The organism is Streptomyces sp. NPDC057623 (assembly GCF_042800355.1).
GTDB lineage: Bacteria > Actinomycetota > Actinomycetes > Streptomycetales > Streptomycetaceae > Streptomyces.
The window spans coordinates 1-57,421 of sequence record NZ_JBHVGZ010000007.1; the positions used below are offsets into that span (position 1 = coordinate 1).

Consider the following 57,421-nt stretch of genomic DNA (forward strand, 5'->3'; position numbering starts at 1 on the left):
CCGCTCCGTACTGCTGGAGCGGTGGCCGCGGCCGGTGCCGGTGCCGGTGCCGGTGAACGTCAACCGGCCTCGGAGGCCGTCTCCTTGCCCGTCCGGACCGGTACGGTGGCAGGGTCTTCGGACTCCGCCGCCCCGGGCTCCCTGGACTCCGCCGCCTCAGGCGTCCCGGACTCCGCCCCCTCGGGCTTCTTCAGCTCCGCCTTCCCCTTCCTCGGCTCCGCCTCCGGCTCGTCGTCATCCAGTTGGACCACGATCTCGCCGTCGAGGACCTTCTTCGCCCGCTCCCTGTCCAGGGCGCCTTCCCAGCGGGAGACCGCGAAGACGGCGACGCAGTTGCCGAGCAGGTTGGTGACGACCCGCATCGAGTCCATGATGCGGTCCACGCCGAGCAGCAGTGCTACGGCTCCGGCCGGGATCGCGCCCAGCGAGGAGGCGGTCGCGGACAGGGCGAGGAACGCCGAACCGGGGATGCCCGCCATGCCCTTGCTGGTCAGCATCAGCACCAGGACGACGGTGATCTGCTGGCTGAGGCTGAGGTCCACCCCGACGGCCTGGGCGATGAACAGCGTGCCGATGGACAGGTAGAGCGAGGCGCCGTCGAGGTTGAACGAGTAGCCCGTCGGCAGCACCAGGCCCACTGCGTCGTCGCGGGCGCCCGCCTTGCGCAACTTCTGCATCACACGCGGCAGAACCGACTCGGTGGAGGCGGTGCCGAGCGCGAGCAGCATCTCCTCGCGAATGTAGCGCAGGAACTTCCAGAGGCTGAGCCCCGTGACCACCTTCAGGGCGACGGCCAGCAGCGCGATGAAGAGTGCGGCGGCTGCGTAGCACAGGATGATCAGCTTGCCGTACGTCTCGATGACACCGAGGCCGTAGTTGCCGATCAGGACGGCCATCGCGCCGAACACGGCGATCGGGGCCAGCCGCATGACGAAGCCGACGATCGAGAAGATGATCTCCTGGGCCTGCTCGATGGCCGGCAGCACCTGCGGCACCTTGGTGTGGCCGAGGTGCAGCAGCGCGGCACCCACCAGACAGGCCAGGATGAGCACCTGGAGCAGGGAGTTCTCGGCGAAGGCGCCGATGAAAGAGGTCGGAATCGCCTCCAGGGCGAACTCCGTCGTCGACGGCAGATGCCCGCCGCCCGTCTTCGCGTCGACCGCCGAGGCGTCGAGCGTGGACGGGTCCACGTGCATGCCCGAGCCGGGCTGGACCACGTTGGCGGCGAGCAGGCCGATGACCAGCGCGAGCGTACTCGCGACCTCGAACCAGATCAGGGCCTTCAGCCCGATCCGGCCGAACGCCTTCAGGTCACCGGCCTTGGCGATGCCGACGACGACCACACAGAACACGAGCGGCGAGATGATCGTCTTGATGAGCCGGATGAAGCCGTCGCCGAGCGGCTGGAGATCCGCGGCGAAAGAGGGCCACAGCTTCCCGACGACGATGCCGAGCACGAGCGCGCAGGCGACCTGCGCGAAGAGAGAGGTACGCAGTGTGCGTGCGACGCGTCGCGGCAGGGACGGTTCGGACGGCGGCACGGGAACTCCTTGGGGACGGCGGTACGCGGAAGCCCCCAGGGACGGCTGGGACTTCTGCCATACGGAAAGCGGATTCCGTGCCGATCACTTTGAAGGTGATGTTGTTCCCGCACAAGACCCCTGTGTTGCATCCGTGTAAATCGCCCCGCGAGTGACGCATCGCACACACCTGGCCTCAGCAGCCGCTGCGATCCTCGGTGAGCACCCCTTGGACGCTGGTGAGAGACCGGTCGTAGCAGCCGCGCGAGCCGTACAGCCGGTAGCGCTCACTCGTCGTGCCGACCGCCTGCCGCTGGTCGCGTGGCACGTTCAACGTCCATGCGGCGTCGCCCTCGACGGTGTCGTCGAGCCGCGACCACGCGATCCGTCGCCCGGCCTGGGTCACCGCGACCGTGGCACGGTCACCGAGGGTCAGCACCGTGCGCAGCCGGTCGCCCGCGTCGATCGTGACGGAGCCGTCCATCGTGTACGTCCGCTGCGTGCGGGTCGTGCGCGCCGGTCCGCGTCCGTCGACGGTGACCGACTGGCCGTCGGTCCAGGCGGCGTCGAGGGTGTCCTGGTTCTCTCCGTCCGTCCAGCGGTGCGCGGAGGTGTTCGTGAGCGACCGGCTGACGGTGGTCGCCACCCGGCCGTGCGAGGTGTCGAGGTATCCGGCGACCGTCAGCCGGTGACTACCCTCGGTGTCCACCCGGTGCTCCGAACCGGGCGTGTAGGTGGAGGAGTTGGCGAGGTCCCCGACCTGGTGCCTCGTGAGCTTCCCGGTGACGTGCTCGCTCCGCGCGTCCTGCCAGACGAGGACGTTCACGGGCGCGCTCCAGCCGCTCTGCCCCTCGGGTACGCCGACGACGGAGACCTCGACGCGGTGCGGGCGGCCGTCGTTGAGGAGGCCGGCGAACGGCGTGAGGTCGTATTCGATCGGCTTGACGTCGAAGGCGCGCGGCCCCGGAGTGACGTACCAGAGGAAGGGGTTGGACCAGCCGCCCGTCCACACGTGCGGGAACGGTGCGGCGATTCCGGCGAGCCGGCCGTCGACCTTGATCTGCACCTCACGGTAGGGACCGCCGCCGGCCTTGCAGGAGTAGGGCGCCGGGTCCGGAGCCGACAGGTACCAGAACTCCTCGCAACCACCACCGGAACCGGTGGCGTACACCTCGGCGACGACGCGTTCGCTGTTGCGCGGGGTGGTGAGTGTGCCGTCCTGGAGGGTGAGGACGCGGTCGGGAGCCGCGGTGGAACGGCCGGGAGTCGAGGCAGGGTGGCCGGGAGCCGACACGGACCGGGCGGCGTAGAACGTCAGCGTGACCTTGACGTCGATGATGCCGGTGTAGGTGTCGTCGACGACGTTCCCGATGAGCATCTCGACGTCCTGGCCGCGGCGGAAGGTGTCGCTGTAGCGCGTGACGTCCTTCTCCACGGACCACTCGATGCCGTCGGGTGACGGCTCCGGCGTCGACGTGCGGAAGATCTCGACCCCACCGACGTGCAGATAGCCGAGCCGGTCGTACTGGCGCCCCTTGACCTTGCCGTCCATCCGCAGCACGACCTTGCTCCAGCCGTCACCACAGCCGACGGGCGGTGTGTACGCGCCCTTGTACGGCGTGAAGTCGCGGAACTGCGCCTCGGCGAGCGTGACTTGGCAGGACTTGCCGGAGGGCTTGGCGACGGGCGGGGCGGCGGTGATGGGGTCGTGCCAGTCGGTACCGAACTCGGCGGGCACATCGGCCGATTGGGCAGGGGTCGCCCCGAGCAGCGAACTCGCCAGAAGGGTCACTCCTGCGAGCATGGACATGACGATCCGTCTCTTCATGGCCCGTGTTCTACGGGGAGTCGGGCCTTGGCCGCAATGAGGCCTCCCGCGTCAACGCGACCGTTTCAGGTCGGCCCTGTCCCCCATGACCACCACGGGATGCCGATCCGGATCGAGTGTGCGCAGCAGGTACTCCATGGCCGATTCGGACAGACTGACGCAGGCCGACGTGCCACTGCCGTGGTCCATGTGCAGCCAGATGCCACCGCCCTTGCCCTCGCCCTCGGGACGAGTGGGGTCGTTGGGCGGGGTGCCCTTGACGCGGTTGTAGTCGATGGCGATGACGTAGTCGAAGTCGTGCCAGTACGACTTCGCCCACCAGCGCGGCGCCGCGAAGGCGGCCGACCGTGTGTAGGGCAGCTTCGTCCCGGGGTTCTCCCGTACGCCGCCCGCGTCGCTCAGCGTGAACACACCGACGGGGCTTCGGTCGTCGCCCTCGTGGTGGTCGGTCGCCCAGCCCTTCTTGCCGTTGTGCGCGGGCCAGCTACGGACGCGGTCCCAGGTGGATCCCTGCTTGGCGTAGAGCACGACCGTGGACTTCGCGGAGTCCTTGCCGTCGCCGTACACCGCCACGACCTGGCGGGAGTCGGCGGGGATGTGCCGCTGCCATCGGTCACCGACGCCCGGGATGCGCGTCGGATCCAGCGTGGCGGCCGGGCGCGTGGGCGCGCCCTTGCCGACGTCCGCCCTGCCTCCGCGCTCCGCGCCACCACACGCGGTCACAGTCATGAGGGCCGTCAAGGACACCAGAACCGTCAGGGACCTCAGAGCTCTCAAAGTCCTCAGAGTCGTCAAAGTCCTCAAGACCGTCAGGGGGACCCTGGGGTCGACCTCGCGCACCTAGCGCACCTCCCACGCCGCACTCCGCGTGCTCCGCCGTTCCACATCGGTCCATGGTGGCACCGCGCGTGGGGCGGCGGCCGGAGCGACCGCGCCAAAGCGGCAGCCGGATCTGTACGGCGGCGCGGAAAACCGTTTGCGCCCGGCCACGCTGCGACGCGAACCTGTCACGGTTTGCTGCCGCCGTGCGCTGCCCCGTCTCCGCGCATCGGCACCCACCCACACCCCGTTTCCCTCCCTGATCCCCCCACTGACACGAGCCACTGGGACGTCATGCAGATTCAAGACCTTCCGTATCCCGATCCAGGTGTGCCGGACGCGCGCTCGGGTCCCCGATTCCTGTGGTGGCTCTTCAGGAACCAGGTGGGCGGACAGCTCAAATCCCTGGCCTGGGGGCTGCTGCACTTCCTGTCCGTCTCCGCGCTGCCGTTCTGCGTGGGCGTCGCCGTGCAGGCCGTCGTCGACCGCTCCGGCACACGACTCGCCCTCGCGGGCGGGCTCCTGGTTCTGTGCTGCGCCGGGAACGCGCTCGGTGACACCTTCCTGCACCGCACCGCCGTCACCAACTGGATCACCGCCGCCGCCCGCGTCCAGCAGGTGCTGGCCCGCAAGACCGCGCAGCTGGGCTCGGCCCTGACCCGGCGCGTCGCGGCCGGCGAGGTCGTGGCCGTCTCCACGGGTGACGTCGAGAAGATCGGCTGGTTCGTCGAGGCCTGGTCACGCTTCACGGCCGCGGCCGTCACTCTGGTGGTGGTCTGCGTCGGCCTGGTCGTCTACCAGCCGGCGCTGGGTGTGATCGTCGCCGTGGGCCTGCCCGTGCTGGCGGTCGCCGTGCTGCCGCTGCTGCCCCGGGCGACACGGCGGGCCGACTTCCAGCGTGAGAAGGCGGGCCGCGCCACCGAGCTGGCCTCCGACACGGTCGCCGGGCTGCGCGTCCTGCGCGGTATCGGCGGCGAGGAGCTCTTCCTGGACCGCTACCGCCGCGCCTCCCAGGAGGTACGCCATGCGGCCGTGCGCAGCGCCCGGATGTGGGCCCTGATCTCGGCGATCCAGGTACTGCTGCCGGGGCTGCTGCTGATCGCGGTGGTCTGGCACGGCGTCCATCTGGCCCGCCAGGGCCGCGTCACCGTCGGCGAACTGGTCACCGTCTACAGCTCGATCATGATCCTCACCTATCCGCTCAGGCACTTCGAAGAGATCGCGATGGCCTACTCCTTCTCCCGGCCCTCGGCCCGGCGGGCCGCGCGCGTACTGGCGCTGGAACGGGTCACCGACACCGCCGGATCACGCGACGGGTCCGAGGTGCCCTCCGGCGATCTGTACGACCCGGCGACCGGGCTGCTCGCCCCCGCCGGCCTGCTCACCGCCGTGGTGTGCGGCGACCCGGACGCGGCGGGGCGGCTGGCCGAACGGCTGGGCGGACACCCCTCGGAGGAGGGCGCCTCGGTGCTCCTGGGCGGCGTCCCGCTCGACGAGTTGCCGCTCGACCGCGCCCGCACGGCCGTCCTCGTGCAGGACAAGGACCCGGTGCTGCTCTCCGGCACCCTGCGCGAACTGTTCGACGTGCCCAGGTCCGGCGACGTCGGTGCCGAGCGGGCACTGGCGGCGGCGCAGTGCGAGGACGTCCTGGCCGCGCTGGTCCAGGGGTCGCTCGACGCCGAGGACCCGATGGACGCCCGGATCACCGAACGCGGCCGGTCCCTCTCCGGCGGCCAGCGCCAGCGCCTCGCGCTCGCCCGGTCGCTGACGACGGACCCGCAGGTGCTCGTCCTGGACGAACCGACCTCAGCCGTCGACTCGCACACGGAGGCCCGGATCGCCGAGGGCGTACGGGATCTGCGGGAGGGACGCACGACGGTGGTGTTCACCTCGTCGCCCCTGCTCCTGGACCGCGCCGACCGTGTCGTGCTCGTCCACGAGGGCGAGGTCGCGGCGGTCGGCCTGCATCGCGAACTGGTGCACGACGAACCGCGGTACCGCGCCGTGGTGACCCGGGAGACCGATGACGAGGCGGCCCTCGACGCCGCGCTGCACGAGAGCGATGCGGTGGCCGAAGGCGCCGGGTCCGCCCTCAACCGTGGACTGAAGGAACTGCAAGAGATCGAGGAGTCAGCATGATCGGCGCCGCGCCACCGGCGTACGACCCGGCAGCCCCGACGACGGCGAACACCCTGCCCGTCGGCGCCCCGGAGACCGTACGCGCCTACGTGGTCGAGTTGTTCCGTCGGCACCGCCGTGCCTTCCTGCTGCTCATCGCCGTCAACACGCTCGCCGTGGTGGCCTCGATGGCGGGGCCCTGGCTGCTGGGCGCACTGGTGGAACGGGTGTCGGACGGCGCCGGCGAGCGAGAGCTCCATCTGGAACTCACCGTCGGCCTGTTCGTGACCGCCCTGGTCGTCCAGGCGGTGTTCGTACGGCAGGTGCGGCTGCGGGGCGCGATGCTCGGCGAGCGGATGCTGGCCGATCTGCGCGAGGACTTCCTGATCCGGTCGGTCGGGCTGCCGCCCGGCGTCCTGGAGCGGGCCGGCACCGGCGACCTGCTGTCCCGGATCACGACGGACATCGACCGGCTGGCCAACGCGATGCGCGAGGCCGTGCCCCAGCTGGCGATCGGCGTGGTGTGGGCGGCCCTGCTGCTGGGCGGCCTCATCATCACGGCGCCGCCGCTCGCGGCCGCCGTGCTGCTCGCCGTGCCGCTGCTCGTGTCGGGCTGCCGCTGGTACTTCAAGCGTGCCCCGGCCGCCTACCGCTCGGAGGCCGCCGGATACGCCGCCGTGGCCGCCGCACTCGCCGAGACCGTGGACGCGGGGCGCACCGTCGAGGCCCACCGCCTCGGCGCGCGCCGGGTGGAGCTCTCGGAGCTGCGGATCAAGCAGTGGACGGCGTGGGAGCGCTACACGCTGTGGCTGCGGTCGGTGCTCTTCCCGGTCATCAACGTCACCCATGTGACCGTGCTCGCCTCCGTTCTGATGATCGGCGGGGTGTTCGTCCTGAACGGCTGGATCGGGGTCGGCCAGCTGACGACGGGTGCGCTGATCGCACAGATGCTGGTGGATCCCGTCGGGCTCATCCTTCGCTGGTACGACGAGCTCCAGGTGGCCCAGGTGTCCCTGGCCCGGCTGGTCGGGGTCCGGGACATCGAGCCCGACGCCGGCGACAGCCAGCTGGCGCCCGACGGCCGCGACGTGCACGCCGACCGGGTGCACTTCGGCTACCTGGAGGGCGTCGACGTGCTGCGCAAGGTCTCCCTGGAGGTCGCCCCCGGCACCCGGCTGGCGCTGGTCGGCCCTTCGGGAGCGGGCAAGTCCACGCTGGGCCGGCTGCTCGCCGGCATCTACGCGCCCCGGGACGGCCGAATCACCCTCGGTGGCGCCGAACTGTCCCGGATGACCGCCGAGCGGGTCCGCTCGCATGTGGCCCTGGTCAACCAGGAACACCACGTGTTCGTGGGCTCCCTGCGGGACAACCTGCTGCTGGCCCGCACCGACGCGACCGACGCCGAGCTGTGGGCGGCGCTGGGCGCGGTCGACGCGGACGCGTGGGCCCGTGCCCTCGACGACGGCCTGGACACCGAGGTCGGCTCGGGCGGGTTTGCCCTGACCCCGGCGCAGGCCCAGCAGATCGCCCTGGCCCGTCTGGTCCTGGCCGACCCGCACACCCTGGTCCTGGACGAGGCGACCTCGCTCCTCGACCCCCGCGCGGCCCGTCACCTGGAGCGATCCCTGGCCCGCGTCCTCGACGGCCGCACCGTGGTCGCCATCGCCCACCGCCTCCACACCGCCCACGACGCGGACGTCATCGCCGTCGTCGACAACGGCCGGATCAGCGAGCTGGGCAGTCACGACGAGCTGGTCCGGGCGGACGGGGCCTACGCGGCGCTGTGGCGGTCGTGGCATGGGTGAGCGGAGCCGAAGGCGCGGTGGGCCGGGGTCGCCGGGAGCCTCGGCCGGGCGCGTCGGAGGCACGGTCGGCCAAGGCCGGGGCGCTCGCAGGCCATGACCGCACGCGCGGTGGGCAGTGGCGTCTTGCCACGGCCGACCTGAGCCGAGGGCAGGTCGGCTGCGGGCCCCGGGAGCCGGGGGCAGGCGCCGCCCGCCCGCCTGCGGGCCCGGACGAGAGCCGGGACGAGGGGACAGGACCGGCCACGTCGGCAGCACGGTCACTCGAAGGCGGGAACACCTTGGCGGCCATGGCCCGGAGCGCGGCTCGGCACGGCCGGAGACCCTGCTGTGGGCGATCGGGGCGTTGATACACCCTGCGCCAGGCCGGGGACGGGGAAGGGCACGGGGTCGGGGACGGGGACGGGGAAGGGCACAGGGGCGGGGACGGGGAAGGGGACGGACCTGGCCTCGGACAAAGGTGGACCCGACCGGGGGCAGCGGTGCCCCCGGCCGTCCTGACCCGGCACGACGGGCCTTATCCGAGGGTGGATCCGAGGCCGGATCCGGGCCTGGGGAGCCGGAGCACTCGCCGCCGCCCCGTGCTGTCGTACCAGAGCGCACCCGTGCCGTTGCGCCGGGGCGAAAAGGGGTGGAAGGCTGGATAGCGGCACCGGTTCGGGGAGCACCCGCGAACCACGCGGTTCGCGCCGTATGCGGCCTGTGCCCCGCGCTACGGCGGCCCGGCGCCGACCGCGGTGAGTCCGGGCCCGTCCCCATCACCTGGAGGTACCCGTGAACAGCGCCGACGGATGGGGTGACGACGTCTACCAGCCCGACGCATCCGATCAACGTGAGGACACAGGGCTGCTCGACGCGGAGGACACCCTGGAGAACGACGGCGTCGACGACCCCCTGGACCGGGGCTGGTCCCCTCCGGACAGACCGTTGGCGGTGGAGCACAGCGGTGTCACGGCCGCCGAGCGCCACCAGGGCGAGACCCTCGACCAGCGGCTCGCCGAGGAGCAGCCCGACCTCGCCGCCCCAGACGGCGACGGCCTCGGCGACGCCGACGGCACCGACGGGGAACTCCTCGACAACGAGGTCGGCGCCCTGCGCTCCGGCCGCCTCGTGGCACCCGACGAAGGCGCCCACGAGGACGAGGAGAGCGCCCTCGTCGCGACGGACGTGGGCATCGACGGCGCGGCGGCGTCCGCCGAGGAGGCCGCCATGCACATCGTCGATGAGGACGCCCTGTCCGGCTGACCCCGACGGTCCTGGTACGGCTGGTCCCCGCAGCCCCTGTGCCGCAGTCCCCACGCCTTCGGCCGAACACCGTCGGCCCTTGCCGGTACCCGCCATCAAGGCCCCGCACACGAGGAGCTCGTATGCAGCAGGACAAGCACCCCGACTACCACGAGGTCGTCTTCCGCGACCGCGCCGCGGGCTACGCCTTCCTGACCCGGTCCACGGCGACCAGCGACCTGACCATCGAGTGGGACGACGGCAGGACCTACCCGGTCGTGGACGTCGAGATCTCCTCGGAGAGCCACCCCTTCTACACGGGCAAGGCCCGAACAGTGGACACCGAGGGCCGCGTCGCGGCCTTCGAGCGGCGCTTCGGCCGCGGGGCTGGACAGGGCGGCTGATCCGGGGAACGGACCGGAGCCCCCGGACGTCGCCCGGGTGCCCCGCGCCGTCGGCGGGCCACCGGCGTGCGCATCACCGGCACGCCGGCGTGGAGTCCGCCACTCGTTCAGATCACGTTGAGCGCCGCAGCGCAGCCCACTCCGCCCAGCACCATGAACACCGGCATCAGCACCTTGAGCTCGACCCAGCTGCCTGCACGGAACCGCATGGCCTTGGGCGGACCGAGCGGGTACCAACGCTTGCGGCCGACCGGGATCGGCCACAGGATCGGGCAGCCGGACACCGTCAGCGCGTCCCCGATGTCGTGCACCAGCGCGCCCAGCACGATCGGCAGTCCCAGCCACAGATACTCCTGGCCCGGCGCCGTGAACAGCCAGTCCGAGCCGTTGCCCGGCTTGTCCAGCACGCCCGCGAGGATCCACGCGCTGGTCGCGGCCAGCAGCCAGACCAGGACATCGGCGCTGGAACCCCGGGTCGCGCGCCACAGCAGGCCCTCGATGGCCAGCACCATGTGCGCGAACAGGATCGCCAGCACCGCCCAACGGCCACCGGTGATCGCCAGGACCGAGGCACCACCGCCGATCATGACGGCCCAGAGCCAGGTGTGCGTGAGCGTGCGGTGCCCACCGGAGCGACGCGGGTCGCCCTGCTTCTTCGTCGCCTTGTAGACGGCGTACGACAGCTTGTCGACGATCTCGCACAGCCAGCGCGACAGCGGTCCGAAGGCCCGCGAGATGGTGGCCGCCTTGTGATCGAGGTCCGGGGCCAGGGCGGCTCCGGCGCAGATCAGCGCGCCTGCGAGGAGGACCGGCCAGGGCATTCCGTGCCCGGCAGCGGCGGCCGCCGCTCCGACGCCGAGCCAGGCGGCAGCCCCCGACAGTGAGTGTGCTGGTCCCATCATTGCCGTTGCCCGCCCCATTCCTCGTGTGCCGCTGTCCAGTTGACCGGGTTCGCTGACGTGTCGTCGGCGACACAGCGTAGCGTTCGCGATCTTCGTGCTCGCATCCGATTCCCCTGTGAGGGAGGAGGGCAGGCAAGATGGGTGGGTGACCCTCATCGATCAGCTGCCACCGAACGCCGACCCCGACGCCCTCTACGAAGCCTTCGAGTCGTGGGCCGAGGAGCGCGGCCTCACGCTCTACCCCCACCAGGAGGAGGCGCTGATCGAGGTGGTGTCCGGGGCGAACGTGATCGTGTCGACCCCCACCGGCTCCGGAAAGAGCATGATCGCCGCTGGCGCGCACTTCGCCGCGCTGGCCCGGGACGAGGTCACCTTCTACACCGCTCCCATCAAGGCGCTGGTCTCGGAGAAGTTCTTCGAGCTGTGCAAGATCTTCGGCACCGAGAATGTCGGCATGCTGACCGGTGACGCGTCCGTCAACGCCGACGCCCCCGTCATCTGCTGTACCGCCGAGGTGCTCGCGTCGATCGCGCTGCGCGACGGCAAGGACGCGGACGTCGGCCAGGTCGTCATGGACGAGTTCCACTTCTACGCGGAGGGTGACCGCGGCTGGGCCTGGCAGATCCCGATCCTGGAGCTGCCGCAGGCGCAGTTCATCCTGATGTCGGCCACGCTCGGCGACGTCTCGATGTTCGAGAACGACCTCACCCGGCGCACCGGCCGCCCGACGTCGGTGGTCCGCTCGGCCACCCGCCCCGTGCCGCTGTCCTACGAGTACAAGTTCACCCCGCTCACCGAGACCCTGACCGAACTGCTGGAGACCAAGCAGGCACCGGTCTACATCGTGCACTTCACTCAGGCTCAGGCCGTGGAGCGGGCACAGGCGCTGATGAGCATCAACATGTGTTCGCGCGAGGAGAAGGACCAGATCGCCGAGCTGATCGGCAACTTCCGCTTCACCACCAAGTTCGGCCGCAACCTCTCCCGTTACGTACGGCACGGCATCGGCGTGCATCACGCCGGCATGCTGCCGAAGTACCGGCGCCTGGTGGAGAAGCTTGCGCAGGCCGGTCTGCTGAAGGTCATCTGCGGCACCGACACGCTCGGCGTGGGCGTCAATGTTCCGATCCGCACGGTGCTGTTCACGGCGCTGACCAAGTACGACGGCAACCGCGTCCGCACGCTGCGCGCCCGCGAGTTCCACCAGATCGCCGGCCGCGCCGGGCGAGCCGGCTTCGACACGGCGGGCTTCGTCGTGGCCCAGGCGCCCGAGCACGTCATCGAGAACGAGAAGGCACTCGCCAAGGCCGGAGACGACCCGAAGAAGCGCCGCAAGGTCGTCCGCAAGAAGGCACCCGAAGGCTTCGTCGCCTGGACGGAGAACACCTTCGAGAAGCTCATCGCCTCCGAACCGGAGCCGCTGACCTCCCGCTTCCGAGTGACGCACACCATGCTGCTGTCGGTGATCGCCCGACCCGGCAACGCCTTCGAGGCGATGCGGCACCTGCTGGAGGACAACCACGAGCCGCGCAAGCAGCAACTGCGGCACATCCGGCGCGCGATCGCGATCTACCGCTCGCTGCTGGACGGCGGCATCGTCGAGAAGCTCGACGAGCCCGACGCCACGGGCCGCATCGTCCGCCTCACCGTCGATCTCCAGCAGGACTTCGCGCTCAACCAGCCGCTGTCGACCTTCGCGCTGGCCGCGTTCGAGCTGCTGGACCCGGAGTCGCCGTCCTACGCACTGGACATGGTGTCCGTCGTCGAGTCCACCCTGGACGACCCCCGGCAGATCCTCGTCGCCCAGCTGAACAAGGCGAAGGGCGAGGCCGTCGCCGCGATGAAGGCGGACGGCGTCGAGTACGAGGAGCGCATGGAGCGCCTCCAGGACATCAGTTACCCCAAGCCGCTGGAGGAGCTCCTCTTCCACGCGTACGACACATACCGCAAGAGCCATCCCTGGGTCGGCGACCACCCGCTGTCGCCGAAGTCCGTGATCCGCGACATGTACGAACGGGCGATGTCCTTCACGGAGTTGGTGTCCTTCTACGAACTGGCCCGCACCGAGGGCATCGTGCTGCGCTACCTCGCCGGCGCCTACAAGACGCTCGACCACAACATCCCGGACGACCTCAAGTCCGACGATCTGCAGGACCTGATCGAGTGGCTCGGCGAGATGGTGCGCCAGGTCGACTCCAGCCTGCTCGACGAGTGGGAGCAGCTCGCCAACCCGGAGGAGATGACGGCCGAGGAGGCCCAGGAGAAGGCCGACGAGGTCAAGCCGGTCACCACCAACGCGCGTGCCTTCCGCGTCCTCGTCCGCAACGCCATGTTCCGCCGCGTCGAACTCGCCGCGCTCGACCAGGTCGACGAGCTGGGCGAAATGGACGCCGAGGCAGGCTGGGACGCAGATGCCTGGGGCGAGGCGATGGACAAGTACTGGGACGAGTACGAGGACCTCGGCACCGGCCCCGACGCCCGCGGCCCGAAGCTGCTGGTGATCGAGGAGGAACCGGCGAACCGTCTGTGGCGGGTCCGCCAGATCTTCGACGACCCGAACAACGACCACGACTGGGGCGTCAGCGCGGAGGTCGACCTCGCCGCCTCCGACGCGGAGGGCCGCGCGGTGGTCCGCGTCACCGACGTGGGCCAGCTGTGAGCGCTGTGAACACAGGAGAATCTCACCCATGACGACGAACCCGGCCGAGAGGCTCGTCGATCTGCTCGACCTGGAGCAGATCGAGGTCAACATCTTCCGTGGCCGCAGCCCGCAGGAGTCCCTCCAGCGGGTCTTCGGCGGCCAGGTGGCGGGCCAGGCGCTGGTCGCCGCCGCGCGCACCACGGAGGGCGACCGTCCGGTGCACTCGCTGCACGCGTACTTCCTGCGCCCGGGGCGGCCGGGCGTGCCGATCGTGTACCAGGTCGAACGGGTGCGGGACGGCAGGTCGTTCACGACCCGCCGGGTCACCGCCGTACAACAGGGCCGCACGATCTTCAATCTCACCGCCTCCTTCCACAAGCCTGAACAGGGGAGCTTCGAGCACCAGCTGCCGCCGGGCCGTAAGGTCCCGGACCCGGAGTCGCTGCCGACGGTCACCGATGAGATCCGGGAGCATCTGGGCGCGCTGCCGGAGCAGTTGGAGCGGATGGCGCGCCGTCAGCCCTTCGACATCCGCTATGTGGACCGGCTGCGCTGGTCCGCTGAGGAGGTCAAGGACGCGGAGCCGCGCAGCGCGGTGTGGATGCGCGCGGTCGGGCCGCTCGGCGACGACCCGGTGGTCCACACCTGCGCGCTGACCTACGCCAGTGACATGACCCTTCTGGACGCCGTGCGCATCCCGGTCGAGCCGCTGTGGGGCCCGCGGAGCTTCGACATCGCGTCGCTGGACCACGCGATGTGGTTCCACCGGCCTTTCCGTGCGGACGAGTGGTTCCTGTACGACCAGGAGTCGCCGATCGCGACCGGCGGAAGGGGCCTCGCCCGTGGGCGGATCTACGACCTGGAGGGACGGCTGCTGGTGTCCGTCGTCCAGGAGGGGTTGTTCAGGTCGCTGTAGCCCGGCGGGTTCTGCGACGGAGCCGGCTCAGGAGGCCGCGTGGCGGTTGTGAGTCCTCAGGCCGCGTCGGCTCGTCAGGCTGCCGAGGCTCCTCGGGCTGCCCCGGCTCCTCGGTCCGGGGCGGTCCGAAAGTCCTTGAATGGGCCGGGACCGGCGCCCGTTTCGCCGTGGGGCGCGGCGCGGGGCGCCTTTCGCGTGCCTCCTCCAGAACCGCCGCCAGGTCGGCCCGCAGCAGGCTGATCTCATCCGGGTCGTCCGCCGTCATGAGCCTCTCGGCGATGAGGGAGGCGGGCGAACCCGGCGCGCCGGATGCCGGTGGCCCTGGCCGGAAGCGGTTCAGATGGGAACGCTCATAGGGGTCGGGGACGATCTCCGCGACCTGGACGGGGTCGAGGAAGGCGGCCATGGCGCCGGCGCTCTCCCATGGGTCTTCGGCCAGTCGCAGCAGGAATCCCCGGTGGCGTCCACGCCAGTTGCGCGGCCGCAGGTCCACGCCCGCGTCCAGCAGGCCGCGCGGCCCTTCGGGCATACGCCGGGCGGTCAGCAGCGGCGCGTTCTTCTCGTCGGCGGCGAACTGCTTCAGCTCCTCGGCCAGATACAGCCAGACCACGGCTCGGTAGCGGTTGAGGTACCACTTCACCGGCACCACGACGCCCAGGCGCGCGAGGCGCGTGAACCTGCCGGCCGGCACGTTCATGACGTCCGCGCCCTCCGTCGTGCCCACCACCCGCACGCGGTCCAGCAACGCCTCGGAAACCCCGTCCCCCGTACGCAGCCGATCGATCTCGGACCGTGGGACGCGCCTGCCCCCGCCGCCTTCGTCGGGCACGGTCCGAATGAGTCCTAGGTGGACCGCGAGGTCCAACTCGCCTCGCTTCAGTCCCAGCTCCCGGGCGGCTCGACTGGGTGTGAAGGCAAGGGGGTGGTGCGGGTGGTGCGGCGTCGTGATGGTGTCGGCTGACATGGTCGGTCTCCCCCGTGGAGTCGGTGACTCACGCTCTGTGCGCTCGCCGTGACAAAACCGTAGCCGCTGCGCCGGATCTGGTGGCGGGCCTGTGGATAACTCCACGAGAGATGACGAACCAGCAGGTCAGAGGTCTGTGAGCGATGTCCGTTCGGGCTGTCGGGCGTCCACGTCGAGGTGCTCACCGACCCGGTTGACGAGCAGGGTCATCTCGTAGGCGATCTGGCCGATGTCTGCTTCCGCACCGCTGAGTACACACAGACAGCTGCCGGTGCCCGCCGCGGTGACGAACAGCACGGCGTCGTCGAACTCGACCATCGTCTGGCGGACTCTGCCCGCGCCGAAGTGCCGTCCCGAGCCCTTGGCCAGGCTGTGCAGTCCGGACGAGACGGCGGCGAGGTGCTCGGCGTCCTCGCGTCGCAGCCCCGTGCTCGCACCCGTCACCAGACCGTCGTTGGACAGTACCAACGCGTGTCGCACATGATCGACGCGCTCTGTCAGGTCGTCCAGGAGCCAGCCAAGTCCCTGGTTCTGCGCCATGATCCGGTCTCCCCGTGTAGATGTCTCCCCCTGCGCCGGAGGATCTCCTCGTCACCCTTCCCGACGATCCGGCCCACAAGCAAGGAGGATGAAGGGCATGGCGCAGAAGATGACCGATGAGGAATGGCGGGCGTTCGTCTCGCAGGGCACGCGCACCGCGAAGCTCTCGACCGTGCGAGCCGACGGGAGTCCGCATGTGACGCCGATCTGGTTCGTGCTCGACGGGGACGACCTGGTGTTCAGCACCGGCAAGTCGAGTGTGAAGGGCCGCAATCTGGCCCGTGACGGCCGGGTGGCGCTGTGCGTGGACGACGACCGGCCGCCGTACGGCTACGTGGTGGTGCGGGGCCGAGCCCGGATCTCGGAGGATCTCGAGGAGCTGAGGCACTGGGCCGGTCGCATCGGGGCCCGCTACATGGGCGAAGAGCGTGCGGAGGAGTTCGGGGCCCGCAACGGTGTTCCGGGGGAACTCCTCGTCCGCGTCTCGATCGACAAGGTACTGGCGGAGAGGGACGTCGCCGACTGACACCGGGCCGAGTCCGGGTCGGTCGGCACCAGGAACGACGGCGGACGAAGACCAGTCAGCCCACGGAGTCGAGCAGCCGGGCGGTGTGCATCCGCCCGGCGTACTCGACGAGTCGGATCAGTACTTCCTTCCCCGAATCGCGGTCCCGGGCGTCGCAGAGCACCACGGGGGTTCCCCGGTCCAGGTCGAGGGCGCGCGAGACGTCGTGCGCGCCGTACGCCCGGGCGCCCGAGAAGCAGTTGACGGCGACGACGAACGGGATGTGGCGGTGCTCGAAGTAGTCCACCGCCGGGAAGCAGGCCTCCAGGCGCCGGGTGTCCGCGAGGACCACGGCTCCCAGGGCTCCCTGCGACAGCTCGTCCCACAGGAACCAGAAGCGGTCCTGACCGGGGGTACCGAAGAGGTAGAGGGACAAGCCGGAGCGGATGGTGATGCGCCCGAAGTCCATGGCGACCGTCGTGGTGACCTTCTGGTTCACGCCGTCGGTGTCGTCCACCAGCTGCCCGGCTTCACTGAGCAGTTCCTCGGTGCGCAGCGGCCTGATCTCACTGACCGCGCCCACCAGGGTGGTCTTGCCCACGCCGAATCCACCGGCGACAAGGATCTTCAACGCCAGGGCGGCGGTGTCGCCGTCGGGGGCGTCGGGGTGCTCGGAGACCATCGATCACTTCTCTCGGGAGTGCCGGCATCGGTCGACGTCACGGTGCGAAGTCAGCATCATGACAACTACGGCTGCCTTTCGTGGGGTTGGACCGCTTTTGGCTGGTTCTGAAAGGTCGTCTACAGGGCCCGCAATCCTTCGATCACCTCGCGCAGAATCCGTTCGTCAGGAAGCTGCGCGGGCGGGACGGGACGGCTGACGGTGACGCGGCCCAGTTCCAGCAGATCGCCCAGGAGCACCCTGACGACCCCCACGGGCAGATCCGCGCCCGCGGCGAGTTCCGCGACGGACTGCGTCTCCGGTCGGCAGAGCTCGACAAGGGCCCGGTGTTCCGGCCCGAGCGCGATGTCGTCGTCGGCATCGGGCGCGGCCGCGTCCAGGGTGACAAGGGCGATCAGATCGAACCGCACCCCGGTGGGGCCGGGTTGGGTGCGTCCGCCCGTCATGGCGTACGGGCGGACGAGGGGCCCGGCCTCGCTGTCGTACCACTGGCCGCCCTGCTCGCGCGGGTCGGCCGTCGTGTCATCGGTCATGTGCGGGGACCGTCCTTCCGGCTCATCCCGCGGCGGGCGGCCGGGCGGCGGCGCGCGGCGGCGCGTGGAGGTGCTCGCCGACGCGCTTGACCAGGCGTGCCATCTCGTACGCCACCAGTCCGATGTCGGCCGTCACTGCGGTGAGGACGGCGAGACAGGAGCCGTCGCCCGCTGCCGCCACGAACAGGAAGGCGTCGTCCATCTCGACCATGGTCTGACGCACCCCGCCGGCGCCGAAGTGCCGGCCCGTTCCCTTGGCCAGACTGTGGAAGCCGGAGGCCACCGCGGCGAGGTGCTCGGCGTCCTCACGGCGCAGGCCGGTCGACGCGCCCACGGCGAGCCCGTCGTTGGACAGCACCACGGCGTGCCGCACCTCACTCACCCGCACCACCAGGTCGTCCAGCAGCCAGTCGAGTTCACCGGACCGCTGGGCGGCCCTCATGCTCGGATCCTGGATCATGCGAGGTCTCCTTCGCTGCTGTCGCTGTGCGCTGTGGAATCGGGCGTGCCACCTCGGCCGGGCTGCCTGCCGCCGCCGCGCGTCCAGCCGTCGCGGTAGGCCGCCATGCGGTCCCTGACGAGTTCGGGGGTGCGCTGGTCGTCGTCGCGGGAGGCGGCCGTTCCCGGCGGCTCCTCGTGTCGCCCCTCGCGCAGTTGGGGGGCGAGGCTCGCCTGCCGCACGCGGCGTGGGAGGTCGTCGGAGGCTTCGGAGCCGTCCGGAGGGCGGTGCAGTCGCAAGGTGGTGACTCCGGGGGGTGGGGTGTCGGTCTGGGTCTCCGCCCCGGCCGGTGCGGGCGCCACCAGTGCGGGCCGGTCGGCGACGGCGTGCACGGACTCCTGGCGCCGGTCCGTGACGACTGGAACGGACTCCTGACGCCGGTCCGTGACGACTTGCACGGACTCCTGGTGCCGATCGGCGGCGGGCACGCGCGCGTAGTCGCGCTCGGCGGACCGGTCGGAGTCCGCCACCTTCTCGCCGGAACGTTCCACCGGAGTGCCGTGCAGCAACGCCGTGGGCAGCAGGACGACGGCGGTGGTGCCGCCGTAGGGCGAGGTGCGCAGATGCACCTTGATGCCGTGCCGGGACGCGAGCCTGCTGACCACGAAGAGGCCGAGCCGATCGCTGTCGAACAGGTCGAGCGCCTCGGACTGTTCGATGCGCCGGTTGGCCTCTGCCAGTGTCTCCTTGCCCATGCCGAGGCCCCGGTCCTCGACCTCGACCGCGTAACCGTTGCCGACGGGCTCGCCGGTGACGCGCACACACGTGTGGGGAGGCGAGAACTGGGCCGCGTTCTCGATGATCTCGGCCAGGAGGTGGGTGAGGTCGGCGACGGCCGCGCCGATGACGGCCGCTTCGGGGAGCTGCCGTACCTCCACGCGCGCGTAGTCCTCGACTTCGGAGACGGCCGCGCGGACCACGTTGGTCAGGGAGACCGGCATCCGCCAGGCCCTACCGGGCGCCGCCCCGGAGAGGATGATCAGGCTCTCCGCGTGGCGTCGCATGCGGGTGGTGAGGTGGTCCAGCCGGAAGAGGTCGCTGAGTTCGTTCGGGTCGTCGGAACGCCGCTCCATGCTGTCCAGCAGACTGAGTTGGCGGTGCACCAGGACCTGGCTGCGCCGAGCGAGGTTGACGAAGACGCCGGAGATGCCGCTGGCGAGCTCGGCACGCTCCACGGCGGCACGCAGTGCGGCACGGTGGACGGTGCCCAGGGCCTCGCCGACCTGACCGGTCTCGTCCTCGGCGGGCGGTCCGGGCGGCGCCTCGGCCCGGACGTCGATCTCCTCACCGGCGCGCAGTCTCCGCATGGCCTCGGGGAGCTTGCGCCGGGCGATCTCCAGGGCGCTGTTGCGCAGGCTCACCAGCTCGACGACTAGGCCACGGCCGATGCGTACGGAGATCACCAGCGAGGCGGCGACAGCGGCGAGACCGAAGAGGACGGCGGCCCCGGCCGGGGTGACCAGACCGCGGGTGAACGGGTCGGCGCGATCCGCGACGTCCCGCCCGGCGTCCACCTCGATGGTCCGCATCGCGTCCTGCACGCGCGCGTGTGCCTTGCTCCAGGTGGTTTCCGACGCGGCGTCGATCGCTCGTACGCCCGGTGCGGTGGCGAGGACCTTGTCCTCGACGGCGCCCACGGCCTCGTAGTCGCCGCCGCCGGCGAGGCTCTGCCAGGCAGCGCGTTCCGGGCCTCGCAGGTCGGCCACTGCGGACTCGGTGAGCGTACGGCGGGTGTCGACGGCGCCGGTGAACAGCCGCAACCGCTCTCCGTCGAGGCGCCCGGCGAGGCGTGCGCTGTCCAGCATCACGTCCTCCTGGGCCAACGCCTCGCCCGCGCGGGCGAATTCGAGCAGCACGCGCGCGTCGGAGCCGAGTTCGGCGTCCTGGATACCGGTGAGGGCACTGCCCACCGAGAACGCGCTCGCGATGGTCCTCGTGTACCGCCCGTACGCCTCGTCCCAGCCCGAGCGACGGTCGAGCACGGCACCGCGTACGGTGCTGAGCTGCTCGGCGCCGGTGACGAAGGCCTCCAGTCGCCGGGCCACTTCGGCGGGGAGTTCCTCGCCCTCGGCGACGGTGTTGCGGTCGCCGAGGCGTAGCCGGGCCACCGCCTTGTCGGTGTCCTGCGAGAGCTTCCTGTACTCGTCGCTCCGGCCGGCGGACGGGTCGGTCGCACAGCGCACCGCGGCCTCGCGTTCTGCCTGGAGGGCCGCCACGGCCGCCGCCGCGGGTGCCCTGATCCCGGCATCCACGCGCTGCAACTGGCGCAGCCTGGAGACGTCCTGCGCGGTGGTGACGGTGGCGTAGGCCCACAGGGCCAGCAGTGAGACGACCGGCACCATCAGCAGGCAGACGATCTTGGCGCGCACGGTGCGCGGCCGCATGCGCCAGCGCCCCACGCGCGTGGGTGTGTCCTGCGGAGCTGCGCCCGAGGGCTCTCGCGGACCCTCGTCGGCCGGCGGTCCTGCATGGGCGCGGCGGCCGCGTACAGGGGGCGGGGACGGCGTCTCGGCGCCGTCTGCGGTGGTCCTACGGGGTGTACGCATGGCCTCCTCGCTCGGAAGTGGTTCGGGGGCGTGCTGTTCCGGGCCGTCGCGGGTCCGGATCCGCCGCTAGCCGGCGACGCTCTCGACCGATCCCTGGGCCGACGCGGATGCCGCGCGCTCCCCCGTGGTGGGCGACAGTGCGACGAAGGCCGAGGTCAGGAAGAGATAGGACCCGAGGCCGACGGCGAGGGGGAAGATGAACTGCATCGCCGTGGCCCCGGGCAGGACCGCGCCGGCGGGTGTGACCTCCACGCTGACCGCGAACATCCCGGTGTAGTGCATGCTGCTGACCGCCGCGCCCATGATCAGGGAGGCGATGGTGACGGCCACGGGCGACTGGATGTTGAGCGCCGCCCACAGGGCCGCCGTGGCCGCGAGGACGGCGATCAGGACGGAGAGTCCGACGAGTGCGGGGTCGTAGTCGACGTCGCCGTGGAGTCGCACCGCGGCCATGCCCAGGTAGTGCATGCTCGCGACGCCGAGCCCGGTGGTGAGCCCGCCGAGGCAGAGCGCGCGGGTCCGGTCACGGCTGTACCCGACGGCGAAGACGCCGCCGCAGACGACGACCATGGCGACGAGGAGGCTCACGATGGTGAGCGGCACGTCGTAGCGGATGTCGGTGCCGCTGACGCTGAAGCCCAGCATGGCCACGAAGTGCATGGTCCAGATGCCGGTGCCGATGGCCGAGGCGGCGGTGATGAGCCAGTTGCGGCGCGACCGGCCGGTTGCGCCGAGCGCGCGGACGGTGCAGCGCAGCCCCAGCGCGGCGCCTATGCACGCCATCACGTACGACAGCACGGGGGTCAGCCAGCCGAGGGCGGCGTGGTCCAGGTGTCCCATGGCTCCGGGACGCTAGCCGGGGCAGGGGCGCGCGGAGGGGGCGCATTTCGAAAGCTGTTGGAATATGACACAGAGATGCAGCGGAACGATCGCGTCACGCTCGAACGTGTGCACAGCGGCGTCATCCGTGCCGGTGAGGGATCATGCGGAACATGAGCGACGACCACACGCGTGTACAGGAGTTCTTCACGGCCCGCGCCGCCGACTGGGACAGCCGGTTTCCCGACGACGGACCCGCCTACGCCGCCGCGGTCGCCGAGCTCGGGCTGCGCGAGGGGGACCGCGTCCTCGACGCGGGTTGTGGCACCGGGCGCGCCCTGCCGTCGCTGCGTGCCGCTGTGGGGCCCTCGGGAGTGGTTCTCGGGGCCGATCTGACCCCGGCCATGCTGGAGGCCGCCGCACAGGCCGGACGCGGCGTCGACGGGCAGTTGCTGCTCGCCGACGTGGCCGCGCTGCCGTTGCGGGCGGAGTCGCTCGACGCGGTGTTCGCGGCCGGTCTCATCGCGCACCTGCCCCATCCCGCCGAGAACCTGCGGGAGTTGGCCCGCGTGGTGCGCCGCGGCGGCACACTCGCTCTGTTCCACCCGATCGGCAGGGCGGCACTCGCGGCACGTCACGGCCGGCAGATCACCCCGGGCGACCTGCGGGCCGAGCCCAACCTCCGGCCGCTGCTGGGCGGTTCCGGGTGGCGCATGACGTCGTACGTCGACGAGGACGACCGCTTCCTGGCACTGGCCGCACGGAAGTTCTGACGTCTCAGCACTGCCCGGCGACGGCCGCGACGAAGGCGTCCGGGTTGTCGAGCATGACGTTGTGCCCGGCACCGGGCACGGTCACCACGCACACACCAGCCGCCTCCAGAGCCTGCCTGCCCAGGAGTTCTCCGCTGAGCTCGCCCTGAAGGAACACGCGATCGATCGGCAGTCCTTCGAGGATTTCCCGCATGATCGGCTCGGAACCGCGTCGCAGCCCCACGGCACTGCGGTGCAGGGCGCGCGGGTCGGCCAGCCGCATGGTCGCCGCCCAGAGCGGCCCGACCGCGTCCAGCACGCGCGCGTACGCCCCGCCGACGAACTCCTCCTCCTCGTAGGCCGTGATCCATGCACTGCCCGCGGCGGGCGGCGGCGAGGCGTCGAGGTTGGCCTCGGTGAGGACCAGCCGGGAGACGAGGTCGGGCCGACGATGGGCCAGCACGAGGGCGACGGAACCGCCCATGCTGTGCGCGATCAGCTCTGTGCCGCCCTCCCCCGCCGCGTCCAGGGCCGCCGCCAGGGCGTCGGCGTGGTCCTCCAGCCGGTACCCGAAGCCCTCGGGCCGGTCACTGATGCCGTGGCCCGGCAGGTCGACGAACAGGCTCCGTCGACCCGCGAGTTCCGGCCGGGCGGCGATGTGGGCGTGGTACACGGAGGCGATCGACCCCAGACCGTGCACGTACACGCGCGCGGGTCCCGCTCCCGGTGTTTGCGTCCAGCGGATACAGCTGCCCTTGCCGTCGAACTCGGCCTGCCTCATCGCGTCCTCCCGTGGAGCCTTGTCGGTCCCGCGCCGCGCCCGCCGCGAGAGCGGCCACCGCTTGCCAGCCCTTCGACTATATACATCGGTTCCGATGTATCAAGACTTCGATGTACTTCATCTTGGATGTACACCCGCTGTGAGCGAGAATGTGGCCATGCTGGAGCTCGCCATCCTCGGATTCCTCTACGAAACCCCGCTCCACGGCTATGAGCTGCGCAAACGCCTCACAGCGCTGACGGGGCACGTGAAGCCGGTCGCCGAGGGCACGCTGTACCCCGCGATCAAACGGCTGGAGAAGGCGGGTCTGCTCGCCCGTGCCACGGAACCCGGCTCGGTGGCCGCTCCGCGTCATGTCCTGACGCCGACCGAAGCGGGCCGCCAGGACCTGCGCCGCCGGCTCGCCGAGCCCGACCCGCGCGACATCAGCGACGAGAACCGGTGGTTCACACTGCTCGCCTTCCTGCGGCACCTGGACGATCCGGCCGCCCAGTCCGCTGTACTGAGGCGTCGGCTGGCCTTCCTCGAAGAGCCCGCGAGCTTCTTCTACGACGGAGACCGGCCGCTGCCCGCGGAGGAGCTGGACGACCCCTTCCGACGCGGCATCCTGACCATCGCGCGGGCCACGTCGCGGACCGAACTCGCCTGGCTGCACGAGACGATCGCCTCACTCGAGGAGTGACCACACGCGCGTGCCGGCCGGCAGCTCCCCTTGTGCCGCCGAGACTTCAACTCCACGTTGAATAATGGAAGATGGACGATCAGTCGGATCAGCCACACAGGGGGAAGGCGGCCAGCATGTGGGACAGGGTGCGCAAGTCGTGGGCGAGGCTTCTCGGTTCCTCGCGCACGGAGGAAGACGCCAACAGAGACCAGCACCGGCGCACGCACAAGGACAAGCGCCCGCACAATCTGTTCGAGGCCGCCGCCGTCTATGTGTCGGCCTGCGCGGAGGACGACCAGGAGCAGATCGACGAGGCAACCGGCTGGGTGTCTCCGGAGGCGCTGTCGTTCGGGGTGAGCGAGCTGGCGTGCCGGGCCGTCATCGCGCTCGCCCGGGAGCGCGACGAGTCACCGCAGACCGTCGCCCGCAGCCTCCTCGGGCTCCCGGCGGCCTGACACGACGGACGATCTCGGTCGATTCGCCCCGACCAGTCGGAAAGCTACAGCTCGGGTGTGCCGGGGAGTCGTGACAAGCGGCTTCCGCTCGCACTAGGGTGCGCGCCGATGGACGAACCGATGGGGAGGCTGGGATGGCCGGGACGGACGAGGAGACCGTCGCCGCCGCGGACGATGCGCTCTATGTGCTCACGGCGGTGCTGCTGACGCCGGCGAAGTTTCCGAGCGTGCTGGGCGACGACTATCCGGAGGCCTGTGCGACGCTCGGCCTCGCGCCGCTCGCCGACGGATACGGCCTGGTACTCGGCCAGGACGGCGACGGGGCTCGGTGGACGGTCGTCATCGACGACGTCTCCCTGGTCGCCGTCGCCATCGCCTCCTGGGACTGCGGCATGGAGTACGACCTGTCACCGGACGAACGTACGGTCGTGGCCGCGCTGCCCGGCTGGCCCCTCGCGGTCGCGGTCGCCGCCCCGAATGTGCCTGAGCCGCACGATCCCGACCCCGAGGTGGCGGACGGTCCGCCGTTGACGCCACCGGACACGAGCGTGTGGGGGCCGGCCCAGCGACGCCTGGGCGCCGACGAAATCGCACTGCAGTGGGCGATGTGGCGTGAGCAGATCGACGACACCGACTTCGCGACGGCGGGCGGTGGACCGGCGGACACCGCCGCGGGCGCGGACACGGGCGGGCGCGAGGGCGCAGGGGCCGATACGGGCGAGAAGGACGAGGACCGGGGCGGACATGCGGGTATCCGGCGGGTTCTGGCCGAGGCTCGCGCGTACGTGGACTCACCGCCGCCCCTCGGCCGCGTGAGGTCCTCCTTCGCGCCCGGCGACGCACGGACCCTGCGCGCGGACGGACCCGGCTGGTCGCTCGTCGCCAGGACCGACGACATCGCGTTCGTCCTCCTCGACGACGAGCCCGGCGAGGTCCTGCCGGTGGGCCGCGGACCGGAGCTGCCCGGGCTGCTGGAGGAGCTCGACAAGATGGCCGTACGCCCCAGCTGAGCTGCGCGCTCAACGGCACGCCAACAGGCCCGACGGACCCGTCGGTGTCTGGTGGCCCCATCTGGCGGCGGCGTCCCATGTGGCCCCGACCCATGGATGGCACGGAACCAGGACGGCACTATGAGGCAGCCTTCACGGCTCCGCTCCCTCATGTGTCCGTCCCCGCTGCCAGGAGGCCGTCATGCGCCTGTCCCGAGGTGTTCCGTTCATCGCCGCAATGCTGCTGGCCGGCGCCCTCGGTGGGCCGGGTCCGGTAGCGGCTGCCGCGGCAGTTGACGAGCAGCACTGCGCCCGGCAGGAACACGTACGGGTGCCGGGCGCGGCCTTCCAGCGAAGCGCCTGCCTCGCGGATCTGACGACGGCAGGGCTCGCCGGCACGCCCTACACCGACATGGCCGACCAGGCAGGGCTGACGGCCCGGGGCACCCGGACGCCGACCGGGGTTCCGGGGATTCAGATCGACGGCTATTTCCCTGACTCCTCCCGCTTCAACGCCACCCACGGATGGCGTCATGACGCGCAGTTCGTGATCCGGCTGCCTGACCGCTGGAACGGCAAACTGGTCGTCACCGGAGCCCCCGGTACCCGCAGGCAGTACGCGACGGACACGGCGATCTCCGACCAGGTGCTCGCGTTGGGTTATGCCTACGCCGCGACCGACAAGGGCAACAACGGCGCCGACTTCTACCGCGACGGCAAGCAGCCCGGTGACGCCGTCGCCGAGTGGAACACGCGGACCACTCAGCTCACCCGGGCCGCCCGCAAGGCAGTGGCCCAGCGTTACGGCAACACTCCCCGGCGTACTTACATGACCGGCATCTCCAACGGCGGCTACCTCACCCGCTGGCAGCTGGAGAACCATCCAGAGCTGTACGACGGCGGCGTGGACTGGGAGGGCGCACTGTGGACCGCGAACGGCCCCAACCTGCTCACCTCCTTGCCCACGGCAGTCGCCCGCATGCTCGGCTCCGCACGGGACGAGGATCTGTACGCGGTCGGCTTCGCGCGTGGCTCCGAGTTTCTGTGGCCGTACCACGAGCAGGCCTACTGGGGCGTCACGCAGAAGATCTACCGCGCCGAGTTCGACCCTGCCTACGACCCCGGCTGCCCCGGTACGTCCACCGGGACGACGCCGGAGCAGATCCTGGCACCGTGCGCGTCCGACGCCTCGTACGACTACGCGTCGCGCCCGTCGTCCGTCCACCGCGCCGTGGCCCGCGTCGCCCTGACCGGGCGCATCGGACGACCGCTGCTCACGCTGCATGGCGACCTGGACGCGCTGCTGCCGAAGGCGGCCGACTCGGACGTGTACGCGCGCATGGTCGACGCGAGCGGTCGGGGCCCGCTGCACCGCTATTTCACGATCGCGGGCGGCACCCACGTCGACGGCCTGTACGACACCCATCCGGATCGACTGCGGCCGATCCTGCCTTGCTACCGCTCGGCCTTCGACGCCCTGGTCTCCTGGGTGGAGCGAGGCACCCGACCGCCCGCGGACCGGACCGTCGGCAGGCCCGCGAGCGGCGATGTGGTCAACTCCTGCTCTCTGTCCACCCCGGTCGCGCGGGCGGCCGGGTGAGGGTCAGCGACCGAGTTCCTTGCGCGAGACGCGGCGCAGCCTGCGCCGCTGTGACGGGTCGAGCGTGAGGTACGCGGCGGCCGGGACTCCCAGGACTATCAGGAGCGCGGCCCACCAGGGCAGCCAGATCAACAGGATGAGACCGGCCGCCACACCTCCTGCGGCGATCTTCGCGTTCTTCGACATGTGCGTCGCCTCCTTCGCGGCCACTGCCGCTCTCTGACCTGAAAACGGGTCCGCGCTTCCCACGGTTCCGGATCGCGACCCTGAGACGACCCTGAGGTGCGGCCCCTACTGGGCCCGCGAGATCCGGTGCCCGCCGATGTGCGGTCGATTCGCCGGGCCCCGCGCAGCCGGGCTACACACTGGGGGACATACCCCGACAACCAGAGAGTGACCCAGATCACGGAGCTGGCACGCCCGACGAGCACAGGAGTGCTGTACCCTCGGCCACTCCACCCGGGTAGTCAAATTTGAGGAGTGCTGCAGAGCTGTGCCGAGGCTTCCCGACGCAACACCGTCCGAAATCTCCGAACTGGCCTCCTGCTGTGCCGTCTTCGTCCCCGGTGATCCCGCCCGTACCGGCCGGGTCGCCTTCTGGCGAGCGGACGGCGGCGCGGTTCCACTCATCGCGTCCGGATCCGTGGAGGAGCTGGCCGTCGCGCTGCCCGGCGACGAGGGTGTCGAGCTGGTGCGCGTGCCGGCCGTTCTGCTCCCGGTGCGTGCCGCTCTGCCGGTGCTCACGCGCGCGCGTACGTCCGCGCAGTCGCACCGAGCGGGCGTCTTCTGGGGCGCGGCCGCCGTGCTGGCCCTTCAGCTCGTGGCACGTGGACTGCTGTTGCCCGGCCTCTCGGAGGACGACCACGATGCCTGGCGCGCCGGTCCCCTGCGACCTCAGGACGTCGAACACCTCCGCGCCCTCGCCGCCGCGATGCCGCCCGAAGCGCACGCCCTTCCGCTGAACGGCACGCAGCCACCGCGGTTGCCCGATCCGGAGCGGCTGCTGCGCGCCTTCCTGGACGCGGTCGCCGACGCCCTTCCCCGCTCCCCGGCGGCGGCGCTCGTGACGGGCGGGCCCGCCTTTGCCGCGCAGGAGCCGCAGCATGTGCCCGATCAGCGCGCGTGGGCCGCGGATGTCGCGGCCGGCCACGACGCGGGCGTACGGCTGTCGCTGCGGCTCGAGGTCCCCGGCCTCGCCGCCGAGACGCGCGACGATGCGCCGCTGTCGTTCCGGGCGGTGCTACAGGTGCACAGCGTGAGTGACCCGACACTCGTCGCGGACGCCGCCGACGTGTGGGCGGGATCCGGCGCCTTCGGCCCACGCGCGCGGATGGACGCCCTCCTGGCCCTGCGCCGCGCCGCCCGCGCCTGGACGCCGCTCACGCCGCTGCTCTCCGCCGCGGTGCCGGATGCGGTGGAACTGGCCGACGACGAGGTGACCGACCTCCTTCAAGAGGGCACTCGGACCCTCGCCGGGGCCGGCGTCGACGTCCACTGGCCCAAGGAGCTGGCCCACAACCTGACCGCCCGCGCGGTGATCGGTCCGCCGGACGAGGAGTCCACGCCCGACAGGGCCTTCTCCGACACGCCGTCGTTCCTGTCCGCGGACGCGCTGCTCGTCTTCAACTGGTCGTTCGCACTGGGCGACGAGCGGCTCACACGCGAGGAGCTCGACCGGCTCGCCGAGACGAACCGCCCCATGGTGCGGCTGCGCGACCAGTGGGTCCTCGTCGATCCGCAGGAGGTACGGCGCGCCCGCGCGCAGCAGGACCGCAAGGTGACGGCCATCGACGCGCTCGGCGCCGCGCTGACAGGCTCCACGGAGGTCGACGGCCGCCAGGTCGAGGTGCGGCCCACCGGCTGGCTGGCGGCGCTGCGCGAGCGGCTCGCGGACCCCGAGGGCCAGGAGCCGGTGGGTCAGCCGGCCGCCCTCACCGCCACGCTGCGGGACTACCAGCGGCGGGGCCTGAGCTGGCTGGCCCGGATGACGTCCCTGGGCCTGGGCTGCTGCCTGGCCGACGACATGGGCCTCGGCAAGACGATCACCCTGATCGCGCTGCATCTTCACCGACAGTCCGACGCCTCGTCCGCCGGTCCGACGCTGGTGGTGTGTCCGACGTCCCTGATGGGCAACTGGCAGCGCGAGATCGAGAAGTTCGCGCCCGGCACGCGCGTGCACCGCTTCCACGGGTCCCGGCGTGATCTGGCCTCCGTGACGGACGGGGAGTTCGTCCTCACCACGTACGGCACGATGCGCCTGGACGCACGCCGCCTGGCCGAGGTGCCTTGGGGCATGGTCGTGGCGGACGAGGCCCAGCACGTGAAGAACCCGTACTCGGCGACCGCGCGGGAACTGCGCTCCATCGGCGCACGCGCGCGCGTGGCCCTCACCGGCACCCCGGTCGAGAACAACCTGTCGGAGCTCTGGGCGATCCTCGACTGGACGACGCCCGGACTGCTGGGCCGCCTGGGCACCTTCCGCGCGCGTTACGCCCAGGTCGTCGAGAGCGGCCAGGACCCGGCCGCCGCCGAGCGCCTCACCCGGCTGGTACGGCCGTTCCTGCTGCGCCGACGCAAGTCGGATCCCGGGATCGCGCCGGAGCTCCCTCCGAAGACGGAGACCGATCGTGCCGTGTACCTCACCACCGAACAGGCGGGTCTGTACGAGGCCGTGGTCCGCGAGACGCTCGCGGAGATCGCCGGGGCCGACAGCATGGCCCGGCGCGGTCTGATCGTAAAGCTCCTGACGGGCCTGAAGCAGATCTGCAACCACCCCGCGCAGTTCCTCAAGGAGGAGCGCCCGACGATCGCCGGGCGCTCGGGAAAGCTCGAGCTGCTGGACGAGTTGCTCGACACGATCCTCTCCGAGGGGGCGAGCGTCCTGGTCTTCACGCAGTACGTGCGCATGGGACGCCTCATCGAACAGCACCTGGCCGCTCGCGGTGTGCCCTCGCAGTTCCTGCACGGCGGAACACCCATCACCGAACGCGAGACCTTGGTGCGGCGCTTCCAGAACGGTGAAGTGCCCGTCTTCCTGTTGTCGTTGAAGGCCGCGGGCACCGGCCTGAACCTCACCCGCGCCGAACATGTCGTGCACTACGACCGATGGTGGAACCCCGCCGTCGAGGCACAGGCCACCGACCGTGCGTACCGCATCGGCCAGACCCGGCCCGTTCAGGTGCACCGGCTGATCGCCGAAGGAACCATCGAGGACCGGATCGCCGACATGATCAGCCGCAAACGGGAACTGGCCGACGCGGTGCTAGGCGCAGGCGAGGCGGCACTGACCGAGCTGACGGACGCGGAGCTGGCCGATCTGGTGGAACTGCGAGGGGGCGCCCGATGACTCGACACGACGGTGACATGGAGCGCACGTTCGCCGCGCTGCCGCCCGCGCAAGGACGCGGGTTCGCCCGGACCTGGTGGGGCCAGGCCTGGCTGAAGGCACTGGAGGAGACGGCGCTGGATGCCGGACAGCTCAAGGCGGGCCGCAGGCTGGCGCGGGCGGGAGCGGTCGGTGCGGTGTCCGTGCGCCCGGGGCGTATCACGGCCGTCGTCCAGGGCCGCGACCGTACGGCGCACCGGGCCGACGTGTTGCTGGAGGAGCTGACCGCCGAACAGTGGGACCGTCTCCTGGACATGGCGGTCGAGCGCGCGGGGTACGTGGCGGCTCTGCTGGACCGCGACATGCCGCCGCACCTGGTGGAGGACGCGGCCGCCACAGGCATCGAACTGCTGCCGGGCATGGGTGATCTGGAACCGGAGTGCGGCTGCGATGCCTGGGACCACTGCGGGCACACAGCGGCCCTCTGCTACCAGGTGGCACGCTTGTTGGACCAGGACCCCTTCGTCCTGCTGCTGATGCGCGGACGGGGCGAACGTGACCTCCTGGACGACCTCCAGGCCCGCAGCACCGCCGCCCCCGTAGACACACCGTCCGAACCGTCCGCGTCGCCCGAACCGGAGGGCGTGGACGCCGCGGAGGCCTACGCGACCGGCTCCATCCTGCCGCCGTTGCCCGCCCTGCCCGAGCTGCCGGCCGAGCCGGGGGTACCGCCGTCCCTGGACACCGAGACGCCTCCCGCACCCGGCGTCGCCCCGGCTGCCCTGGAGTTCCTGGCTGCCCGGACAGCCTCGGAAGCACACCACCTGCTGGCGGAAGCCCTGCGGACGGGTCCACGTTCGCACGTCACCGAAGCGGAGCTGACGCTCGACCAGGATGCGGTACGCCTCGCCGCGGGCGCCCCCGGCGCCGACGTCGTGGAGCGGCTGGCAGAGGGATCGGGACGCGACCGGGAACGGCTGGAGATCGCCGTACGCGCCTGGCACCTGGGCGGTGTCGCCGCGCTCCGCGTACTCGAGGAGGAGTGGACCGTAGTCGGCGAAACGCTCGCACGCGCGCGTGCCTCTCTGGAGTCGGCCTGGGACGAGGACGAACGACCGTCGCTTCGGGCGGAGGGCAACCGGTGGACGGTCGTCGGCGCGCCGAGGCAACTGCGCCTGGGGCGGGACGGACGCTGGTGGCCGTACCGCAGGGAACGGAGCCGCTGGGTGCCCGCTGGAGGCCCCGCGCAGGATCCGGCAACCGCGTTGGCGTCGGCGGACGTTGCGCCCGAGGAGGCGCCGCGGTGAGCCTCGCAGGGCGGCCCCGGCCAAGGTGACCGGCGACGGTCCGGTCCGCCCTCTCGCGGGACGTCACTTCGGGGGGCGGGGGCTCGGGGGACGCCGGGCTCGAGGATCGTCGGCTCGACGAGCGCCCCCACCGACAAGGCCGCGCGCCTGCACCTGGTTCGCCTGGACCGTGCCACCGACAGTGGAAACCTCGGTGATCTACGTACGGTTGCCGCGCGGGGTCTGACGCCGCCCCGGCCGTCGCCTCGAAACGCCCGGCACGCGTGCGTGGCTGTCAAGGAGCGGCACGCACGTGTGCCGCTCCACCAACGAGCTCGGCCCCCCGGCCCGTGACTACGGCAACTCGTCCGCCAGTGACGGGAAGAGCGATTCGACATCGCTGGGAAAGCCGCTCGGCAGCTCCGTGGGGAACCCCGACGGCAGTGATGTCGGCAGTTCGCTGGGCAGTTTGGTGGGCAGCTCGGTCGGGATGCTGAAGGACGGCCGGGGTGAGCTGCTCGTACTCTCGGCGGGCGGATTCCCGTCGGACGAATCATCGCTCCCCGACGCGATCAGGACCACCGCTACGACAACGCCGACGGCCACGATCACGGCGAGCAGAACGAACAGCGGATTCCGTCGTCGCCTCGGTCCGCCGCCTCCGCCGGACGGCTCCGGCGGGGGCCAACCACCGTACGTGGGCGGGCCGTTGACCCCCGGTGGGGGACCGTAGCCTCCGGACGGGGGACCGTAGCCCCCGGGAGGCGGTCCGAAGCCACCCCCTCCTGGAGGCGGCGTGTCACCCGGTGGTCCTGGCGGCTGGGGCGGTACGGGCGGCATGGCCATACGTCAAGGGTCGCCTCGTAGCGGTCAGGACGCGACCCCTTCGCGGGAGTTGATACGGGCCCATGCCAGGGACCACATGGTTCCGGAACACTGTGCGCGAAGTTCGGTCCACTGACCGGACCGCGTGTGACGGTGAACTGATCCTCGGCGCCCGAGGCGGCGGGTGGTCACACGCGGTCCGGCACGTGCGCGTGGCCGTCAGCCGCGGGCCCCCAGCAGATGGTCCATAGCCAGCTGGTCGAGGCGCTCGAAGGCCATCCCGCGCGCGGCGGCCGCCTCGACGTCGAACTCCTCGAAGGCCGCGCGGTCCGCGAGGAGCGCCTTGAGGCCGTCCGCGGCCGTGGGCTGTGCCAGCTCGTCCAGGCGCGAGGCACGCAGGGCCTCCTGGACCTCCGGGTCGGCGCGGAAGGCGGCCGAACGCTCCTTGAGGATGAGGTAGTTGCGCATGCAGCCCGCGGCCGACGCCCACACGCCGTCGAGGTCCTCGGTCCGCGGCGGCTTGAAGTCGAAGTGGCGGGGCCCGGCGTAACCGGCGCTCTCCAGGAGGTCGACCAGCCAGAAGGCGGAGCGCAGGTCGCCGGCGCCGAAGCGCAGGTCCTGGTCGTACTTGATGCCGGACTGGCCGTTGAGGTCGATGTGGAACAGCTTGCCCGCCCACAGCGCCTGCGCGATGCCGTGCGGGAAGTTGAGCCCGGCCATCTGCTCGTGGCCGACCTCGGGGTTGACGCCGTACAGCTCGGGGCGCTCCAGGCGCTCGATGAACGCCAGGGCGTGGCCGACGGTGGGCAGCAGGATGTCGCCGCGCGGCTCGTTCGGCTTGGGCTCGATCGCGAACCTCAGGTCGTACCCCTGGGAGGTCACGTACTCGCCGAGGAGGTCGAAGGCCTCCTTCATGCGGTCCAGAGCGACGCGCACGTCCTTGGCGGCGCCCGACTCGGCGCCCTCGCGGCCGCCCCAGGCGACATACGTCTCGGCGCCCAGCTCGGCCGCCAGGTCGATGTTGCGGATCGTCTTGCGCAGGGCGTAGCGGCGCACGTCGCGGTCATTGGCGGTGAACGCGCCGTCCTTGAAGACGGGGTGGGTGAAGAGGTTGGTGGTGGCCATCGGCACCTTCATGCCGGTCGCGTCGAGGGCCTCACGGAAGCGCTTGATGTGCGCCTCGCGCTCGGTGTCGGAGGACCCGAAGGGGATCAGGTCGTCGTCGTGGAAGGTGACGCCGTGGGCGCCGAGTTCGGCCAGGCGCCGCACCGTCTCGACCGGGTCGAGGGCACGGCGGGTGGCGTCGCCGAAGGGGTCCCGCCCCTGCCAGCCGACGGTCCACAGGCCGAACGTGAACCTGTCCTCGGGGGTGGGCTGGTAGCTCATGCCGCGGCTCCTTGCTTGCTGACGACTGCTTGCACGACTCGCTACGACTATTTCGTCATGGCGGTTTACAAATTAGTATGCGCACGCGTCCCTGGGAAGGGACAAGATGTCCCCGAAGGGGTGAGGTCCGGGTCGTGACACTCCGGGCACCCTCGAAACAGCAGGTCAGATCCCGTAGAGCCGCGGAAAAGGGAGAGCCCGATGTCAGCAGCCGAGGGTCCGCTCGTCGTCGGCGTGGACACGTCCACCCAGTCCACCAAGGCCCTGGTCGTCGACACGTCGACCGGGCAGGTCGTCGCGAGCGGCCAGGCACCGCACACCGTGTCCTCCGGGGCCGGCCGCGAGAGCGACCCGCGCCAGTGGTGGGACGCCCTGTGTGAGGCGCTGCGCCAGTGCGGTGACGCCGCGCACGAGGCGGCCGCGGTGTCGATCGGCGGACAGCAGCACGGCCTGGTCACGCTGGACGAGCGGGGCGATCCGGTCCGTCCGGCACTGCTGTGGAACGACGTGCGCTCGGCTCCGCAGGGCCGACGGCTGACCGAGGAACTGGGCGGCGCGAAGTTCTGGGCCGAGCGCACGGGCTCCGTCCCGGCCGCCTCCTTCACCGTGACGAAGTGGGCCTGGCTGGCCGAGAACGAGCCGGAGTCCGTCCGGGCCACCAAGGCCGTACGCCTCCCCCACGACTACCTCACCGAACGCCTCACCGGGCAGGGCACCACCGACCGCGGCGACGCCTCCGGTACGGGCTGGTGGGCGTCGGGAACGGAGTCGTACGACGAGGAGATCCTCGCGCACGTGGGGCTCGACCCGGCGATGCTGCCCCGCGTGGTCCGCTCCGGCGAGGTGGCGGGCACCGTGCGCGACAGCCACGACCTGCCGTTCTCCAAGGGCACCCTGGTCGCCCCCGGCACCGGGGACAACGCCGCCGCCGCGCTGGGTCTCGGGCTGCTTCCCGGCATGCCGGTGCTGAGCCTCGGCACGTCGGGCACGGTGTACGCGGTGTCGAAGCGGCGGCCCGCCGACCCGACCGGCACCGTGGCGGGCTTCGCCGACGCGCACGGCGACTGGCTGCCGCTGGCCTGCACCCTGAACTGCACGCTCGCCGTCGACCGCCTCGCGACCCTGCTGGGCCTGGACCGCGAGGCCGTGGAACCCACCACCGGCCTCACGCTCCTGCCCTACCTGGACGGCGAGCGCACCCCGAACCTGCCGAACGCATCCGGTCTGCTGCACGGCCTGCGCCACGACACGACCGCCGGCCAGCTGCTTCAGGCCGCCTACGACGGTGCCGTCCACGCGCTGCTCGGCGCCCTGGACCTGGTCCTGGACGAGGACGCGGACCGTTCGGCGCCGCTGCTGCTGATCGGTGGCGGCGCCCGGGGCGCGGCCTGGCAGCAGACCGTACGACGGCTGTCGGGGCGCCCGGTGCAGGTCCCCGAGGCCAAGGAGCTGGTCGCGCTGGGCGCGGCGGCCCAGGCGGCCGGCCTGCTGACCGGCGAGGATCCGGCGGCGGTGGCCCGGCGTTGGAACACCACGCGGGGGCCGGTGCTCGACGCGGTGCAGCGGGACGAGGAGACGCTGGCCAGGATCAGCGGGGTACTCTCCGACGCGGCCCCGCTGCTGGAGCGGAGCCCCGAGGCGCACTGAGGACTGACGGAGGCATGACCGCACCGCTGCACGAGGCCCACCCTTCCGGATCCGGGCGCGCGCTGCCCAACACCCAGCAGGGCATGCGCCGCCGCAACCTCGCCAAGGTGATGCACACCGTCAGCGCCGAGGGTCCGCTCTCGCGTGCCGCCGTCGCCTCCCGCATCGGGCTGACCCGTGCGGCGGTGTCCACCCTCGTCGACGAGCTGATCCGCTCGGGACTCCTGGAGGAACTCGGTCCCGAGCGGCCCGGCCGGGTGGGCCGCCCCGGGTCGGCGCTGGCCGTCAGCGGGCACGGTCCGGCCGGGATCGGGGCGGAGATCGGCGTCGACCATCTCGCCGTCTGCGCGGTCGACCTGCGCGGAGAGGTGCGTTCCAGGGCGGTGCGGCACGGCGCGAACCGGGGCCGGGCCCCGGAACCGGTGATCGAGGAACTCGGCGAGCTGGTCCGCCGGGTCGTCGCCGAGGCCGAGCGCAAGGGGCTGTGGCCCGCCGGCCTGGCGGTCGCCGTGCCGGGTCTGGTGGCACGGGACGCCCGCACGGTCGTACGTGCCCCGAACCTCGACTGGCGCGACAGGGACCTCGGCGAGCTGCTGCTCGTGGACTTCCCGCTGACGGTGGGCAACGAGGCCAACTTCGGCGCGCTCGCCGAACTCTGGCTCGGCGAGAGCACCCCGCGTGACTTCCTGCACGTTTCGGCGGAGATCGGCATCGGTGCGGCGGTCGTGGTGGACGGGGGCCTGCTGCGTGGGACGCATGGTTTCGCCGGCGAGTTGGGGCACGTGCCGGTCCAGCCGGACGGACCTGAGTGTCCGTGCGGGGGACACGGGTGCCTGGAGCAGTACGCCGGCGAGGAGGCGGTGCTGCGAGCGGCCGGACTGGAACCTGGTGAGGACCGCGTCGGGCTGCTCGCCGGCCGGGCCGTCGAGGGCGACGAGGACGTACGGCGGGCCCTGCGCGACGCCGGAACGGCGCTCGGCATCGCGCTGACCGGCGCGGTCAATCTGCTGGACCCGGAGAGCGTGGTGCTGGGCGGCGCGCTGGCCGGGCTCGCACCGTGGCTGCTGCCCTCGCTGGAGGCCGAGCTGGACCGGCGCACCGCCGGGCCCGCCTGCCCGGTGTCCGTGTCCCGGCTGGGCCCGGAGGGGCCGCTGCTGGGGGCCGCCCACTCGGTGGTGCGTAGCGTGCTGGACGATCCGGTGGCGGTCGCGGAACGCGCCTGACTGCGGACGCGGAACCTGCCTGGTTCCGGGCGCGGAACGTGCCTGGTTCCGGGCGGGGAAACCTCTGGTTCCGGGCGCGGGAAGCGTCCGGTTGCGGGACGGCCAAGCAACGCAGGCTGCCCGCCTGGCGAGGCTCGGAACGGGTCCGGCCGCGAACGGAACGGGCTTGATTCCAGAACGAGTTCACTCGCGTGAGTGAGCGAGTTATCCACAATCTCTCGGCTGTCCACCGAACCTCGGCTCGCGCTTCTGCCCAACCCGTCGGCGCCGTACCGTGATTCACGCGAGGCGCAGCTGTCGTGTCACGGCGACACGGGGCGCATCGCCGGAACGAGGGGGAATCACATGTCGGGGAAACGGCTGGGCGGACAGCGGCACGGGCTGCGGCGCGACGCGAACGGGCTCCGGGCAGACCTATCCGGGACCCATGGCCGAGACCACCCGTGTCCCTCTCGGCGTCCCCTCCCCCACCGGCCTTCCGCAGAACGGAGTTGTGCAGCGATGAGCGACCCCCGGATCCTCACCGTGCGACCCGAGCCCGGCGAGTACGCCTGGACGTTCGGCGGCGCACCGCCCGTGGCGCGCGTCGCGCCCGGCACGGTTCTCGACGTGTACACGGAGGACTGCTTCGCCGGACGGGTGCGGTCGGAGAAGGACCTGGTGTCCGAGGTGTGCGAGTTCCCCTTCCTCAACCCGCAGACCGGCCCCTTCCACATCGAGGGGGCCGAGCCGGGTGACACCGTCGCCGTGCACTTCGTGTCGGTCGAACCGGCCCGGGACTGGGCCGCGTCGACCACGGTCCCGCTGTTCGGCGCCCTCACCTCGACGCACAGCACGGCCACCCTGCAACCGCCCCTCCCGGAGACGGTGTGGATCTGGCAGCTCGACCGGAGTCGCCGTACGGCGTTGTTCCGGGCGCACGACAGTGACATCGAGATCGATCTGCCCATGGACCCGATGCACGGCACGGTGGGGGTGGCTCCCGCCAATCTGGAGGTGCGCTCGGCCCTGGTGCCCGACGCGCACGGCGGGAACATGGACACACCCGAGATGCGGGCGGGCGTCACCTGCTATCTCGGGGTGAACGTCGAGGGCGCACTGCTCAGCCTCGGCGACGGGCACGCCCGGCAGGGAGAGGGCGAGACCTGTGGCGTCGCCGTCGAGTGCGCGATGAACACCGTGGTGATCGTCGAGCTGCTCAAGGGGCTCGCCACACCCTGGCCCCGCATCGAGTCGGACACACACATCATCTCGACGGGCTCGGCCCGACCGCTGGAGGACGCGTTCCGGATATCCCAGCTCGACCTGGTCCAGTGGCTGGTGCGGGACTACGGGTTCAGTGAGCTCGACGCGTACCAGTTCGCGACCCAGGCCGTCGAGTCGCCGCTGGCCAACGTCTGCGACACCAACTACACGTGCGTGGCGAAGATCCGCAAGCAGTGGCTGCCGGCGCGTGAGACACACCGCGCAGTGCATGCGCGACTGCGGGAAACGGCGGCGACGCTGCGCTGAGCCTGCCACCGACCTCACCCCTGAAAGGCAATTGCCCTCTTGCAACGCGAAAGACCCAACCGCCCCAGCCGACGGCGGCTTCTCCAAGGCACCGCGCTCGCCGCCGTCCCCTATGCCCTGCTCCCCGAGTGGCGAGCTGGCGCCCATGTCCCGGGACCGGACTACCCGCTCGCCGAGTGGCGGCCTGCGAGCAACGCGAACTACACGGCGGCGAACCGCCCTGCGACCCATCCGATCGACCGGGTGATCATCCACATGACACAGACCACCTACACCAAGACGCTGCTCCTCTTCGAGAGTCCCAGGAAGAAGGTGTCCGCCCACTATGTCGTCCGGTCGGCAGACGGACACACGTCCCAGTGCGTTCGCGAGTCGGACATCGCCTGGCACGCCGGGGACTGGGACCACAACACGCGGAGCATCGGCATCGAACACGAGGGCTGGGTGCACCGTTCCGTCTACTTCACCGACGTCATGTATGAGGCGTCCGCCCGGCTCACGGCGGCCATCTGCACCAGGTACGGCATACCGAAGGACCGCGCGCACATCATCGGGCACTACGAGGTGCCGGGCACCGACCACACCGATCCCGGCCCGCACTGGGACTGGACGCGCTACATACGACTGGTCAACGCCGTCTGAGGGTGCGCAGGATCCGAGCAGCCGCACCGGGGTGCCCATCGTTTCGGGTGAGCCGGGTCGAAGAGGTTGTCCGCGTGGGCACCCGGAGTGACGATGTCCCCAGCCGCATCGCCTTCCGGGGAGGCCGAGTTGAGCGATCCATGGGTGGCCCTGGAGGCGGGGGCCGACCCTGCCGAGCGTGTACGGGTGCTGCGTCGTGCGCATGAGACGTTCACCGAGGTGGGGACCGTGCCGAAGCCCGTGCGTGCCGTGGTGGCCGACTCGTGGCGGCGTTCCGCGCGGGCCGGGGTGGGACCGGACGGGACGGCGAGCGTGGAGCTCGCGGACAGCGATCTCGGCGCCTATCGCGCCGAGCATCCGCTGGCACGGGTGATGCCGCTGTTCCGGGAGCTGCTGGGCACGTTCGCCGCCGACGGTGAGCATCTGCTCGCCGTGTGCGACGCGCACGGCAGGCTGCTGTGGGTCGAGGGCCACGCGACGACCCGACGGAAGGCGGGAGGGATGAACTTCGTGCCGGGTGCGCGATGGGCGGAGACCGCCGTCGGAACGAACGCGCCGGGTACGGCGGTCGCCGTGGACCGGCCGGTGCAGGTGTTCGCGGCCGAGCACTTCATCCGCCGGGTGCAGCCCTGGACCTGTGCTGCCGCGCCGGTGCACGATCCGCGCACCGGGCGGGTGCTCGGTGCGGTGGACATCACCGGCGGAGACGGACTCGCGCATCCGCACAGCCTGGGGTTCGTACAGGCGGTCGCCCGTGCGGCGGAATCCCACCTGGCGCTGCTCGCTCCGCAGTTGCCCGCCATCGACGCGCCCGAGCTGTGCGCCCTGGGCCGCGACGAGGCGCGGCTGCTCATCGACGGCCGCAAGGTGAGACTCAGTCGCCGGCACAGCGAGATCCTGGTGCTGCTGGCCCGCCACCCGGAAGGGCTGACGGGTGACGAGTTGCTGTGCGCGCTGTACGAGGACGAGTCGGTGACGCCCGTGACCCTGCGCGCGGAGTTGGCCCGCCTGCGCCGGATCCTCGGACCCGGGCTGTTCGGCTCGCGGCCCTACCGGCTCACGGTGCCGGTCGAGTCGGATGTGGCGGTCGTCGAACGTCGTCTGGAGACCGGCGCGGTCACCGTAGCGGCCACGGCCTACGCCGGCCCGCTGCTGCCGGGCTCCCAGGCGCCGGCGGTGGTGCGGCTCAGGCGCCGGCTCGCCGACGGTCTCCGCACGGCGCTGATCGCCCGCCGCGATCCCGACCTGCTGGCCGACTGGGCGCACACGCCGTGGGGCGAGGACGACCTCGACGTGTGGCGGGCGCTCGCCGCGGTGCGCCCGACGTCGGCGGTGCGGTCGCGGCTGGCCGCGCTGGAGTGCGAGCTGTCGGCACCGCCATCCGCCTGGCAGCGCCGCCCGGAGTACTGACCGGACCCCCGGCCCGCGCAACGTACTTGCAACCTCGCCGTGCCTAGCCTCGCGGCGAGAGCTGCCCAACGGCGGGCAGCGCTTCTTCGGGAGGCAGAGCAGTATGACCCGTTACGCGGCGCCCGGCACCGAGGGCGCGATCGTCTCCTACCAGGCGCGCTACGACCACTTCATCGGCGGTGAGTACGTGCCGCCGATCCGGGGGCAGTACTTCGAGAACCCGTCGCCGGTGAACGGGCAGCCGTTCACCGAGATCGCGCGGGGCACGGCGGAGGACGTGGAGCGGGCGCTCGACGCGGCGCACGCGGCCGCCCCCGCGTGGGGCCGGACCTCGGTGACCGAGCGCGCCGACATACTGCTCAAGATCGCCGACCGCATGGAAGCGAACCTGGAGCGGCTTGCCGTCGCCGAGAGCTGGGAGAACGGCAAGCCGGTACGCGAGACGCTGGCCGCCGACATTCCGCTGGCCATCGACCACTTCCGCTACTTCGCGGGCGCGATCAGGGCACAGGAGGGCTCGCTCGGCGAGGTCGACGACGACACGGTGGCGTACCACTTCCACGAGCCGCTCGGCGTGGTCGCACAGATCATCCCGTGGAACTTCCCGATCCTCATGGCGACATGGAAGCTCGCCCCGGCGCTGGCCGCGGGCAACGCGGTCGTGCTCAAGCCCGCGGAGCAGACCCCGGCGTCCATCCACTACTGGCTCAGCCTGGTCGCCGACCTGTTGCCACCGGGGGTCCTCAACATCGTCAACGGCTTCGGCGTGGAGGCGGGCAAGCCGCTGGCCTCCAGCTCCAGGGTGGCCAAAGTGGCGTTCACCGGCGAGACCACGACCGGCCGGTTGATCATGCAGTACGCCTCGGAGAACATCACCCCGGTCACCCTCGAACTGGGCGGCAAGTCACCGAACATCTTCTTCGACGACGTCTGGGCGGCCGACGACGAGTTCCGGGACAAGGCGCTCGAGGGCTTCACGATGTTCGCGCTCAACCAGGGCGAGGTCTGCACTTGCCCGTCGCGAGGGCTGGTGCAGCGCGGACGGTACGCCGAGTTCATGGAGGCGGCGGTCGCCCGGACCGAGCAGATCAAGAGCGGTCACCCGCTCGACACGGACACGATGATCGGCGCGCAGGCCTCCAACGACCAGCTGGAGAAGATCCTTTCCTACCTGGACATCGGCCGGCAGGAGGGCGCCCGGGTCCTCACCGGTGGCGAACGTATCGAGCACGACGGCGAGTTGAAGGGCGGCTACTACGTCCAGCCGACGATCTTCGAGGGTGACAACCGCATGCGGATCTTCCAGGAGGAGATCTTCGGCCCGGTCGTCTCGGTGACGTCCTTCGACGACTTCGACGACGCCATCAAGATCGCCAACGACACGCTGTACGGGCTCGGCGCGGGCGTGTGGACACGGGACATCAACACGGCGTACCGGGCGGGCCGCGCCATCCAGGCCGGCCGGGTGTGGACGAACTGCTACCACGCGTACCCGGCGCACGCGGCGTTCGGCGGCTACAAGGGTTCCGGCATCGGGCGGGAGACGCACAAGGTGATGCTGGAGCACTATCAGCAGACGAAGAACCTCCTGGTGTCGTACTCGCCGACGAAGCTGGGCTTCTTCTAGCGGCACGCCAGCGGCACGAGAGAGGGCGCCTGACCAGGGGAAGTTCGCGGCAGGCGCCCTTCGCGTCCTTCAGCTGGAGCTGGGGCGACCACATCGCCCCCGCCCTGCTCCTGGACGACGACCGCACCACGCTCTCCGTCAAGATCGCCACGGGCTATGTCAACGAGCACGGGACCGGGCTCTACCACCTGGTCGCGGCGGGCTCGGTGATGTACATCGTGCCCGTGCTCGCGCTCTTCTTGATCCTGCAACGCGGTTTCGTCGCGGGCACGGCCACGTCCGGACTGAAGTGAACGGCTCGCCCCTTCCCAGGGGCCCACGAAGGGGCGTCTGATCCGTGTCCCCGGTCGGCCCGACGTCCGTCGGTCCGACCGGTTCCCACCGCGCGCCCGCACGCCTCACCCCCGCGCGTTCGTCGACCGGGCATGCGGTTGACTGAGGCCGGCAGGGAACGACCGGCACGGAACTCATGGGGGCCACTCGGTGACGAGCACCGACACACCGTTGACACCGGACGCAGCGTGGTTGGAGGAACGGCTGGGCGAAGGATCGCTCTGGCGACCGGACGAGGCCGCTCTCCCGGTCGAGCTCACCGACGCCGAGTCGAGGGAGTTCCTGCTCACGGTCGGCTTTCCCGCCGTCCACCTCGGCGTCGTGGGGATCGACACCAGGCACCTGCGCACAGCGGACGGGCTGCAGCCGCTCGACGCCGACGAGATCTACGGCAACCGCTACCCCGACGACGACTCGCCGCCCGAGAACTTCGCCCTCACCGTGGCCGTCGCGGGCGACCAGCATCTGATGCTCGACGCGGCGGACGGCGGCATCACCCACTACGACCCCAACGGCTGGGACCACGGTGCCGGTTGGAAGGGACCCGCCGCCGAGTCCCTTCCCCGTCTGGCCGTGCTCCTCGCGCTGATCGCCGAGTCGAGCACCGCCCTGGACTCGGAGGACGACACCGTACGCGCGGCCGCCGTCAACGGTCTGCGCCGGCGCATGACCGACCACGACTCGTACGTCGAGGACTCCGAGTTCTGGGACGAGATCTTCGAGCTGTTCGACTGAGCTCACCGAACCCGAAAGGTGATCCGCAGCGCCCGCGGGCCCGGCCCTCCGGTGCTGCGCAGCACCGCCTCGCCCGGGCTCGCGGCGCGGATGTCCCAGGCGCGGAAGCCCGGATCGCTCTCGTAGTCGACCGGTACGAGGACGATCGCCGTGCCGTCGACGGCGGGGGTGGCCGCTCGCCAACGGCCCGACAGACGCAGCTGGGTGGCGTCGCCGAGGGGGAGGGTCACGGTGCGGCCCGTGTCCTTCTGGGTGAGGACTGCCGGGGCGGGCGGCACCGGAGTCGCGGGGGCCGGGGTGGGAGCGGCGGTAGGGGTGGGAGTGGCGGTAGGAGTGGGAGCGGGGGTGGCCGTACGGGTCGGCGGGGCCGGGCGGTTCGGTTCGGGGGTGTCGGTGCACGCGGCCGCCGCCACCCCGAGGAGCAGGGCGGCGGCGGCGCGCGGAAGAAGCGTCATCCGTGTCATACGAGTGGGATGTTGATGCAGGTCAAAATGGCCGCCTGGGCCTTGATCTGCTGTGTCGTCGCGTTGGGGTCGAGGCGTACCTTCTCGGCGTTCTGGACTGCCTCCAGGAAGGGGGTGTCCGCCTTCAGGTCGCTGTCGGTGTCGACGAGTTCGTTCGGCTCGAAGGCTCCGTTGGCGAAGTTCAGCCAGGCGGCGAGCAGTTGGCGGTCCAGGGAACGCTTGGGATCCAGGAGCAGGTTGAGAAAGAGGACGTCCGCGGCCTTGGCCTGAGTGGACACGTCGACCTTCTCGGAGAACACCGCGCTCGCGTGCTGGACGATCTTCAGATAGCAGTCCAGGGTCTTCTTGCCGAGCCCGGTGAGGTCGCCGGTCAGGTACTTGACGTACCAGAGATCGGCGAGCAGCGACAGCGGGGCATTGCCCTGGACGATGACGGGGATCCCGTCGGTCCCCGTACCGCCGTCGTCGTCACGTGCCGTGAAGGACAGGTCGTACAGGCACGGCTTGGCGTACGTGTGGGCCTGGGTGTCCGCCAGGTCGCGCGGCTGGACGCTGGGGCTGCGGGCGGGGTCGGGGTCCGGCGGGTTGACGAGCGAGGTGGTCGTGGTGGCCGGTGTCCCGTCGCCCCACGCCCAGCTCATGGTCTCGTCGTCGCTGCCGGGGTCGGTGACCCGGGCGCTGTACCGCTTCTCCTCGCCCGCGTGGACGACGAGTGTCCGCCCGCCCGCGAGCTGCACGGCACCGCTCTTGTCGACGGCGGCGGTCGGGTCGACGTTGGCGACGGCGATCTCGGCCTCGCGGCAGGTGGTGGTGTCGTCGTCGCTGCCGCAGATCTCCACGGTGAAGGTGCCGTTGTCGCCGAAGACGAGCTCGCGGCTGAAGGTGAGGGTGGCGTCCGGACGGTCGTTCTCCAGCTGTCCCGGCAGGGGGACGGGCTTGCCGTCGCCGGGGGCGATGGTGGCGGTGAGCGGGTCGAGCCAGCCCGGGTCGGTGACCGTGCCGGTGACGGTGAGCCTGCCGCCCTCCTCACGCGGGCCCTGGACGGTGAAGGCCACCGTGGGCGCCACGTTGGTCACGGTCACGGTCGCCGTGTCGGTGTCGGCCCCGGCGGCGTTGCCGACACGCAGGCCGACGGTGTACGTGCCGTCCTGGCCGACCCGGTCGAAGAGCGGGCTGACGCCGGTCGCGTCGTCGTAGGCGCCGTCGCCGTCGAAGTCCCAGCTGTAGGTGCCGCCGCCACCGGGGACGGTGGATCCGCTCGCGTCGAGCCGTACGTCGGCGCCTTCCCTGGTGGTGTACGGCCCGCCCGCGTCGGCGGTGGGTCGGCAGCTCGCGGGGTAGTCCGTCGCCGGGTCGGCCTGGTTCTGGCTCGGTGAGGTGGCGCTCGCTCCCATGCCTCGGCCGGCGAACACGCCCCACAGCAGGCACTGGTTGGCGCCGCCGTGGTTGGCCCGGTCGGCGGCGAGGATGCCGTCGCGGGCGTCCAGGAAGTCGGGTGAGGACGGCGTCAGCTTCATGCCGTCGACCATCAGCTGCTCGTGCCGCTGCTTTCCGGTGGCGTAGCCGTACGCGCCGACGAGCGCGGTGCGCATGTCCCACATGGCCGTGGCCCAGATCTCGCCGTCGGAGTGCACTTGGCAGCCGCCGGAGCAGAGGTCGGCGTAGGTGAGGTCGCTGTCGTCGTACGCGACGCTGCGGATGCCGGTGGGCCGGCCGTTGTTGTACTCGCCGTACACCGGGTCGTTCCACAGCGAGGTGGCCACCGCGTCGCTCCAGCCCTCGCCGAGCGCGCCGGTCTGCTCGCCGTCGCCCATGTCGCCGCCGCCGACGAGCCGGTTGGACAGGCCGTGGCTGTACTCATGGGCGATGGTGTCACCGTTCATGGCCCGGTGGATGTTGTGGTTGCCGCACGAGGCACGTCCGACGAAGAGACGCATGGTCCCGTTCTGGCCGTCGTCGGGCGTGCTGAAGTTGGCGTTGCAGGCGGAGCTTCCGTTGGCGTCGAAGTCGACGTAGACGTCGACGCGGTCGCCGCCGGAGCCGCCGCCTCCGAGGTTGTCCTCCTGGAAGTTGCCCGACGCCTCGTCGAAGCCGAGTCCGTAGAGGTGGTCGTGCATGCGGTTGGTGTAGTAGAACGCCTGGGTGACCACCGCGTCCCGGTCGGTGGTGAGGTCGGTGCCGCCACTGGTGCGGAAGGCGTCCGTGAAGGTGTAGTCGAAGTGCTGGTACGCCGGGTCGCCGGCGGCCGGTGTCTGGGGCTGGTGGCCCAGCGTCTCGTCGCCGTCGGGGTCCTGGGAGACTGCGGCGTTGTTGCCGGTGGTGACCCGGCCGGTGACCCAGGAACGGCCGAGGCCGCTGAAGGGGACGGTCGTCGCGCTGCCGAGGGTGGGGTTCTGGCCGGTGAAGACCCGGCCCTCGGGGCCCTCGTTGCTGGTGAGGTCGGTGCGCAGGAGGACGGTGCCGTTCCCGGCGTCGACGACGGTGTCGTACAGGTGGTTGTTGTCGGCGGTGAGGGTGGTCCGCCAGGCCGGGCGGGCGGTGCCGTCGGCGAGCGGGAAGGTGACCCTCGTGGCGGTGGCGCTGTCGGGCGGGGTGTCGGTGCCGACGGAGGCCGCGGCCCGGTCCAGCGCGTCGCCCTGGTCGAGGGCGACCGTCCCGGTGGCGCGGGCGTCCGGGACGAGGCTGCCGGTGACGGTGAGGATACGGCCGGCCTTGTCGACGGCGACCGAGAGGCGGGCGTCGTGGACGGGGACGCCCCGGTCGCTCTGGCCGATGAAGACATGCCGTACGCCGTTGTGCCCGGTGCGGTACGACTTGACGACGGCGAGGGCGTCCAACTCGCCGGCGGAGAGACCGTAGAGGTCCGCGTGGTCGCGTACGTGGTCCAGTGCGAGGGTGCGCGGGTCGGCGCCGCTGGTGGCGGTGAGGGCGTTGCGGCCCTGCGGGGCGAGCCGCTTCGGCGTACCGAACCGGCTCCAGCGGATCGCCGTGCCGTCGAGTTCCTGTGCGGCGCGCAGCTGCCCGGCCGTGGGCGCGACGCGCTGGTCACCGCGTACGTCGATGTTCGGGTACGGCATGTCCGGCTGGTCCTGGGCCGGTCTCTGCCGCGTCTGTGGACGTTCGGCGGCGGTGGCGGGCGACGGTGTGACCGTGACCGCCGGAAGTGCGAGCAGAACCGCTCCGATGAGCAGTGATCTGGCGCGCTTCGGTAAGCGTGTGGATGGCATGCCCTCTCCCCCGTTCGTCGGCTTCCTGACAGCGAACCGGAGCACACCGTACGTGCGCATGACAATCCGGCGAAAGAGTGCATGCCGCGCCGCGAAGGTGCTCGGCGTTTCGGCCACCGACGTTCCGGGCCCGGTCCTTGCGTGGCAAGGGTCCGTGCGCCGCACATGGCGCGGCGCGCGCGGATCCCGGAGTTTCGGATCCGACTGAAACACATGTGTTCGATACCGGCCGCGGCGTCGTTGTCCCGGTCATCAGCAGCCGTCCCCCAAGTCGGCGTCGGAGGTGCCCAGTTGCCGGTCGTCCCGGCGCCGGGGCGACCGGCCCTCCTGCCCACCCAGCCTTCCGTACGGATGGAGGATTCGTGACCACACCGGCTGTCACCACCACCACCGCAGCCCTGCTCGTCAACGATGAGCGTCACTACCTGCTGCACCTGCGCGACGCCAACAAGAACATCGGCAGGGCCGGGCAGTGGTCCCTGCCCGGCGGACATCCCGAACCCGGCGAGCCTCTCGACGCCACGATCACCCGGGAGCTCCTGGAAGAGGCGGACCTGCGCGTGCCCGGCCTGACCCCGCTCGCCGTCATCGAGGACACCGACGCGGACGACCGGCCCACCGGCCGGGTCCTGGTGTACGTCGGGACCTGGAACGGCGACCCCGCCCAACTGCCCCTCACCGAGGGGATCATGCTGCGCTGGACCGACCCGGAGCAGATCCCGTGTCTGACCATGGACCCCGGGACCACGGCGGTCATCCGCCACCACCAGCAGTTGGAGCAGGGGCCGGGCCGGCAACCGGGGCAGCGGCGGCAAGGGCCGCGTGCCCGTGAGCGCGGTGCCGGGCGTCTGCCGGTGCTGCGCATGCGGAGCACCGGCACGAAGACGGTCCCGAACGTCATCGGCGTCCACCTGTACCTGGAACGGGACGGGGAGGTCCTGCTGGGGCTGCGGCACCCCGACTCCGCCTACGCGCCCTTGGAACACCACTTCCTGGCCGGTCACTGCGAGCGGGAGTCGGCCGTCGCCTGTCTGGTGCGGGAAGCGTGGGAGGAGGCCGGTCTGGTGATCAGGGCCGAGGACGTCGACCTCGTCCACGTCGTGCACCTCGTCGACGCCCCCGGCGCCCCGCCGCGCCTCCAGTTGGTCTTCCGGGCCGGCCGGCGGCAGGGCGAACCACAGCTGCGGGAGCCGGACAAGTGCGTCAGCTGGGGCTGGTGGCCCGTCGACGCCCTGCCGGAGCCGACCGTCGGCTACACCCGCGCCGCCATCGACGCCATCCGGCACGGACGCCCCTACACCGAGCTCGGCTGGGGCACCCAGCCGCAGACAGACGCAGCCCAGCCGTCCCGTGCCCCGGAAGGTGAAGGATGAGCGGACAGGCCACCGGCAGGCGGTACACGGTTCCGGTCGACGTGCACCTGATCCTGCTGCGGGACAGCCCGAAGGGCCAACAGGTGCTGCTGTCGCGGCGGGCCGGCGACGTCTACGCGGCGGGCATGTGGCATCTGCCGTCGGGCCACCTGGACGGACCGCACGAGGACGTCGTCGAGGGCGGGATCCGGGAACAGGCCGAGGAGACGGGCCTGCTCAGCGACCGGGCGGACATCCGCGCGGCGGTCACCGTTCATCACCGCGCCCCGTCCGGACCCGCCCGCGTCGGCATCTTCCTGGTGGTGCTGGACTGGCAGGGCGAGCCCCGCATCCTGGAAGCCGACCGGTGCGACGGGATGGACTGGTTCTGCTGGGACGGGCTGCCGGAGCCGATGGTGGCCTACTGCCGGGCCGGACTCGACGCCTACCGTGCCGGGGCGCGCCTGGCCGTGCACTTCCAGCAGCCCGGCGATCCCATCGCTCACGATCCGGCCCACGGCCCTGCCCGGGACCGACTGCGTATCGTGCCCGACTGCCCCGCGACCGTTGGCGTGAAGCCGCCGGACGACGCTGTACGGGCCTTCGCCGAGCGCGCGGTGGGGCGGATCGACAGCTGGGCGGACATGTCATCGACGGGCGGGACCAGCCGCGTATGGCGGGCCTCCCGTGCCTCCGGCGGCACCTGGTATGTCAAGCAGCACCAGAGCGCCGGGTCCCACCGGCGGGAGGTGTACGCCTGCCGCCACTGGGCCGCGGCCCTCGGACCCCACGCCCCGCGGCTGGTCGCCGCCGACCCGGAGCACCGGACGCTGGTGCTCACCCGTCTGCCCGGACGCCGCCTGCACGGCCTGGTCCTGCCCGTCGACGTGGAGTGCGAGGTCCACCGCCAGGTCGGTGAACTCACCGCCCGCTACCACCAGGCCGCCGACGCCGTCCCGGCCCCGCCGCCCGGCCCGGGCGAACTCCTCCGCCATCTGGAGGTCGCCCGGCCGCTGCTGGCCCCCGGCGACGAGGACCTCGTCCTCCGCCTCGGCGACCTGCGCGACACCCTGCCCCGGGCCGAGCACGTGCCGACCCTGGGCGCCTTGCGGCCGCGCACCATCCTCGTCGACGCCGTCGACGCCCCCGGCACCCCCGTCCGGACCGGGTTGATCGACTTCGAGCACAGCCAACTCGGCCCCGCAGTACGCGACTTCGTCCGCCTCACGGACACCTGGCTGGGCCGGCCCGACCTCCGTGAGGCGTTCTTCGCCGGCTACGGCCGCCCGCTCACCGACGACGAACGGCAACGCCTGCGGTGCGAGGCGGCGCTGGACGCCGTCAGCGGCATCGCCCAGGGCCGCGCCCTCCAGGACCCTGAGCTCGTCGAACGCGGGCGCCGAACCCTGCGCGCCGTGCGCAGCGACACCCTCGTCTGATCACGCCGGTCGACCGGACAAGGAGCGCCGGCCCGACAGAACTCACTTATGTGCTGCGGGCTCCAGAGCGAGTTGGCACGATGGTGATCTCACAAGCCGGGGTGGACCCGAGCCGGACGGAAGAGGCTATCCATGAGCCAGGAACCGCAGCCTCAGCTCGTCGCCACCGGCGGCGCCGGCGACGCTGACGACCTTGAGCGCCGTGTACGGAGCGGGAGCCCCGGCGCGCGGGAGCTGGACAAGATCACGGCGGCGCACGCGGCGGACGGCGGGGTACGGCACCGGCTCTGGCTGGATGAGGAGAACGGCGCGCTGCTGTTCCTGGAGCGTGCGGCTTCCGGTGACGGCACGGCCGGCGAGCTGAAGTCGCGGCGGATCCCGCTGCGCTCCGCGGCCTGCACCCGCGTGCTGACCGATCTGACAGCAGCCGTGCTGGAGCGGCTGGCCGGGCCGGCGGACGGCTACCGCGGCCGGCCCGAGGCCGATCGCGACATCGGCGCGCTCGTGCAGCTGTTCCGCGTACAGCTTGCCCGGATGCGGACCGAGCACTCCGACCCCGCGGACCTGGTCACGGCGATCCACGCCCAGGTGGAGGGGGCGCGCGACGAGCAACAGGCGGCCCGGCGCGAAGCGTTCCTCGGCTGGCATCTGGAACGGGCCTACGGCGACGACCGGGACGGCCATGAACGGGCGGAACGGGACCTGGGGTACGACATCGAACTGGGCGTCAACACCCACCTGGATTCCGAGTTCGTCTCCCGGACCATCACGGCCTGGTCCTCGTACCGGCACGGAATTCGCAGCGCGGTCCCCCGGCCCGAGCTGGACCGGGTGCCCGACGAGAAGCGGCGTGGGCGAAGAGACCTGCACTGGTACTACGAGTTCCGGACCCTGGGACGGCACCTGACCGAGCGTCAGGTACTCGAACTGCGTGCGGAGCTGCCCCGGGCGGACGTCACCTCCGATTCGCTCGTGCTCGACCAGTGGTCCGACCTCACCGAGCACCCCGTCTTCGGTGCTGCCGGCAAGATCGTCTCCCGGTACTTCGACGCCGGTCTCCACTTCCGCCAAGCAGGATCCCGCACACTGTGGCTGCGGCTCCCGGCCGGGCTCGCCCCCCGGATCGCTCCCTACGAGGACGGGTCCGGGTCGGGCGTGCGGACCACGATCGTCGGTGACGAACTCGTGCTGGAACTCCACCGGCAGGAGGAGGACGGCGCGGGCACCTATCTGTACGACGATCCGCGCCCGTGGCTGGAGGAACTACTGCCCCTGCGCGACGACCTGGCCGCGGGGGACGTCCGTGCGCCGGCCATCGCCCGGCGGGCCGCCGACGAGGAGGGGTACCGCGACCCCAGTGCCCCGGAGCGACCGCCCGTTCCGGACGGGCTGGACGAGGACGAGCTGACCCCACAACTGCACGCGCTTGTCCGGCTGCTCGAAGAGATTCCCTGATCGACAGCGCGCGGCCGAGGGCGAGGGCTCAGTCGGGCAGTTCTCCCACGAACGTGGCGACCAGCGTCGACACCGCTTCCGGAGTCTCCAGGATCATGGGGTGGGTGGCGTCGATCCGGCGAACGCTGATCGCCGGCCGGGTGCGGGAGAGCTCGGCCAGTTCGGCGGAGACCTCTTGTGCGAACCGGGAGCTGAATGCGTCGAACCACTCCATGCCGGGCGCGGGCGACAGCCGCCGCCCGGCCTGTACCACCAGCAGTGGACGGTCGGTCCCGCCCAGCCATCGGGTGACACCGAGTGCGCCGAGCCGGTCGAGTTCGTCGACGATCTCCAGCGCGTCCGCCCGTTCCGGCAGCGTCTGCCACCTGCCGTCGGGCAGCGGGCGGGCGGCCGCGCGAGCAGCGGTCTCCGCGCGGTCGGCGGGAATCCCGAACCTGGCGTGCTGGACGACCTGCGCCTCGATGTACCCGGGTGGCGCGATGGTGCCCGCGGACGCCAGCAGTCCCTCACTCACCCGTTCGGCGCCGGGGTACTCGCGTCCCCACCAGAAGCCGTCGAGGTTCACGGCGGCGCGGGCGCGGGCACGGTCCGGGTTCGCCCGGGCGTACTCGACCGCGACCAGGCCGCCGAGGGAGTGGCCCACCACGACGGCCTCCGACACCCCCCGCGCGTCGAGTGTGTCCGCGAGGTGCCGCACCACGGCGGGAATGGTCCAGGGGGAGATTCGGGGAGAGCGGCCGTGCCCGGGAAGGTCGACGGCGAGGACACGGTGTCCGGCGGTGAGCTGGGCGGCCGAGGCGTCCCAGTCGGCGAGCGAGCGTCCGTAACCGTGCAGGAGAACCAGGTGAGGGCCGTCGCCCCCGTGGTCATGAACGTGTAGGAGTGTCATCGGGGTTCACGGTAGGGGGCACCCAGATGCTCGAACAACGGATTAACGGCCGAGGGCGGTCAGATCCTGGAGAGGTCGATCGCCCGGTCGACGTCCCGCGGCTGGAGCAGCCGCAGGATGCCGCGAAGTCGGCGAGCGCGTGTGCGGTGGCCAGGAACCGTGGGAGCGGCGTGTGACGGCAGCGCGTCAGCCGCGCAGCCACGGTGCGAGCATGCCGCCCCGCTTCAGCGAACCGAGGACCATCGACACATCCACCGACACCGCCTCGCGCAACCACGAGGAGCGCGTGACGAAGTCGTGGAGAGCAGCCTCGTCCGGGAAGGCGGTCAGGACGAGCAGTTGGCGTTCGCCGGTGAGGAAGCTGACGTACCGGACGTGCGGGGACTCGGCGAGCGCCGTCGTCACCGCGTCGACCGCGGCCGGTACGGCACGCACCCACAGCACGGCCTCCACCGGCAGTCCGAGCAGCAGCGGCTCGATGACGGCACGGACCCGGACGCGGCCGTCCCGGCGCAGGGCACCCAGCCGGCGTCGGGCCGTGGCCTCGGACACCCCGGACACACGGGCCAGTTCGTCGTAGGTGCACCGCCCGTCCTCGGCCAGCGCGTTCACCAGCAGCCGGTCGGAGCGGGAGAGTTCACCGGCGCCGTCGAACGAGGGCAACAGGTCGGTCGGCGCGGGTGCGGCGGTCGCGGGCGACCCGTCGGTGAGCGCGGCGATCTCGGTCTCCGTGAGCAGACCCGCGTGCCACTCCCTGATCGTCCGCACATGCCGCAGCACCGGGAGCGTCAGGGTCCGTACGACGCCCGGCAAGCCCGGGAGTTCGTCCATGACCAGTCCCGCGAGCCGGTCGCGGGGACACAGCACCTCCTCCACGCAGTCCCAGGTCCCGGTCAGGACGTGGGCGAAGACGCAGTCGGGGCGACGCGCCAGCGCGGTGGCGACGACGCGGGCCCGGCCGGGTGCGCAGCGCACCCCGACCACGGTGCTGCGACCGCGCACCGCCATGGCGCCGATCCGCACGAGCCCGGAGTCCAGCAGCCGGGTGCCCCGGCGCACCACGGTGCGTTCCGGTTCGCCGAGGGCCGTCGCGATGCGGTGCCACGAGGCGCGGCCGTCGATCTGTAGCGCGCTGATGATGCGCCGGTCCAGCGAATCGGCCACGGGGGCGGCGAGCGGTGCGTCCATCGGCCTGAGGGTATGGCCGATTCCGTCGATTTCACAGGGATTCCTGTTCCCTTCCGTCAGCCTGCCCGACTCTTCCGGGAAGCCGGACCGCACTCCCGTGACTCCCCTGCATCCGGAGGTGGCCAACGTGACCGCGACGCCTGGAAGTCCCCCGCACCCGCACACAGCCGCACCGTCCCCCGCGTCCTCGCCCGCCCCGACCACCCGGCGCGGCCGGCTCGCCGTCCTCGGCCCGGGGCTGGTCCTGGCGGCCACCAGCGTGGGCGCCGGTGACATGGTGACCTCGCTGGCCGGCGCCGCCGGCTACGGCATGGCCCTGATGTGGGCGATCGTCGTCGGGGTCGTCCTCAAGTACGCGCTGACCGAGGGGGTGGGGCGCCTGTACCTGGCGTCCGGGCTGACGGTGATCGCGAGCCTGCGCTCGGCCGCCCGCTGGCTGCCGTACGCGTTCTTCGCGTTCGTCCTGGTCATCGGTCTGCTGTACGGAGCCGCCCTGAGTTCGGTGGCGTCGCTCGCGCTGTCGACGCTGTTCCCCGCACTGCCGCTGCGGCCGCTGGCAGTGGTGATCGCGCTGGCGTCGGCGGGGCTCGTGTACGTGGGCCGGTACACGCTGTTCGAGCGGGTGATGAGCGGGTTCATGCTGGCCAAGTTCGTCGGCATGGTCGTACTGGCGTTGGTCACGCTCGTCACCCTCGACGACCCGTCCGTCATGGTGTCGTCGCTGCGGCCACGGCTGCCGGAGGGCGACGTGCTCACCGTGCTGGCGCTGGTCGGCGGGGTGGGCGGCACGGCCGGGGTGGCCTCGTACAGCTACTGGCTGCGGGAGAAGGCCTGGCGGGACGGGAGTTGGCTGCCCGTCATGCGGGCCGACTCGGCGGTGAGTTACGCGGTCACGTTCCTGTTCGTGGTGTGCACCTCGATCGTGGGCACCGGCCTGCTGTTCGGCACCGGGCGGACGATCACCGGCAACGACGGGCTGGCCGCGCTGGCCGAACCACTCGGTACGGACCTGGGGTCGGTGGCCCGGGTGCTGTTCCTGGGCACCTTCTTCCTCGTGACCCTGAGCGCGCTGGTCGGCGGCTTCAACTCCCTGTGCTATCTGCTGTCCGACTCCCTGCGCACCATGCGCGGGGTCCCGGACTCCGAGGCCGAGCGGCGCATGGGCCAACGCAGCCGCCCCTTCCGCCTGTTCGCGCTCTACTGCGCGGTCACGTCCGTCGCCGTGACCTTCGTGGAACGGCCGGTCCCCCTGATCCTCACCTACGCGGCTGTGGGCTCGCTCGTCCTGCCCCTGCTGTCCGGGGCGCTGCTGGTGCTCCTCAACCGGCGCGACCTGACACCGCCGTACCGCAACAAGACCGTCTCGAACGTGCTGCTGTCGAGCTCCTTCGTCCTGTTCGCACTGCTCGCCGTCGTCCAGTTCAAGGAAACCCTGGGAGGACTGTGAACCCCGCCGACCTGTGCTTTCGCACCGCGACCGACCTCGCGGCGGCCCTGCGGCGCCGTGAGGTGTCCGCGCGTGAGGTCGTCACCGCCCACCTCGACCGGATCGACCGGGTCAATCCGTCGGTGAACGCGATCGTCACCCTCGTCGCCGACCGGGCCCTGGAGCAGGCGGCCGAGGCGGACGACCGGCTCGCCTCGGGAGCCGAGGTCGGGCCGCTGCACGGTCTGCCCGTCGCCCACAAGGACCTCCACGACACCGCCGGCATCCGTACGACGTACGGCTCACCGGTCTTCGCCGACCACGTCCCCGTCCGGGACCACCTGGTCGTCGAACGCCTCAAGCGAGCCGGGGCCATCACGCTCGGCAAGACCAACGTGCCCGAACTCGGCATGGGTTCGCACACCGTCAACCCGGTCTTCGGCGCGACCCGCAATCCTTACGACCTCTCGCGCAGCGCGGGCGGCAGCAGCGGCGGTGCGGGGGCCGCCCTCGCCTGCGGGATGCAGCCGCTCGCCGACGGCAGTGACACCGGCGGCTCGCTGCGCAACCCGGCGTCCTTCAACAACGTGGTCGGGCTGCGCCCCTCCCCCGGCCGGGTCCCTTCATGGCCCGACAAGGCGCCGTGGGGACAGTTGTCGGTCAAGGGGCCGATGGCCCGGACCGTGCGGGACGTCGCGTTGCTGCTGTCCGTGCTGGCCGGACCGGATCCACGCAGCCCGCTCGCCCTGGAGACGCCGGGCTCCGTGTTCGCCGGGCGGCTCGACGGCGATGTCCGCGGATGGCGCGTCGCCTGGTCGCCCGACCTCGGCGGGAGCGTGCCCGTCGACCCGGAGGTCCGGGAGGTGGTGCGCGGCGCGGCGGAGGTGTTCGGCGCGCTGGGCTGCGAGGTCGAGGAGGCCTGCCCCGACCTGTCCGGCGCCGACGAGGCGTTCCTCGTACAGCGGGCCTGGCAGATGGAACTCGGCTACGGTCCCCTGCTGGACGCGCACCGGCACCGCATGGCGCCGGACGTCGTGTGGAACATCGAGGAGGGCCGCAGGCTCACCGGCCCGGACCTGGGCCGCGCCCAGCTCCTCCAGGCCGCCCTCTTCCACCGGGTGCGCGACTTCTTCGCGACGTACGACGTCCTGCTGCTGCCGGTCAGTCAGGTCGCGCCGTTCGATGTCCGGCTCCCCTACCCGACCTCCGTGGACGGCACCGAAATGCAGACGTATCTGGACTGGATGCGCTCGGCCTACCTGATCACGATGACCGGCTGCCCGGCGCTGTCGGTCCCGGCCGGTTTCACGCCCGCCGGGCTGCCGGTCGGGCTCCAGGTGGTGGGCCCGCACCGGGGGGACGCGGCGGTGCTGCGAGCGGGGTACGCGTTCGAGCGGGCGACGCGCGCCGGGGAACGGCGACCGGCGGTCGCGGCGGGCGAAGGCACGGGCGTGGCGGCCGGGGGCCGGTCATGAGCCCGCGCACCGTCGTGGTGGTGGGTGCCGGCATGGCGGGGCTGGCGACGGCCTGGTTCCTCCAGGAGGCCGGCGTCGAGGTCACCGTCGTCGACCGCCGGGGCGTGGCGGCCGGCGCGTCATGGGGCAACGCGGGCTGGCTCGCCCCCGCCCTGACCGTGCCCCTGCCCGAACCGGCCGCCCTGAAGCTGGGGTTGCGCGGGCTCCTCTCCCCCACGTCCCCGCTCTACGTCCCGCCGCGCCCCGACCCGCGGCCGGCGCGTTTCCTGCTGGCGTTCGCCCGGAACTGCACCCGCCGGCGCTGGACGGTGTCCATGGCCGCGCTCGCCGCCCTGAACCGCGGCGCGCTCGCGGCCTACGACGACCTGGCACGGGGCGGGGTCACCGAGCCGACCCGCACGGGCGAGGGGTGCCTGATCGCCTTCACCTCCGAGGCCGGACGTGTCCCGCTCGTGGCGGAGCTGGAGGCGGTGCGCTCGGCGGGCCAGGAGGTCGGCTACGACCTGCTCGACGGTGCCGGGGCGCGCGAGCTGGAGCCGTCGCTGTCGGCGCGCGTCGACGCGGCCGTACGCCTGCACGGCCAGCGGTATCTGAACCCCGGGGCGTTCGTCGCGGCGCTGGCCGACGCGGTCCGCGACCGGGGCGGAAAGATCGTCACCGATCTGGAGGTGGCCCGGATACGGGACTTGGGATCCGGGGTGGTGGCGCTCGCCTCCGACGGTACGGCCGTGCGGGCCGACGCCGCCGTGCTCGCCGCCGGGGCCTGGCTCGGCCCGCTGGCGGCGCCCTTCGGTGTGCGCACCCCGGTGCAGTCCGGCCGCGGCTACAGCTTCACCGTGGCCGCGGAGGGGCTGCCCGCGCGGCCCACGTACTTCGCCGAGCAGCGTGTGGTGTGCACGCCGCTCGGGGACCGGGTGCGGGTGGCGGGGATGATGGAGTTCACGGCGCCCGACCGTCCCGCGGATCCTCGCCGCGTCAGCGCCGTCGTCAACGCGGTCCGCGGCATGGTCCCTTCGGCCGACCTCGCCCACCGCACCGACGAGTGGGCCGGCCCCCGCCCGTGCACGGCCGACGGTCTGCCTCTGGTCGGCCCGACCCGCTCGCCCCGGGTCCACGTCTGCGGCGGGCACGGCATGTGGGGCATCGCGCTGGGGCCGCTCAGCGGCAAGCTGCTCGCCGAGTCGATCGTCGCGGGCGGCGGGGCACCCGGGTCGGCCGCGCTGCATCCGCTGCGGTGAGGACGGGACCGCCAGGGCGCGTTGACGGAAGTGATCGCGTCACGTCCAGACCCACAACCGATCGTTGATCAGAGTGACACCCCGCGCCGACCAGCACCCACCCAAAAGGCGGCTGATCAGGGATATCAAACAACTCGCCACACGATCGCGCCACAACACCCCGTTGTACGGATAGGGTGGCGGGCGTGGACCTCAACGCCGTACGCACCTTCGTCGCCGTCGCGGACGCCGGTCAGTTCCAGAAGGCCGCCGTCGATCTGGCCCTCACCCAGCAGGCCGTCTCCAAGCGCGTCGCCACGCTGGAGAGGGATGTCGGCGTGCGGCTGCTGACCCGCACGCCGCGCGGCGCGGAGCTCACCATCGACGGGCAGGCGTTCCTGTCCCATGCGCGGGCCCTGCTCCAGGCCGAGGAGCGGGCGAGGGACTCCGTGCGTCCCGGCAGCCGGGCCCTGCGCGTCGACGTGGTCGGCCGGCGAGTGTCCCTGGCCGGACATCTGCGCGACTTCCATCGCGCCCATCCGGGGATCGCCCTGGACATCGTGACGCTCAACGGCTCGGAGGAGGCCGTCGCGGCGGTCCGGGACGGCGTCATCGACGCCACCTTCCGCGCGGTCACCATGCCGGGGCAGCGGATCCCCGACGGCATCGAGTTCACCCCGGTCCACGACGAGCCGATCCACCTGTTCACCGGCCCCGCCCACCCGTTCGCCCGCGCCGCCGCGGTCGCCCCCGCCCAGCTGGCCGGCCACCGGATCTGGATGCCCGGCAACGTCCCCGGCACGGAGTGGACCGCGTACTACGACGCGCTCGCCGC

General features: G+C 71.6%; 47 protein-coding genes (1 of these 47 cut by a window edge). 28 read left to right on the forward strand and 19 right to left on the reverse strand.

All coding sequences use genetic code 11. The features are described 5' to 3' along the window. Positions 1-59: 59 nt before the first annotated feature. From ACFU95_RS09890 to ACFU95_RS09900, 3 genes are all read right to left on the reverse strand, one after another. Entirely contained in the window at positions 60-1,541 is a 1,482-nt protein-coding gene (locus tag ACFU95_RS09890; protein ID WP_383824371.1) for a cation:dicarboxylate symporter family transporter, read from the reverse strand. Between the two features lie 175 nt (positions 1,542-1,716). After that, positions 1,717-3,348 (reverse strand): peptide-N4-asparagine amidase, encoded by a 1,632-nt coding sequence (locus ACFU95_RS09895; protein WP_383824374.1) that lies wholly within the window; start codon positions 3,346-3,348, stop codon positions 1,717-1,719. A 51-nt stretch (positions 3,349-3,399) separates the two neighbouring features. After that, positions 3,400-4,077 carry a L,D-transpeptidase family protein gene (locus ACFU95_RS09900; RefSeq protein ID WP_383824377.1) on the reverse strand — a complete coding sequence of 226 codons (678 nt, stop codon included), beginning with the start codon at positions 4,075-4,077 and terminating at the stop codon, positions 3,400-3,402. Positions 4,078-4,461: 384 nt separating this feature from the next. On the opposite strand from ACFU95_RS09900, the gene ACFU95_RS09905 reads away from it, so the two are divergent. The 4 genes from ACFU95_RS09905 (at position 4,462) to ACFU95_RS09920 (ending at position 9,715) form a co-directional block, all read left to right on the forward strand. Continuing rightward, positions 4,462-6,306 carry an ABC transporter transmembrane domain-containing protein gene (locus ACFU95_RS09905; RefSeq protein ID WP_383824379.1) on the forward strand — a complete coding sequence of 615 codons (1,845 nt, stop codon included), beginning with the start codon at positions 4,462-4,464 and terminating at the stop codon, positions 6,304-6,306. Next, the gene (locus ACFU95_RS09910) at positions 6,303-8,090 is read left to right on the forward strand and encodes an ABC transporter ATP-binding protein (RefSeq protein WP_383824382.1); all 1,788 of its coding nucleotides are present in this window, start codon (positions 6,303-6,305) and stop codon (positions 8,088-8,090) included. The genes ACFU95_RS09905 and ACFU95_RS09910 overlap by 4 nt, the downstream gene beginning before the upstream one ends. 771 nt (positions 8,091-8,861) lie before the next feature. Beyond that, a complete protein-coding gene (locus tag ACFU95_RS09915; RefSeq protein ID WP_383824385.1) occupies positions 8,862-9,332 on the forward strand; it encodes a DUF5709 domain-containing protein in 471 nt (156 codons plus the stop codon). 122 nt (positions 9,333-9,454) lie between these two features. Further along, positions 9,455-9,715, forward strand: a complete 261-nt coding sequence (locus ACFU95_RS09920) for a type B 50S ribosomal protein L31 (RefSeq protein WP_383824388.1) — start codon at positions 9,455-9,457, stop codon at positions 9,713-9,715. Positions 9,716-9,822: 107 nt separating this feature from the next. Here ACFU95_RS09920 and ACFU95_RS09925 read toward each other — a convergent pair whose 3' ends face one another. Next, positions 9,823-10,617, reverse strand: a complete 795-nt coding sequence (locus ACFU95_RS09925; protein WP_383824391.1) for a metal-dependent hydrolase — start codon at positions 10,615-10,617, stop codon at positions 9,823-9,825. Between the two features lie 145 nt (positions 10,618-10,762). Between ACFU95_RS09925 and ACFU95_RS09930 the strand changes: the two genes are divergently transcribed. Further along, the gene (locus ACFU95_RS09930) at positions 10,763-13,276 is read left to right on the forward strand and encodes a DEAD/DEAH box helicase (RefSeq protein WP_383824394.1); all 2,514 of its coding nucleotides are present in this window, start codon (positions 10,763-10,765) and stop codon (positions 13,274-13,276) included. 28 nt (positions 13,277-13,304) lie between these two features. Further along, positions 13,305-14,174 carry an acyl-CoA thioesterase gene (locus ACFU95_RS09935; protein WP_383824397.1) on the forward strand — a complete coding sequence of 290 codons (870 nt, stop codon included), beginning with the start codon at positions 13,305-13,307 and terminating at the stop codon, positions 14,172-14,174. Here ACFU95_RS09935 and ACFU95_RS09940 read toward each other — a convergent pair. Both ACFU95_RS09940 and ACFU95_RS09945 read right to left on the reverse strand, forming a co-directional pair. Continuing rightward, a complete protein-coding gene (locus ACFU95_RS09940; RefSeq protein WP_383824400.1) occupies positions 14,161-15,138 on the reverse strand; it encodes a DUF6397 family protein in 978 nt (325 codons plus the stop codon). The genes ACFU95_RS09935 and ACFU95_RS09940 overlap by 14 nt on opposite strands. A 126-nt stretch (positions 15,139-15,264) precedes the next feature. Further along, complete coding sequence (locus ACFU95_RS09945) at positions 15,265-15,678, reverse strand: roadblock/LC7 domain-containing protein (RefSeq protein WP_048580428.1); 414 nt, start codon at positions 15,676-15,678, stop codon at positions 15,265-15,267. Positions 15,679-15,775: 97 nt separating this feature from the next. Between ACFU95_RS09945 and ACFU95_RS09950 the strand changes: the two genes are divergently transcribed. After that, positions 15,776-16,204, forward strand: coding sequence for a PPOX class F420-dependent oxidoreductase (locus ACFU95_RS09950; RefSeq protein ID WP_383824404.1), 429 nt, complete (start codon positions 15,776-15,778; stop codon positions 16,202-16,204). Positions 16,205-16,259: 55 nt separating this feature from the next. Here the strand turns inward: ACFU95_RS09950 and ACFU95_RS09955 are convergent, their stop codons facing one another. From ACFU95_RS09955 to ACFU95_RS09975, 5 genes are all read right to left on the reverse strand, one after another. Continuing rightward, the gene (locus tag ACFU95_RS09955) at positions 16,260-16,865 is read right to left on the reverse strand and encodes an ATP/GTP-binding protein (RefSeq protein ID WP_383824407.1); all 606 of its coding nucleotides are present in this window, start codon (positions 16,863-16,865) and stop codon (positions 16,260-16,262) included. Positions 16,866-16,984: 119 nt separating this feature from the next. After that, positions 16,985-17,398, reverse strand: a complete 414-nt coding sequence (locus ACFU95_RS09960; protein WP_383824410.1) for a DUF742 domain-containing protein — start codon at positions 17,396-17,398, stop codon at positions 16,985-16,987. 22 nt (positions 17,399-17,420) lie between these two features. After that, the gene (locus ACFU95_RS09965; RefSeq protein ID WP_383824413.1) at positions 17,421-17,858 is read right to left on the reverse strand and encodes a roadblock/LC7 domain-containing protein; all 438 of its coding nucleotides are present in this window, start codon (positions 17,856-17,858) and stop codon (positions 17,421-17,423) included. Beyond that, positions 17,855-20,443 (reverse strand): nitrate- and nitrite sensing domain-containing protein, encoded by a 2,589-nt coding sequence (locus ACFU95_RS09970; protein ID WP_383824416.1) that lies wholly within the window; start codon positions 20,441-20,443, stop codon positions 17,855-17,857. The genes ACFU95_RS09965 and ACFU95_RS09970 overlap by 4 nt, the downstream gene beginning before the upstream one ends. 66 nt (positions 20,444-20,509) lie before the next feature. Continuing rightward, positions 20,510-21,283: an MHYT domain-containing protein gene (locus ACFU95_RS09975; RefSeq protein WP_383824418.1), complete on the reverse strand. Its 774-nt coding sequence runs from the start codon at positions 21,281-21,283 to the stop codon at positions 20,510-20,512. A 152-nt stretch (positions 21,284-21,435) separates the two neighbouring features. On the opposite strand from ACFU95_RS09975, the gene ACFU95_RS09980 reads away from it, so the two are divergent. Next, positions 21,436-22,035: a class I SAM-dependent methyltransferase gene (locus ACFU95_RS09980; RefSeq protein WP_383824421.1), complete on the forward strand. Its 600-nt coding sequence runs from the start codon at positions 21,436-21,438 to the stop codon at positions 22,033-22,035. Positions 22,036-22,039: 4 nt separating this feature from the next. Here the strand turns inward: ACFU95_RS09980 and ACFU95_RS09985 are convergent, their stop codons facing one another. After that, positions 22,040-22,795, reverse strand: coding sequence for an alpha/beta fold hydrolase (locus ACFU95_RS09985; RefSeq protein WP_383824423.1), 756 nt, complete (start codon positions 22,793-22,795; stop codon positions 22,040-22,042). Positions 22,796-22,952: 157 nt separating this feature from the next. Here ACFU95_RS09985 and ACFU95_RS09990 point away from each other — a divergent pair, with 157 nt between their 5' ends. The 4 genes from ACFU95_RS09990 (at position 22,953) to ACFU95_RS10005 (ending at position 26,503) form a co-directional block, all read left to right on the forward strand. Continuing rightward, complete coding sequence (locus ACFU95_RS09990; protein ID WP_383824983.1) at positions 22,953-23,477, forward strand: PadR family transcriptional regulator; 525 nt, start codon at positions 22,953-22,955, stop codon at positions 23,475-23,477. Between the two features lie 116 nt (positions 23,478-23,593). Continuing rightward, a complete protein-coding gene (locus ACFU95_RS09995) occupies positions 23,594-23,914 on the forward strand; it encodes a hypothetical protein (protein ID WP_383824425.1) in 321 nt (106 codons plus the stop codon). Positions 23,915-24,048: 134 nt separating this feature from the next. After that, a complete protein-coding gene (locus ACFU95_RS10000; protein WP_383824428.1) occupies positions 24,049-24,924 on the forward strand; it encodes a hypothetical protein in 876 nt (291 codons plus the stop codon). Positions 24,925-25,105: 181 nt separating this feature from the next. Further along, a complete protein-coding gene (locus ACFU95_RS10005) occupies positions 25,106-26,503 on the forward strand; it encodes a tannase/feruloyl esterase family alpha/beta hydrolase (RefSeq protein WP_383824431.1) in 1,398 nt (465 codons plus the stop codon). Positions 26,504-26,506: 3 nt separating this feature from the next. On the opposite strand, the gene ACFU95_RS10010 is transcribed toward ACFU95_RS10005, so the two are convergent. Further along, entirely contained in the window at positions 26,507-26,689 is a 183-nt protein-coding gene (locus tag ACFU95_RS10010; RefSeq protein ID WP_030047209.1) for a hypothetical protein, read from the reverse strand. A 307-nt stretch (positions 26,690-26,996) separates the two neighbouring features. Here ACFU95_RS10010 and ACFU95_RS10015 point away from each other — a divergent pair, with 307 nt between their 5' ends. Both ACFU95_RS10015 and ACFU95_RS10020 read left to right on the forward strand, forming a co-directional pair. After that, a complete protein-coding gene (locus ACFU95_RS10015; RefSeq protein ID WP_383824434.1) occupies positions 26,997-29,849 on the forward strand; it encodes an SNF2-related protein in 2,853 nt (950 codons plus the stop codon). Further along, positions 29,846-31,135, forward strand: a complete 1,290-nt coding sequence (locus tag ACFU95_RS10020; protein ID WP_383824437.1) for an SWF or SNF family helicase — start codon at positions 29,846-29,848, stop codon at positions 31,133-31,135. Before ACFU95_RS10015 ends, ACFU95_RS10020 begins: the two co-directional genes overlap by 4 nt. 333 nt (positions 31,136-31,468) lie before the next feature. Here ACFU95_RS10020 and ACFU95_RS10025 read toward each other — a convergent pair whose 3' ends face one another. Both ACFU95_RS10025 and xylA read right to left on the reverse strand, forming a co-directional pair. Continuing rightward, positions 31,469-31,720 carry a hypothetical protein gene (locus tag ACFU95_RS10025; RefSeq protein WP_383824440.1) on the reverse strand — a complete coding sequence of 84 codons (252 nt, stop codon included), beginning with the start codon at positions 31,718-31,720 and terminating at the stop codon, positions 31,469-31,471. 438 nt (positions 31,721-32,158) lie between these two features. Next, entirely contained in the window at positions 32,159-33,325 is a 1,167-nt protein-coding gene (xylA, locus tag ACFU95_RS10030; protein ID WP_383824443.1) for a xylose isomerase, read from the reverse strand. Between the two features lie 201 nt (positions 33,326-33,526). Between xylA and xylB the strand changes: the two genes are divergently transcribed. From xylB to ACFU95_RS10065, 7 genes are all read left to right on the forward strand, one after another. Next, complete coding sequence (xylB, locus tag ACFU95_RS10035) at positions 33,527-34,972, forward strand: xylulokinase (RefSeq protein ID WP_383824446.1); 1,446 nt, start codon at positions 33,527-33,529, stop codon at positions 34,970-34,972. Positions 34,973-34,986: 14 nt separating this feature from the next. After that, a complete protein-coding gene (locus ACFU95_RS10040) occupies positions 34,987-36,195 on the forward strand; it encodes an ROK family protein (RefSeq protein ID WP_383824449.1) in 1,209 nt (402 codons plus the stop codon). A 501-nt stretch (positions 36,196-36,696) separates the two neighbouring features. Next, positions 36,697-37,707, forward strand: coding sequence for an acetamidase/formamidase family protein (locus ACFU95_RS10045; RefSeq protein ID WP_383824452.1), 1,011 nt, complete (start codon positions 36,697-36,699; stop codon positions 37,705-37,707). Positions 37,708-37,746: 39 nt separating this feature from the next. Beyond that, positions 37,747-38,349 carry an N-acetylmuramoyl-L-alanine amidase gene (locus tag ACFU95_RS10050; RefSeq protein WP_383824455.1) on the forward strand — a complete coding sequence of 201 codons (603 nt, stop codon included), beginning with the start codon at positions 37,747-37,749 and terminating at the stop codon, positions 38,347-38,349. A gap of 93 nt (positions 38,350-38,442) precedes the next feature. Continuing rightward, positions 38,443-39,759, forward strand: coding sequence for a GAF domain-containing protein (locus ACFU95_RS10055; RefSeq protein WP_383824458.1), 1,317 nt, complete (start codon positions 38,443-38,445; stop codon positions 39,757-39,759). 103 nt (positions 39,760-39,862) lie between these two features. Then, positions 39,863-41,386, forward strand: a complete 1,524-nt coding sequence (adh, locus tag ACFU95_RS10060; RefSeq protein WP_383824461.1) for an aldehyde dehydrogenase — start codon at positions 39,863-39,865, stop codon at positions 41,384-41,386. 483 nt (positions 41,387-41,869) lie between these two features. After that, positions 41,870-42,454, forward strand: coding sequence for an SUKH-4 family immunity protein (locus ACFU95_RS10065; protein WP_383824464.1), 585 nt, complete (start codon positions 41,870-41,872; stop codon positions 42,452-42,454). A gap of 2 nt (positions 42,455-42,456) precedes the next feature. Here the strand turns inward: ACFU95_RS10065 and ACFU95_RS10070 are convergent, their stop codons facing one another. Further along, positions 42,457-42,909, reverse strand: coding sequence for a hypothetical protein (locus ACFU95_RS10070; protein WP_383824467.1), 453 nt, complete (start codon positions 42,907-42,909; stop codon positions 42,457-42,459). A gap of 5 nt (positions 42,910-42,914) precedes the next feature. Further along, positions 42,915-45,995: a M36 family metallopeptidase gene (locus ACFU95_RS10075; protein ID WP_383824470.1), complete on the reverse strand. Its 3,081-nt coding sequence runs from the start codon at positions 45,993-45,995 to the stop codon at positions 42,915-42,917. 512 nt (positions 45,996-46,507) lie between these two features. Between ACFU95_RS10075 and ACFU95_RS10080 the strand changes: the two genes are divergently transcribed. The 3 genes from ACFU95_RS10080 (at position 46,508) to ACFU95_RS10090 (ending at position 50,391) form a co-directional block, all read left to right on the forward strand. After that, positions 46,508-47,518 carry an NUDIX domain-containing protein gene (locus ACFU95_RS10080; protein ID WP_383824472.1) on the forward strand — a complete coding sequence of 337 codons (1,011 nt, stop codon included), beginning with the start codon at positions 46,508-46,510 and terminating at the stop codon, positions 47,516-47,518. Beyond that, the gene (locus tag ACFU95_RS10085) at positions 47,515-48,936 is read left to right on the forward strand and encodes a phosphotransferase (protein ID WP_383824475.1); all 1,422 of its coding nucleotides are present in this window, start codon (positions 47,515-47,517) and stop codon (positions 48,934-48,936) included. The genes ACFU95_RS10080 and ACFU95_RS10085 overlap by 4 nt, the downstream gene beginning before the upstream one ends. A gap of 132 nt (positions 48,937-49,068) precedes the next feature. After that, the gene (locus tag ACFU95_RS10090) at positions 49,069-50,391 is read left to right on the forward strand and encodes a hypothetical protein (RefSeq protein WP_383824477.1); all 1,323 of its coding nucleotides are present in this window, start codon (positions 49,069-49,071) and stop codon (positions 50,389-50,391) included. 28 nt (positions 50,392-50,419) lie between these two features. On the opposite strand, the gene ACFU95_RS10095 is transcribed toward ACFU95_RS10090, so the two are convergent. Together ACFU95_RS10095 and ACFU95_RS10100 are read right to left on the reverse strand one after the other, a co-directional pair. Next, a complete protein-coding gene (locus ACFU95_RS10095; protein WP_383824480.1) occupies positions 50,420-51,280 on the reverse strand; it encodes an alpha/beta fold hydrolase in 861 nt (286 codons plus the stop codon). Positions 51,281-51,466: 186 nt separating this feature from the next. Continuing rightward, the gene (locus ACFU95_RS10100; protein WP_383824482.1) at positions 51,467-52,468 is read right to left on the reverse strand and encodes an Lrp/AsnC family transcriptional regulator; all 1,002 of its coding nucleotides are present in this window, start codon (positions 52,466-52,468) and stop codon (positions 51,467-51,469) included. A 127-nt stretch (positions 52,469-52,595) separates the two neighbouring features. Here ACFU95_RS10100 and ACFU95_RS10105 point away from each other — a divergent pair, with 127 nt between their 5' ends. The 4 genes from ACFU95_RS10105 to ACFU95_RS10120 all read left to right on the forward strand — a co-directional run. Beyond that, positions 52,596-53,915, forward strand: coding sequence for an Nramp family divalent metal transporter (locus tag ACFU95_RS10105; RefSeq protein WP_383824484.1), 1,320 nt, complete (start codon positions 52,596-52,598; stop codon positions 53,913-53,915). Next, entirely contained in the window at positions 53,912-55,369 is a 1,458-nt protein-coding gene (locus ACFU95_RS10110; protein ID WP_383824486.1) for an amidase, read from the forward strand. The genes ACFU95_RS10105 and ACFU95_RS10110 overlap by 4 nt, the downstream gene beginning before the upstream one ends. Next, entirely contained in the window at positions 55,366-56,607 is a 1,242-nt protein-coding gene (locus tag ACFU95_RS10115; protein ID WP_383824489.1) for an NAD(P)/FAD-dependent oxidoreductase, read from the forward strand. Before ACFU95_RS10110 ends, ACFU95_RS10115 begins: the two co-directional genes overlap by 4 nt. A 185-nt stretch (positions 56,608-56,792) precedes the next feature. Beyond that, positions 56,793-57,421: the 5' portion of a LysR family transcriptional regulator gene (locus ACFU95_RS10120; RefSeq protein ID WP_383824493.1), read on the forward strand. Its footprint extends 319 nt past the window's final position; the window shows 629 of its 948 coding nt (coding positions 1-629); it begins with the start codon at positions 56,793-56,795; its stop codon lies off the right edge, out of view.

Excerpts from the sequence above, each read along its gene's own strand:
- ACFU95_RS09895 (WP_383824374.1), bottom strand. The coding sequence starts at position 3,348 with ATGAAGAGACGGATCGTCATGTCCATGCTCGCAGGAGTGACCCTTCTG.
- ACFU95_RS09900 (WP_383824377.1), bottom strand. The coding sequence starts at position 4,077 with ATGACTGTGACCGCGTGTGGTGGCGCGGAGCGCGGAGGCAGGGCGGAC.
- ACFU95_RS09905 (WP_383824379.1), top strand. The coding sequence starts at position 4,462 with ATGCAGATTCAAGACCTTCCGTATCCCGATCCAGGTGTGCCGGACGCG.
- ACFU95_RS09910 (WP_383824382.1), top strand. The coding sequence starts at position 6,303 with ATGATCGGCGCCGCGCCACCGGCGTACGACCCGGCAGCCCCGACGACG.
- ACFU95_RS09920 (WP_383824388.1), top strand. The coding sequence starts at position 9,455 with ATGCAGCAGGACAAGCACCCCGACTACCACGAGGTCGTCTTCCGCGAC.
- ACFU95_RS09925 (WP_383824391.1), bottom strand. The coding sequence starts at position 10,617 with ATGATGGGACCAGCACACTCACTGTCGGGGGCTGCCGCCTGGCTCGGC.
- ACFU95_RS09935 (WP_383824397.1), top strand. The coding sequence starts at position 13,305 with ATGACGACGAACCCGGCCGAGAGGCTCGTCGATCTGCTCGACCTGGAG.
- ACFU95_RS09940 (WP_383824400.1), bottom strand. The coding sequence starts at position 15,138 with ATGTCAGCCGACACCATCACGACGCCGCACCACCCGCACCACCCCCTT.
- ACFU95_RS09945 (WP_048580428.1), bottom strand. The coding sequence starts at position 15,678 with ATGGCGCAGAACCAGGGACTTGGCTGGCTCCTGGACGACCTGACAGAG.
- ACFU95_RS09950 (WP_383824404.1), top strand. The coding sequence starts at position 15,776 with ATGGCGCAGAAGATGACCGATGAGGAATGGCGGGCGTTCGTCTCGCAG.
- ACFU95_RS09955 (WP_383824407.1), bottom strand. The coding sequence starts at position 16,865 with ATGGTCTCCGAGCACCCCGACGCCCCCGACGGCGACACCGCCGCCCTG.
- ACFU95_RS09960 (WP_383824410.1), bottom strand. The coding sequence starts at position 17,398 with ATGACCGATGACACGACGGCCGACCCGCGCGAGCAGGGCGGCCAGTGG.
- ACFU95_RS09965 (WP_383824413.1), bottom strand. The coding sequence starts at position 17,858 with ATGATCCAGGATCCGAGCATGAGGGCCGCCCAGCGGTCCGGTGAACTC.
- ACFU95_RS09970 (WP_383824416.1), bottom strand. The coding sequence starts at position 20,443 with ATGCGTACACCCCGTAGGACCACCGCAGACGGCGCCGAGACGCCGTCC.
- ACFU95_RS09975 (WP_383824418.1), bottom strand. The coding sequence starts at position 21,283 with ATGGGACACCTGGACCACGCCGCCCTCGGCTGGCTGACCCCCGTGCTG.
- ACFU95_RS09980 (WP_383824421.1), top strand. The coding sequence starts at position 21,436 with ATGAGCGACGACCACACGCGTGTACAGGAGTTCTTCACGGCCCGCGCC.
- ACFU95_RS09985 (WP_383824423.1), bottom strand. The coding sequence starts at position 22,795 with ATGAGGCAGGCCGAGTTCGACGGCAAGGGCAGCTGTATCCGCTGGACG.
- ACFU95_RS09990 (WP_383824983.1), top strand. The coding sequence starts at position 22,953 with ATGCTGGAGCTCGCCATCCTCGGATTCCTCTACGAAACCCCGCTCCAC.
- ACFU95_RS09995 (WP_383824425.1), top strand. The coding sequence starts at position 23,594 with ATGTGGGACAGGGTGCGCAAGTCGTGGGCGAGGCTTCTCGGTTCCTCG.
- ACFU95_RS10000 (WP_383824428.1), top strand. The coding sequence starts at position 24,049 with ATGGCCGGGACGGACGAGGAGACCGTCGCCGCCGCGGACGATGCGCTC.
- ACFU95_RS10005 (WP_383824431.1), top strand. The coding sequence starts at position 25,106 with ATGCGCCTGTCCCGAGGTGTTCCGTTCATCGCCGCAATGCTGCTGGCC.
- ACFU95_RS10010 (WP_030047209.1), bottom strand. The coding sequence starts at position 26,689 with ATGTCGAAGAACGCGAAGATCGCCGCAGGAGGTGTGGCGGCCGGTCTC.
- ACFU95_RS10020 (WP_383824437.1), top strand. The coding sequence starts at position 29,846 with ATGACTCGACACGACGGTGACATGGAGCGCACGTTCGCCGCGCTGCCG.
- xylA (WP_383824443.1), bottom strand. The coding sequence starts at position 33,325 with ATGAGCTACCAGCCCACCCCCGAGGACAGGTTCACGTTCGGCCTGTGG.
- xylB (WP_383824446.1), top strand. The coding sequence starts at position 33,527 with ATGTCAGCAGCCGAGGGTCCGCTCGTCGTCGGCGTGGACACGTCCACC.
- ACFU95_RS10040 (WP_383824449.1), top strand. The coding sequence starts at position 34,987 with ATGACCGCACCGCTGCACGAGGCCCACCCTTCCGGATCCGGGCGCGCG.
- ACFU95_RS10045 (WP_383824452.1), top strand. The coding sequence starts at position 36,697 with ATGAGCGACCCCCGGATCCTCACCGTGCGACCCGAGCCCGGCGAGTAC.
- ACFU95_RS10055 (WP_383824458.1), top strand. The coding sequence starts at position 38,443 with ATGTCCCCAGCCGCATCGCCTTCCGGGGAGGCCGAGTTGAGCGATCCA.
- adh (WP_383824461.1), top strand. The coding sequence starts at position 39,863 with ATGACCCGTTACGCGGCGCCCGGCACCGAGGGCGCGATCGTCTCCTAC.
- ACFU95_RS10070 (WP_383824467.1), bottom strand. The coding sequence starts at position 42,909 with ATGACGCTTCTTCCGCGCGCCGCCGCCGCCCTGCTCCTCGGGGTGGCG.
- ACFU95_RS10075 (WP_383824470.1), bottom strand. The coding sequence starts at position 45,995 with ATGCCGTACCCGAACATCGACGTACGCGGTGACCAGCGCGTCGCGCCC.
- ACFU95_RS10085 (WP_383824475.1), top strand. The coding sequence starts at position 47,515 with ATGAGCGGACAGGCCACCGGCAGGCGGTACACGGTTCCGGTCGACGTG.
- ACFU95_RS10090 (WP_383824477.1), top strand. The coding sequence starts at position 49,069 with ATGAGCCAGGAACCGCAGCCTCAGCTCGTCGCCACCGGCGGCGCCGGC.
- ACFU95_RS10095 (WP_383824480.1), bottom strand. The coding sequence starts at position 51,280 with ATGACACTCCTACACGTTCATGACCACGGGGGCGACGGCCCTCACCTG.
- ACFU95_RS10100 (WP_383824482.1), bottom strand. The coding sequence starts at position 52,468 with ATGGACGCACCGCTCGCCGCCCCCGTGGCCGATTCGCTGGACCGGCGC.
- ACFU95_RS10115 (WP_383824489.1), top strand. The coding sequence starts at position 55,366 with ATGAGCCCGCGCACCGTCGTGGTGGTGGGTGCCGGCATGGCGGGGCTG.